Source organism: Microbacterium sp. 71-23 (genome assembly GCF_001897265.1).
GTDB classification, from domain to species: domain Bacteria; phylum Actinomycetota; class Actinomycetes; order Actinomycetales; family Microbacteriaceae; genus Microbacterium; species Microbacterium ginsengisoli.
Genome location: NZ_MKSL01000035.1, coordinates 117,397 through 168,723, shown reverse-complemented (window position 1 = coordinate 168,723; position 51,327 = coordinate 117,397). Strand labels below are relative to the sequence as shown.

43 protein-coding genes and 1 tRNA gene are annotated in these 51,327 nt (G+C 71.2%); 28 read left to right on the top strand and 16 right to left on the bottom strand.

The annotated features are described in order from the left end of the window. The first annotated feature begins 12 nt into the window (after positions 1–12). The 5 genes from rarD to BGO15_RS11375 all read left to right on the top strand — a co-directional run bounded on the left by rarD (position 13) and on the right by BGO15_RS11375 (position 4,718). On the top strand, positions 13–963 hold the full coding sequence (gene rarD, locus BGO15_RS11395; RefSeq protein ID WP_056206035.1) for an EamA family transporter RarD: 951 nt from the start codon (positions 13–15) through the stop codon (positions 961–963). Between the two features lie 217 nt (positions 964–1,180). Beyond that, complete coding sequence (locus tag BGO15_RS11390) at positions 1,181–2,509, top strand: ABC transporter substrate-binding protein (protein WP_056518710.1); 1,329 nt, start codon at positions 1,181–1,183, stop codon at positions 2,507–2,509. A gap of 153 nt (positions 2,510–2,662) precedes the next feature. Further along, positions 2,663–3,049 carry a GntR family transcriptional regulator gene (locus tag BGO15_RS11385; protein ID WP_056206032.1) on the top strand — a complete coding sequence of 129 codons (387 nt, stop codon included), beginning with the start codon at positions 2,663–2,665 and terminating at the stop codon, positions 3,047–3,049. Continuing rightward, entirely contained in the window at positions 3,046–3,957 is a 912-nt protein-coding gene (locus BGO15_RS11380) for an ABC transporter ATP-binding protein (protein WP_056206030.1), read from the top strand. The genes BGO15_RS11385 and BGO15_RS11380 overlap by 4 nt, the downstream gene beginning before the upstream one ends. Continuing rightward, complete coding sequence (locus BGO15_RS11375) at positions 3,954–4,718, top strand: hypothetical protein (protein ID WP_056518712.1); 765 nt, start codon at positions 3,954–3,956, stop codon at positions 4,716–4,718. Before BGO15_RS11380 ends, BGO15_RS11375 begins: the two co-directional genes overlap by 4 nt. A 10-nt stretch (positions 4,719–4,728) precedes the next feature. Here the strand turns inward: BGO15_RS11375 and BGO15_RS11370 are convergent, their stop codons facing one another. The 4 genes from BGO15_RS11370 to BGO15_RS11355 are packed head-to-tail and all read right to left on the bottom strand — an operon-like array spanning position 4,729 to position 8,846. Then, entirely contained in the window at positions 4,729–5,484 is a 756-nt protein-coding gene (locus tag BGO15_RS11370; protein ID WP_045246619.1) for an ABC transporter ATP-binding protein, read from the bottom strand. Then, entirely contained in the window at positions 5,481–6,458 is a 978-nt protein-coding gene (locus BGO15_RS11365; RefSeq protein ID WP_045246620.1) for an ABC transporter ATP-binding protein, read from the bottom strand. The genes BGO15_RS11370 and BGO15_RS11365 overlap by 4 nt, the downstream gene beginning before the upstream one ends. After that, on the bottom strand, positions 6,451–7,446 hold the full coding sequence (locus tag BGO15_RS11360) for a branched-chain amino acid ABC transporter permease (protein ID WP_056206027.1): 996 nt from the start codon (positions 7,444–7,446) through the stop codon (positions 6,451–6,453). Before BGO15_RS11360 ends, BGO15_RS11365 begins: the two co-directional genes overlap by 8 nt. An 11-nt stretch (positions 7,447–7,457) precedes the next feature. Continuing rightward, positions 7,458–8,846 (bottom strand): branched-chain amino acid ABC transporter permease, encoded by a 1,389-nt coding sequence (locus tag BGO15_RS11355; protein ID WP_327037314.1) that lies wholly within the window; start codon positions 8,844–8,846, stop codon positions 7,458–7,460. Positions 8,847–9,141: 295 nt separating this feature from the next. On the opposite strand from BGO15_RS11355, the gene guaB reads away from it, so the two are divergent. After that, positions 9,142–10,644 (top strand): IMP dehydrogenase, encoded by a 1,503-nt coding sequence (guaB, locus tag BGO15_RS11350; protein WP_045246623.1) that lies wholly within the window; start codon positions 9,142–9,144, stop codon positions 10,642–10,644. A gap of 43 nt (positions 10,645–10,687) precedes the next feature. Here guaB and BGO15_RS11345 read toward each other — a convergent pair whose 3' ends face one another. Continuing rightward, complete coding sequence (locus tag BGO15_RS11345; RefSeq protein ID WP_056518713.1) at positions 10,688–12,118, bottom strand: MFS transporter; 1,431 nt, start codon at positions 12,116–12,118, stop codon at positions 10,688–10,690. Between the two features lie 150 nt (positions 12,119–12,268). On the opposite strand from BGO15_RS11345, the gene BGO15_RS11340 reads away from it, so the two are divergent. Further along, complete coding sequence (locus BGO15_RS11340; protein WP_082482951.1) at positions 12,269–12,874, top strand: TetR/AcrR family transcriptional regulator; 606 nt, start codon at positions 12,269–12,271, stop codon at positions 12,872–12,874. A gap of 10 nt (positions 12,875–12,884) precedes the next feature. On the opposite strand, the gene BGO15_RS11335 is transcribed toward BGO15_RS11340, so the two are convergent. Further along, positions 12,885–14,117, bottom strand: coding sequence for an MFS transporter (locus BGO15_RS11335; RefSeq protein WP_056206026.1), 1,233 nt, complete (start codon positions 14,115–14,117; stop codon positions 12,885–12,887). Positions 14,118–14,209: 92 nt separating this feature from the next. Between BGO15_RS11335 and BGO15_RS11330 the strand changes: the two genes are divergently transcribed. The 7 genes from BGO15_RS11330 (at position 14,210) to BGO15_RS11300 (ending at position 21,092) form a co-directional block, all read left to right on the top strand. Continuing rightward, positions 14,210–15,154, top strand: coding sequence for a LysR family transcriptional regulator (locus tag BGO15_RS11330; protein WP_045246627.1), 945 nt, complete (start codon positions 14,210–14,212; stop codon positions 15,152–15,154). Positions 15,155–15,169: 15 nt separating this feature from the next. Next, positions 15,170–16,285 (top strand): GuaB3 family IMP dehydrogenase-related protein, encoded by a 1,116-nt coding sequence (locus tag BGO15_RS11325; protein ID WP_056206024.1) that lies wholly within the window; start codon positions 15,170–15,172, stop codon positions 16,283–16,285. Continuing rightward, positions 16,285–17,151, top strand: coding sequence for an SURF1 family protein (locus tag BGO15_RS11320; protein WP_056206022.1), 867 nt, complete (start codon positions 16,285–16,287; stop codon positions 17,149–17,151). The genes BGO15_RS11325 and BGO15_RS11320 overlap by 1 nt, the downstream gene beginning before the upstream one ends. A 23-nt stretch (positions 17,152–17,174) precedes the next feature. Continuing rightward, on the top strand, positions 17,175–17,660 hold the full coding sequence (locus tag BGO15_RS11315) for a DUF3817 domain-containing protein (RefSeq protein WP_045246629.1): 486 nt from the start codon (positions 17,175–17,177) through the stop codon (positions 17,658–17,660). Then, positions 17,657–19,240 (top strand): glutamine-hydrolyzing GMP synthase, encoded by a 1,584-nt coding sequence (gene guaA, locus BGO15_RS11310; protein WP_056206020.1) that lies wholly within the window; start codon positions 17,657–17,659, stop codon positions 19,238–19,240. Before BGO15_RS11315 ends, guaA begins: the two co-directional genes overlap by 4 nt. A 67-nt stretch (positions 19,241–19,307) precedes the next feature. Continuing rightward, entirely contained in the window at positions 19,308–19,748 is a 441-nt protein-coding gene (locus BGO15_RS11305; RefSeq protein WP_200930808.1) for a nitroreductase/quinone reductase family protein, read from the top strand. A gap of 3 nt (positions 19,749–19,751) precedes the next feature. Continuing rightward, positions 19,752–21,092 (top strand): glycosyltransferase, encoded by a 1,341-nt coding sequence (locus tag BGO15_RS11300; RefSeq protein ID WP_056206015.1) that lies wholly within the window; start codon positions 19,752–19,754, stop codon positions 21,090–21,092. 138 nt (positions 21,093–21,230) lie between these two features. Here BGO15_RS11300 and BGO15_RS11295 read toward each other — a convergent pair whose 3' ends face one another. Further along, a complete protein-coding gene (locus tag BGO15_RS11295) occupies positions 21,231–22,139 on the bottom strand; it encodes a Bax inhibitor-1/YccA family protein (RefSeq protein WP_056518715.1) in 909 nt (302 codons plus the stop codon). A 140-nt stretch (positions 22,140–22,279) separates the two neighbouring features. Between BGO15_RS11295 and BGO15_RS11290 the strand changes: the two genes are divergently transcribed. Further along, the gene (locus BGO15_RS11290; RefSeq protein ID WP_235557372.1) at positions 22,280–23,296 is read left to right on the top strand and encodes a glycerophosphodiester phosphodiesterase family protein; all 1,017 of its coding nucleotides are present in this window, start codon (positions 22,280–22,282) and stop codon (positions 23,294–23,296) included. A gap of 50 nt (positions 23,297–23,346) precedes the next feature. Here the strand turns inward: BGO15_RS11290 and BGO15_RS11285 are convergent. After that, a tRNA-Met gene (locus tag BGO15_RS11285) sits at positions 23,347–23,422 on the bottom strand. Between the two features lie 116 nt (positions 23,423–23,538). On the opposite strand from BGO15_RS11285, the gene BGO15_RS11280 reads away from it, so the two are divergent. The 3 genes from BGO15_RS11280 to ligD all read left to right on the top strand — a co-directional run bounded on the left by BGO15_RS11280 (position 23,539) and on the right by ligD (position 28,169). Beyond that, positions 23,539–25,935 carry an ATP-dependent helicase gene (locus BGO15_RS11280; RefSeq protein WP_056206011.1) on the top strand — a complete coding sequence of 799 codons (2,397 nt, stop codon included), beginning with the start codon at positions 23,539–23,541 and terminating at the stop codon, positions 25,933–25,935. A gap of 85 nt (positions 25,936–26,020) precedes the next feature. Further along, positions 26,021–27,109 (top strand): SseB family protein, encoded by a 1,089-nt coding sequence (locus BGO15_RS11275; RefSeq protein WP_056518717.1) that lies wholly within the window; start codon positions 26,021–26,023, stop codon positions 27,107–27,109. 40 nt (positions 27,110–27,149) lie between these two features. Beyond that, positions 27,150–28,169, top strand: coding sequence for a non-homologous end-joining DNA ligase (ligD, locus tag BGO15_RS11270; protein WP_056206009.1), 1,020 nt, complete (start codon positions 27,150–27,152; stop codon positions 28,167–28,169). A 137-nt stretch (positions 28,170–28,306) separates the two neighbouring features. Here ligD and BGO15_RS11265 read toward each other — a convergent pair whose 3' ends face one another. From BGO15_RS11265 to BGO15_RS11245, 5 genes are all read right to left on the bottom strand, one after another. Beyond that, a complete protein-coding gene (locus BGO15_RS11265) occupies positions 28,307–29,338 on the bottom strand; it encodes an ATP-dependent DNA ligase (RefSeq protein WP_235557373.1) in 1,032 nt (343 codons plus the stop codon). Between the two features lie 2 nt (positions 29,339–29,340). Continuing rightward, the gene (locus BGO15_RS11260; protein ID WP_056206008.1) at positions 29,341–30,498 is read right to left on the bottom strand and encodes an AI-2E family transporter; all 1,158 of its coding nucleotides are present in this window, start codon (positions 30,496–30,498) and stop codon (positions 29,341–29,343) included. 208 nt (positions 30,499–30,706) lie between these two features. Beyond that, positions 30,707–32,140 (bottom strand): phytoene desaturase family protein, encoded by a 1,434-nt coding sequence (locus BGO15_RS11255; RefSeq protein WP_056206007.1) that lies wholly within the window; start codon positions 32,138–32,140, stop codon positions 30,707–30,709. 2 nt (positions 32,141–32,142) lie between these two features. Continuing rightward, positions 32,143–34,506 (bottom strand): ATP-binding cassette domain-containing protein, encoded by a 2,364-nt coding sequence (locus tag BGO15_RS11250; RefSeq protein WP_056518719.1) that lies wholly within the window; start codon positions 34,504–34,506, stop codon positions 32,143–32,145. 78 nt (positions 34,507–34,584) lie between these two features. Continuing rightward, a complete protein-coding gene (locus BGO15_RS11245; RefSeq protein WP_045246005.1) occupies positions 34,585–35,250 on the bottom strand; it encodes a TetR/AcrR family transcriptional regulator in 666 nt (221 codons plus the stop codon). A 134-nt stretch (positions 35,251–35,384) separates the two neighbouring features. On the opposite strand from BGO15_RS11245, the gene sucC reads away from it, so the two are divergent. The 6 genes from sucC to purH all read left to right on the top strand — a co-directional run bounded on the left by sucC (position 35,385) and on the right by purH (position 41,757). Beyond that, complete coding sequence (gene sucC / locus BGO15_RS11240; protein WP_045246004.1) at positions 35,385–36,551, top strand: ADP-forming succinate--CoA ligase subunit beta; 1,167 nt, start codon at positions 35,385–35,387, stop codon at positions 36,549–36,551. 30 nt (positions 36,552–36,581) lie between these two features. Beyond that, complete coding sequence (gene sucD / locus BGO15_RS11235) at positions 36,582–37,484, top strand: succinate--CoA ligase subunit alpha (RefSeq protein WP_045246003.1); 903 nt, start codon at positions 36,582–36,584, stop codon at positions 37,482–37,484. A gap of 159 nt (positions 37,485–37,643) precedes the next feature. Beyond that, positions 37,644–38,084, top strand: coding sequence for a nitroreductase family deazaflavin-dependent oxidoreductase (locus BGO15_RS11230; RefSeq protein ID WP_056206006.1), 441 nt, complete (start codon positions 37,644–37,646; stop codon positions 38,082–38,084). An 86-nt stretch (positions 38,085–38,170) separates the two neighbouring features. Continuing rightward, positions 38,171–39,520, top strand: coding sequence for a cell division protein PerM (locus tag BGO15_RS11225; protein WP_056518720.1), 1,350 nt, complete (start codon positions 38,171–38,173; stop codon positions 39,518–39,520). Between the two features lie 9 nt (positions 39,521–39,529). Further along, positions 39,530–40,123 carry a phosphoribosylglycinamide formyltransferase gene (purN, locus tag BGO15_RS11220; RefSeq protein WP_056206001.1) on the top strand — a complete coding sequence of 198 codons (594 nt, stop codon included), beginning with the start codon at positions 39,530–39,532 and terminating at the stop codon, positions 40,121–40,123. A 29-nt stretch (positions 40,124–40,152) separates the two neighbouring features. After that, positions 40,153–41,757, top strand: coding sequence for a bifunctional phosphoribosylaminoimidazolecarboxamide formyltransferase/IMP cyclohydrolase (purH, locus tag BGO15_RS11215; protein WP_056518723.1), 1,605 nt, complete (start codon positions 40,153–40,155; stop codon positions 41,755–41,757). Between the two features lie 18 nt (positions 41,758–41,775). Here the strand turns inward: purH and BGO15_RS11210 are convergent, their stop codons facing one another. Beyond that, entirely contained in the window at positions 41,776–43,200 is a 1,425-nt protein-coding gene (locus BGO15_RS11210) for a dihydrolipoyl dehydrogenase family protein (protein ID WP_056206000.1), read from the bottom strand. A 91-nt stretch (positions 43,201–43,291) separates the two neighbouring features. On the opposite strand from BGO15_RS11210, the gene BGO15_RS11205 reads away from it, so the two are divergent. The 4 genes from BGO15_RS11205 to BGO15_RS11190 all read left to right on the top strand — a co-directional run bounded on the left by BGO15_RS11205 (position 43,292) and on the right by BGO15_RS11190 (position 49,321). Further along, the gene (locus BGO15_RS11205; RefSeq protein WP_273189794.1) at positions 43,292–44,770 is read left to right on the top strand and encodes a DNA-3-methyladenine glycosylase 2 family protein; all 1,479 of its coding nucleotides are present in this window, start codon (positions 43,292–43,294) and stop codon (positions 44,768–44,770) included. Beyond that, positions 44,767–45,267 carry a methylated-DNA--[protein]-cysteine S-methyltransferase gene (locus BGO15_RS11200; RefSeq protein WP_056518725.1) on the top strand — a complete coding sequence of 167 codons (501 nt, stop codon included), beginning with the start codon at positions 44,767–44,769 and terminating at the stop codon, positions 45,265–45,267. Before BGO15_RS11205 ends, BGO15_RS11200 begins: the two co-directional genes overlap by 4 nt. 374 nt (positions 45,268–45,641) lie before the next feature. Continuing rightward, positions 45,642–47,510, top strand: coding sequence for an ABC transporter ATP-binding protein (locus BGO15_RS11195; protein WP_056518726.1), 1,869 nt, complete (start codon positions 45,642–45,644; stop codon positions 47,508–47,510). Then, on the top strand, positions 47,507–49,321 hold the full coding sequence (locus BGO15_RS11190; RefSeq protein ID WP_045245911.1) for an ABC transporter ATP-binding protein: 1,815 nt from the start codon (positions 47,507–47,509) through the stop codon (positions 49,319–49,321). The genes BGO15_RS11195 and BGO15_RS11190 overlap by 4 nt, the downstream gene beginning before the upstream one ends. Positions 49,322–49,586: 265 nt before the next feature. On the opposite strand, the gene BGO15_RS11185 is transcribed toward BGO15_RS11190, so the two are convergent. Both BGO15_RS11185 and BGO15_RS11180 read right to left on the bottom strand, forming a co-directional pair. Beyond that, complete coding sequence (locus BGO15_RS11185) at positions 49,587–50,984, bottom strand: glycoside hydrolase family 1 protein (RefSeq protein ID WP_056205997.1); 1,398 nt, start codon at positions 50,982–50,984, stop codon at positions 49,587–49,589. Then, the coding region (locus tag BGO15_RS11180; RefSeq protein WP_286748300.1) for a glycoside hydrolase family 31 family protein at positions 50,981–51,327 on the bottom strand (347 nt) is incomplete at its 5' end. The genes BGO15_RS11180 and BGO15_RS11185, both read right to left, overlap by 4 nt.

The following is a 51,327-nucleotide window of genomic DNA, read 5'->3' as shown; positions in this document are numbered from 1 at the left end:
TAGGGTGGATCGGTGACCCCCGAGAGCCCCGCCGACGCCGCCCGCCGCAACACCGTGGGCGGCCTCTACGCGGCCGCGGCCTACCTCATGTGGGGCTTCCTGCCGCTGTACTTCGCGGCGCTCGCGCCGGCGTCGGCGTGGGAGGTCGTCGGCTGGCGCATCGTCTTCTCGCTGGTCTTCTGCGCGCTGCTCATCCTCGTCACGCGGTCGTGGGGTCGCATCGTCGCGATCGCCCGCCAGCCGCGTCTGCTCGCCCTCACCGCCCTCGCGGGTCTGCTGATCTTCGTGAACTGGCAGGTGTTCCTGATCGGCACCCTCAGCCACCACATCATCGAGACGAGCCTGGGCTATTTCATCAACCCGATCGTGACGGTGCTGCTCGGCGTCATCGTGCTGCGCGAGCGGCTGCGTCCGGTGCAGTGGGCGGCGATCGGTCTGGCGGTCGTGGCCGTCGGCGTGATCGTCGCCGGCTACGGCGAGTTCCCCTGGATCGCCGTGACGCTCGCGCTGTCCTTCGGCGTCTACGGCCTCGTGAAGAAGCGCATCGGCCCGAGCGTCGACGCCGTCAGCGGACTCACCTTCGAGTCGCTCTGGCTCGTGCCGATCGCCGTCGTCGAGCTCGCGATCGTGTCCGCGACGTCGGGTCTGACGATCGGCACGGCGGGCGTCGGTCACACCCTCCTCCTCGTCTCGGCGGGCATCGTCACGGCCGTGCCGCTGCTCCTGTTCGCCGCCGGCACCCGTCGTGCGACCCTCACTCTCGTCGGCCTCCTGCAGTTCATCGCGCCGATCCTGCAGTTCCTCACCGGGTGGCTGCTCATGGGCGAGCAGATGACGACGCAGCGCTGGGTCGGGTTCGGCATCGTGTGGCTCGCGCTCGCCGTGCTCTCGGTCGACTCCGTCGTCGCCGGGCGCCGTTCGCGGCGCGCTCGCGGCGCCTCGGACGTCGCCGAGCTCACCTGAACGGCGGCACACCGCAGACGAGCGGATGCCGCATCCCCGCGGCTCTTCACCGACGAGATCGTGCCTCTCACACGCCTTTCATAACGATTTCGTCGCGGAAAGATCACGTCTTCATGAGTGAAACATGTTCGTGACACAACGGGGATACGTTTTCGCGCAAGCGGACGCGGGGGAGAGGCTCCCGTGCGCCGCGCCCACACGAAAGGACAGAGCCACCATGGTTCATCCCAAGAAGGCCCTCGTGGCGGCTGCGGCCCTCGCGGGTGCCGCGACGCTCGTGCTGGCGGGGTGCTCGAGCTCGAGCACGCCGACCTCCAGCGCGAGCGCCTCGGCCTCCACGCACGCCGACCCCGCTGCGGCGTGCAAGCCGGGCACCCCGAGCACCGGCCCCCTGAAGATCGCGACGATCCTGCCCCAGACGGGTTCGCTGGCGTACCTCAACCCGCCCGCCGAGGCCGGCTACGGCCTGGCCGTGCAGGACATCAACGCCGCCGGTGGCGTGCTCGGCCAGCCTGTCCAGGTCGGCCCGATCACCGACTCGGGCGCGTCGAGCGACCTCTCCGTCTCGACCGCTTCGGCCGCCCAGATCGCCAGCTCCGACGCGCAGGTCGTGCTCGGTGCCGAGTCGTCCAGCGTCACGCTGAACTTCGTCGACACCATCACCTCCAAGTGCAAGGTGCAGCTCTCGCCCGCGAACACCGCGACGGCGCTGTCCGGCTACTCGAGCTACTACTTCCGCACCGCACCGCCGGACACCGTGCAGGGCTCGGCGCTGGGCAACCTGATCGTCGGCGACGGCGTGCAGAAGCTCGGCTTCCTCGTCTTCAACGACGCGTACGGCACCGGCCTGCGTGACGTCGTCGAGGACACCGTCACCAAGGCGGGCGGCTCGATCGTCTACGGCGCCAAGGGCAAGGGTCAGGAGTTCGCTCCCGGTCAGACGACCTTCTCGTCGGAGGTCTCGGCGGTTCTGGCCGCCAAGCCCGACGCGATCGCCATCCTCGCCTTCGACGAGACCAAGTCGATCGTCCCCGAGCTCAAGGCTCAGGGCTGGGACATGTCGAAGGTCTACATGGTCGACGGCAACACGGCTGACTACAGCACCACCTTCGCGGCCGACACCCTGACGGGTGCGCAGGGCACGATCCCCGGTGCTCAGCCCGACGCCACCTTCAAGCAGCGTCTCGTGGACTTCTACAAGACCTCGGCGAACGCCGACCTGAAGGACTTCTCCTACGCTCCCGAGTCCTACGACGCGATCGTGCTCGCCGCGCTCGCTGCCGACAAGGGCAAGGGCACCGACGGCCCCACGATCCAGGCGAACCTCGCCGCGGTCTCGGGTGTCAACGGTGGCGAGAAGTGCGCCGACTACGCCTCGTGCCTCGCCCTGCTGAACTCCGGCAAGGACATCCAGTACACGGGCAAGGCGGGCATCGGCCCGTTCAACTCCGAGAACGACCCGTCGAGCGCCTTCATCGGCATCTACAAGTTCGACGCGACCAACGTCCCGGTGTTCCAGAAGTCGATCCAGGGTTCGACCAACTGATCTCCTGATCACAGCGAAGGGGCGGGTGCGCGAGCACCCGCCCCTTTCGTGTGCCCGCCGTCGCCGCGCCACGCTTGACACGCGGAGCTCTGCATGATTGGTTAGTTACTCAAGTAATGAACCATGTGAGCACGTCGGGAGGGCCGTTACCGGATGGATGAGACGCGCCCGATCTTCGTGCAGGTCGCCGAGCAGATCGAGAACCAGATCCTCGCCGGCCTGCTCGCGGAGGACGCGCAGATCCCGTCGACGAACGAGCTCGCCGGGTTCCTTCGCATCAATCCGGCCACCGCGCTCAAAGGAGTGAACATGCTCGTCGACGCCGGGATCGTGGAGAAGCGTCGCGGGATCGGGATGTTCGTGACGAGTGGAGCCCGCGAACGGGTCGCGGGCCGTCGGCGGAGATCGTTCGCCGACGAATTCGTGCGTCCCCTGATCGTCGAGGCCTCGACACTCGGCATTGAGGCCGACCAGCTCATCGACCTGGTGCGCGCCGAGTGCGCCGCCGCCGCGAACACCGACGTAAGGATCGCCTCATGACCGCCGCAGTCGCCCGCACCCGCGGGCTGGTGAAGCGCTACGGAAAGCTCGCGGCGATCGACGGCGTCGACGTCGAGTTCGCCGAGAATCGCATCTACGGCCTCCTCGGCCGCAACGGCGCCGGCAAGACGACGCTCATGCAACTGCTCACGGGGCAGATCTTCGCCGACGGCGGCTCGGTCGAGGTCTTCGGCCGCTCGCCGGTCGAACGCGGCGACGTCCTGCGTCGCCTGTGCTTCATCGCCGAATCGCAGCGGTACCCCGAGGGCTTCACGCCGGCGCATGTCTTCTCTGTCGCTCCCTGGTACTTCGAGAACTGGGACGCGGACTTCGCGAGCCGCCTCATCGCCGATTTCGCGCTTCCCCTCCGCCGGCCCATCAAGAAGCTGTCGCGGGGGCAGCTGTCCGCCGTCGGCGTCGTCGTCGGGCTGGCCTCCCGTGCCGACCTGACGTTCTTCGACGAGCCGTATCTGGGTCTCGACGCCGTGGCGCGACAGATCTTCTACGACCGGCTGCTGACGGACTACGCCGAGCACCCGCGAACCGTCGTGCTCTCCACCCATCTGATCGACGAGGTCGCCGGCATGCTCGAACACGTCGTCCTCATCGATCGCGGGCGCATCCTGCTCGACCAGGACGCGGATGAGCTGCGCGGCTCCGCAACGGCGGTGGCGGGGCCGGCTGCCGCGGTCGACGCGTTCGCCGCCGACTACACGATCATCGGACGGGAGCGTCTCGGCGGGCTCGCGTCGGTCACGATCGACGGCCGCCTCGACGCGGCCGCGCGAGCCCGTGCCGCGCACTCCGGCCTCGAGCTCGCCCCGGTGTCGCTCCAGCAGCTCGTCGTGCACCTCACCGGAGACGATCTCGCGAGCCCCGACGCCCCGAACCGGAGGGAAGCCGCATGAACGCGCTCACCGTCGTCGGATCGGCGCTGCCTCGCGCCGGTCGCATGCGGCGCAATCCGATCTGGCGCACCGTACGTCTGCACGCCGTGAACCCCGCCGTGTTCTTCGGCATGCCATGGGTCATCGCGGGCAGCGCCTGGGTGGTCTCGATGGTCGTCGGCCTGATCATCCGGAGCGTGGCCGGTGGGATCGACATCGAGGGGATGCGCTACAGCTGGGCCGTGCTGTCGCCCCAGTGGTACCTGGTGGTGGTCGGGGTGCAGGCCGTCGGGCTCACGTTCTCCTTCGCACTCGGCATCGGCTCGACCCGGCGGGACTACTGGATGGGCACCCTCGTCATGTTCGTGCTCGTGTCCGCGGAGATGGCGGCGCTCACGGCCGCACTCGTACAGGTCGAGAAGGCGACGGGCGGCTGGTGGCTCGGCGTCCACATGTTCGACGCGCTCTGGTACGGGCAGAACGGCTGGCTGACCGACTTCTACACGACCTTCGCGCTCCAGCTCCTCGTCCTGTCGGTCGGCGCCGGTGCGACGACCGTCTACATGCGCTGGCGCATCCCGGGGATGATGGTGCTTGCGTTCGGCGCGACGGCGGCGCTGCTCGTGGCCGGAACGGTCGTCACCCTCCTGCAGGGCTGGGCCGAGCTGTTCGGCTGGCTCGCCGCGATCGGGATCGTCGGGCAGTTCACCCTTCTGCTGGGTCTTGCCCTCGCCTGCGCGTTCGGCGGCTATCTGGTGATCCGCCGCGCGACCCCGCGCTGAGTCGACTCGCCTACTTGCCGGCGGCCTCGACATCGGTGGCGAGGGTGCCGAGGTACAGCTCGATCACCTTCGGGTCCTTCGCGAGCTCACGACCCGTCCCCTCATAGGCGTTGCGGCCCTGATCGAGCACGTAGCCGCGGTCGCAGATCTGCAGGCAGCGGCGGGCGTTCTGCTCGACCATGATGATCGTGACGCCCGTCTTGTTGATCTCGCGGGTGCGGATGAACGTCTCGTCCTGACGCACCGGCGACAGCCCGGCGCTCGGCTCGTCGAGCAGAAGCACCTTCGGGTTCATCATGAGCGCCCGGGCCATGGCGACCGACTGGCGCTCACCGCCCGAGAGCGACCCGGCGCGCTGCTTGCGGCGCTCGCCGAGCACCGGGAAGAGCTCCCAGATCTCGGCCACGCGCTTCGCGAACTGCTTCGGGCGCAGGAACATGCCCATCTGCATGTTCTCCTCGATCGTGAGCGAGGGGAACACGTTGTTCGTCTGCGGCACGAACCCGATGCCGGCCTGCACGAGCTGATTGGCCTTGTTGTTGGTAATGTCGCGACCCTCGAGGGTCACCGAGCCGCTGCGCACGTTCACAAGTCCGAACAGCGCCTTCAGCAGGGTCGACTTGCCGGCGCCGTTCGGGCCGATGATGCCGATCAGCTCGCCCTGGTAGGCCTCGAGGGTGCATCCGTTGAGGATGTTCACCCCCGGCAGGTAGCCGGCGATGAGGTTGTCCGCCTTGACGACGGGGGTGGCGGTGGTCTCGCTCATCGCGACTCCTCCTCGGCCTCGGCCTCGGCTTCGGCGGCCTGCTCGATCTGTTCGATGAGTCCGGTCGTGAGCGCGTCGTCGTCGCCCAGGTCCGTGTCGTGGTGGGCGCCGAGGTAGGCGTCGATCACGGCGGGGTTCTTCATGACCTTGTCGGGCGCGCCCTCGGCGACGACCTCGCCCTGGGCCATGACGACGACCCAGTCGGAGATGTGGCGCACCATGTGCATGTCGTGCTCGACGAACAGCACCGTTGTGCCGTCCTCACGCAGCGCCTGGATGTGCTCGAGCAGACTCTGGGTGAGTGCGGGATTCACGCCCGCCATCGGCTCGTCGAGCATGATCATCTGCGGGTCGCTCATCAGCGCCCGCGCCATCTCGAGCAGCTTCTTCTGCCCGCCCGAGAGGCTGCCGGCCATGTCGTCGCGCTTCGCGTCGAGCTTGAAGCGGGAGAGCAGCTCGTCGGCCTTGGCGATGTTCGCCTTCTCGGCCTTCGACCACAGCGCCGGGATGAGCCCGACGGCGAGGTTCTCGCCGGGGTTGCCCTTCGCGCCGATCAGCATGTTCTCCAGCACCGTCATGCGCGAGAGCGCCTTGGTGAGCTGGAAGGTGCGCACCATGCCGGCACGGGCGACCTTGGATGCCGCGGTGTTGCCGAGGGTGCGGCCGTCGAACGACCAGCGGGCCGCGGCATCCGAGGACGGGCCTCCGATGAGCCGCTTGGCGCTGGAGGGGCGGTCGAACCCGGTGATCAGGTTGAAGAACGTCGTCTTGCCCGCGCCGTTCGGACCGATGAGGGCCGTAATGGCGCCGCGCTGCACCTCGAGGTGGTCGACGTTGACGGCGGTCATGCCGCCGAATCGGCGCACGATGTTGTCGACGACGAGGATCGGGTCGGGCTTCGTGGCGCCGGGGGTCTCCTCGACGCCGCCGAGCTGCGTGCGGATCGCGGTGGTGACGGGGCCGAGGTCAGGCATTGAAGCTCAACTCCTTCTTCTTTCCGAGGATGCCCTGTGGTCTGAAGATCACGATGAGCATGAGCGCGACGCCGATGAACACCCACGACAGCGCCTGCGTCTGCTGCGTGTTGAGGATGGAGGTCGGGATGAACTCGCCCATGATCTGCACGATCGCGATGCGCACGACGAAGAAGATGATCGCGCCGAGCAGCGGACCGAAGATCGTCGCGGCGCCGCCGAGCAGCATGATCGTCCACAGGTTGAATGTGAGGGTGCGGCTGAAGCCGTCGGGCTGCACGGAGGCGGGGAGCACGGTCAGGATGCCGCCGAGCCCGCCGAGCACACCGCCGATGATGAGCGCCTGCATCTTGTAGGCGTAGGAGCTCTTGCCGAGGCTGCGCACGGCGTCCTCGTCCTCGCGGATGCCCTTGAGCACGCGACCCCACGGGCTGCGCATCGCGAGCCAGGTGAGCGCGAGCAGCACGGCGACGAGGCCCCAGGAGACGATGCGCGTCCACCAGTCGTTGCCCGACCCCGGGTCGGTGTTCGGGTAGGTGAACCACAGGATGGTGGTCGACCCGGTGCCCAGCGGAGACAGGTCGGTGAACGGCCCGCGGTAGGTGGGTCCGACGAGGCCCGTCGAGCCGCCCGTGATGGGCGCGAGCGCAGCGAGGCGGCCCACCATGCGCACGATCTCGGCCGCGCAGATCGTGACGATGGCGAGGTAGTCGCCGCGCAGTCTCAGCGTCGGGATGCCGAGGATCGCCGCGAACGCGACGCACGCGAGGATCGAGACGAGCACGGCGAGCCAGAACCCGCCGCCGTAGATGATCGTCAGCGCGAACCCGTAGGCGCCGAGGAGCATGAAGCCCGCCTGGCCCATGTTCATGAGACCGGTGAAGCCGAAGTGGATGTTGAGACCGATCGCCGCGATGACGTACGCCGCGGTGACCGGCGCGATCGCGTTCTCGGTGAGCTGCTGCAGCAGGGAAACCCAGAAGTCCATCAGAACCCTCCTTAGCCGATCCGCTCGCGGCGGCCGAAGATGCCCTGCGGCCGGAACAGCAGGATGATGATGAGCAGCGCCAGGGCGGTCGCGTACTTCAGGTCGCCGGGCAGCCAGATGTTGGTCAGCTCGACGATGAGGCCGATGACCATGGCACCCGCGAAGGCGCCGAACGCGGTGCCGAGTCCGCCGAGGGTGACAGCGGCGAACAGGAGGAGCAGCAGCTGGCCGCCGGTCTGCCAGTTCACGCCGTTGAGCACGAGGCCGAGCAGCACGCCCGCGAGACCCGCGAGTCCGGATCCCATGATCCACACGCCCCGGATGACGCGGTCGACGTCGATGCCCGACGCCGACGCCAGCGCCGGGTTGTCGGACACCGCGCGGGTCGCGCGGCCGAAGCGGGTGTACATGAGGCCGAGCCCGACCGCGGCGATCGCGACGATCGCGATGCCCATCGACACGTAGGACTGGATCGTGAGGGTGATGCCCCAGATCGTGACGGTCGCCGGTGTGGCGAGGTCGATGCGCACGGTGCCGGCGCCGATCCACAGCTGCAGCACGTACTGCAGGGCGATCGACAGACCGATCGACACGATCATGAGCTGTGTGAGGCTGAGCCGCTTGCGTCGCAGCGGCTTCCACAGCACGACGTCCTGCGCCCAGCCGAACAGGGCCATCACCACGACGGCCGCGAGCCCCGCGAGCCACAGGTTGTTGCCGAGGATCGACATGAAGAACCAGGCCAGCACGCCGCCGAGGCTCACCATCTCGCCCTGGGCGAAGTTGCTGAGGCCGGTCGTGCCGAAGATGAGTGACAGGCCGAGGGAGGCGAGGGCGAGGAGGAGGCCCAGGCGCACGCCCTGCACGAACTGCTGCCAGAACCGCTGCCAGTCGAACCCGGTGTCGGTCGTGGTCGCGCCGTCCGCAGAATCGCTCAGCGAGAAGATCGCCGAGAAGTCCGAGTGCAGCGACACCTGCACCGTGCGGGTGTCGGCGCCGGAGACGTACTGGCCGTCGGGCAGCGAGGTCTTGTCGAGGGTCACCGTGTAGGAACCGGCGGCGGTCACCTCGAACACCCAGCGGCCCGAGTCATCCGTGGTCGTGTCGGGGGTGGATGCCGCGGGCCCGGCGATCGACAGCTTCACACCGCTCGCGGGCTTGCCGTCGCTGGTGCGGATCGTGCCCTGGATGCAGGCTGTCGTCGCATCGGCGGAGCAGGTGGTCGCAGCGTGGGCGGCCGGGGCGGGCATCAGCAGGGTGAGAAGCACCCCGAGCGCGAGCACGAGCGCGCCGATGCCGGCGAGTCGTCGTCGCGATGAGAGCAACCTGTGCGCGAACTGCACGGTCATCGTCCTCCACGGGTCGTAGCTGGGCAGGCGCGCCGGGTGGCGCGGATGCACGTCCGAGAGACTAGGAGTCGCATATGTCAGGGGTGTTTCGGTCCGGCATCGTCACCGAACCGATATCTCCGTCCACGCGGCCTCGTCGTCGCGTGCCGCCCAGTATGACTCGCGTTGGCCGATCGCGCGACTCGCGACACCCGAGTGCCGTCGCCGCTCGCGCGCGCGAGCGGGCGCGTACACGCGCGCGAGCGGAATACAGCCCGTTCCGCGCCGCTTAGAATCATCAGGCGGGATGACCCTCCGCCCTCGCCGCAACGATCGCGCCCCGACCGGGCGCCGCATGGGAGCACGCATGGAGCAGCACGACCCCTTCGGTTTCGTCGGACTCACCTACGACGACGTCCTGCTGCTGCCCGGGCACACCGACGTCATCCCGAGCGAGGCCGACACGTCCTCGCGGGTCACGCGCCGCATCACGGTCGCCACCCCGCTCATCTCGAGCGCGATGGACACCGTCACCGAAGCCCGCATGGCGATCGCGGTCGCCCGCGAGGGGGGTCTCGGCATCCTGCATCGCAACATCTCGATCGAGGACCAGGCGGCCATGGTCGACCGGGTCAAGCGCAGCGAGTCGGGCATGATCAGCGACCCGGTGACCACCACGCCCGACGCCACGATCGAGGAGGTCGACGCGCTCTGCGCGACCTACCGCATCTCGGGTCTTCCGGTCGTGGACGAGGACCGCCGCCTCGTGGGCATCGTCACCAACCGCGACATGCGGTTCGTGTCGGGCTTCGAGCGCCGTTCGACCCTCGTGCGCGACGTGATGACCAGCGAGGGCCTCATCACGGCCCCGGTGGGCGTGAGTGCGGGCGACGTGATCGCCGCCTTCGCCAAGCACCGCGTCGAAAAGCTGCCCCTCATCGACGCCGACGGACGTCTTGCGGGTCTGATCACCATCAAGGACTTCGACAAGAGCGAGAAGTACCCGCTCGCCACCAAGGACGAGCAGGGTCGCCTCCGCGTGGGCGCCGCGATCGGTTTCTTCGGCGACGCGTGGGAGCGCGCCGAGGCCCTGCGCGACGCGGGCGTCGACGTGCTCGTGGTCGACACGGCCAACGGCCAGTCGGCGGGCGTCATCGACATCGTGCGGCGCATCAAGGCCGACCCGACGTTCGCGCACATCGACGTGATCGGCGGCAACGTCGCGACCCGCGAGGGCGCTCAGGCGCTCATCGACGCCGGTGTCGACGCCGTGAAGGTCGGCGTCGGGCCGGGCTCGATCTGCACCACCCGCGTCGTGGCGGGTGTGGGCGTGCCGCAGGTGACGGCCGTCTACGAGGCGTCCCTCGCCGCCCGCGAAGCGGGCGTGCCGGTGATCGCCGACGGCGGTCTGCAGTACTCGGGCGACATCGCCAAGGCGCTCGTCGCGGGCGCCGACACCGTCATGATCGGGTCGCTGTTCGCCGGCACCGACGAGTCGCCGGGCGAGATCGTCTTCCAGGGCGGCAAGCAGTTCAAGCAGTACCGCGGCATGGGCTCGCTCGGCGCGCTGCAGACCCGCGGCAAGAAGACGTCGTACTCGAAGGACCGCTACTTCCAGGCCGACGTGCCCAGCGACGACAAACTGATCCCCGAGGGCATCGAGGGCCAGGTCGCCTACCGCGGCCCGGTCGCCGCCGTCGCCTATCAGCTCGTCGGTGGTCTGCGTCAGTCGATGTTCTACGTCGGGGCGCGCACGATCGAGGAGCTCAAGACCAAGGGGCGCTTCGTGCGCATCACGGCGGCGGGCCTGAAGGAATCGCACCCGCACGACGTGCAGATCGTCGTCGAGGCGCCGAACTACAAGAAGTGATCCCTGTCGTCCGGCGCCTCGATGAGGGGCTGGATGCCGCGGTTCACGCCGCGTGCGCGAGTTCCCGTTCGCTGTCCGCGGCCGTCGCCGGCGTGCCGCGGCCGGCGGGCAGGAACAGGGCGAGCACGGCGGTGACCAGCAGCACGGCCGCCCCGGTGAGGACAGCGGGGCGCGCGGCATCCACATACATGTCCGGGCGCAGCTGACCTCCGGCGCCGACGAAGATCGCCGTCATGACGGCGGTGCCGAGGGCGACGCCGATCTCGCGCACTGTGGAGTTGACGCCCGACGCCTTGGCGTGGTCGGCGATGCCGAGTGTCGACAGCAGAGCTGTCGCCGACGGCGCGAACACGAGCCCCATGCCGACGCCGGCGAGCACGAACGGCGCGACCATGTCGATGTAGGGCGTCGTGGTGGAGATCATCAGCGCGAGCCAGCCGAGGGCGATGCCTTGCGCTGCGAGTCCGGTGACGAGCAGGATGCGGGTGCCGACCCGCGGGGCGATGAGCCCGGCCAGGGGTGCGACGACCATCGGGGCGAGCGTCCACGGCGTGGTCTGCACGGCCGCCTCCAGCGGGGTCGAGCCGCGCACGACCTGCATGTACTGGATGAGGATGAAGATCGACCCGAACGTGCCGAAGCTGAACGCGAAGCCGACCGCGTTGGTGAGTGAGAACGAGCGGTCGCGGAACAGTCGCAGCGGCACGAGCGGGCTGCGCGAGCGCCACTGCCACACCAGGAAGGCGATCACCAGCAGCGAGCCGAGCACGATCTCGCCGATGACGGAGAACGTCGACCAGCCGTCGTCGTTGCCACGCACGATGGCGTGCACGAGGGCGAGAACCCCGGCGCCGGCGAGCACGGTGCCCACGACGTCGATGCGGGCGCGGGCGCCGCGCTGGTTCGGCAGTGCCCAGATCGCGAGCGGCAGGGCGATGACGGCGACGGGGATGTTGATCCAGAAGATCGTCTGCCAGTTCCAGCCCTCGATGACCGCCCCGCCGACGAGCGGGCCGACCGCGACGCCGAGGCCGGCGATCCCGCCCCAGATGCCGATCGCGAGCGGGCGCAGCCGATCGGCGACGCCGCCGGTGATGAGGGCGAGCGAGAGCGGCATGACGCCCGCGCCGCCGAATCCCTGCAGGGCTCGCGCGGCGATGAGCTGACCGGGGTCCTGCGAGAGGGCGGCGAAGATCGAGCCGATGCCGAACACCGCGATGCCGATCGTGAAGACGGTGCGACGGCCGTAGCGGTCGCCGAGCGCGGAGGCCAGCAGGATCGTCGAGGCGAATGCGAGGGTGTACGCGTTCACGAACCACTGCAGCTGCTCGACGCTGGCGCCGAGGTCCTTGTGCAGCACCGGCAGGGCGTTGGTCATGACGAGGTTGTCGAGGGTCGCCATGAACATGGGCAGGGATGCCGCGGCGATGACGAGTGCGGCGGGGCGGCGGCGCGCGGCGGTGGCGAGGCTCATGGTGCGGCCTTTCTGGTCGGAGGAGGAGTGGCGGGATGCGGAGCGAGGGTGTCTGTATCGACGCGCGACCCGGCAAGGCAACGCGTGTTTGTAATCGAATGATTACTTTGACATGGCCGACTGTAGTAATCGACTGATAACCTGTCAAGCGTGACCCCCACAGACGAGCCCGAACGGCGCCTGAGCTCTGAGGAGCGGCGCTCGCAGATCGTCGTCGCGGCGCTCGCCGTGTTCGGCGCCAAGGGGTACGTCGGTGCCACGACCGACGACGTCGCGCGCGCGGCATCCGTCTCTCAGCCCTATGTCGTGCGCCTGTTCGGCAGCAAGGAGAATCTGTTCGTCGCCGCCTGTACGGCGGCGCTCGACCAGCTCCTGGCGGGGTTCCGGGCGGCGGCCGAGGCGACCGACGACACGCTCGAGCACCGGCTCGGCCGCGCCTACATCGACCTGCTCGAGACGCGAGGTCTGCACCAGACCCTGACGCACGCCTTCCTCCTGGGTGCCCATCCGGTCATCGGCCCGGTCGCCCGCGACGGCTTCGCCCAGGTGTGGGAGTACCTGCGCTCCCTCGGGTTCACCGCCGAGCAGGCGCAGGGATTCCTCGCGCACGGCATGCTCATCAACACGATGATCGGCATGCGCCTCGCCGACGACTACGACGTGGACTCGCGGGTGACCGAGCTGTTCGACGCGTGCTTCCCGGCCGACAAGGCCCGGGTGCTCGGACTCGCGCCGCGCGTCGACGACGCCTGGTGACCGGCGCCGCTCAGGCCTGAGCGGCGCGCCGCACGAGCGGCAGCGCGGCGACCACGACGAGCACCGCGACGGCCGCGGCGAACACGACGAGCACCGCGGTCATCGGGGCGAAGACGAGCGCGGCGCCGATCGCGAGCACGGGCACCGCGAGTCCGAGGTACGACGCCAGGAACATGCCTGCGAGCGCCTCCCCGCGGCGCTCCGGGGCGGCGAGGCGCCCCGCCGTCATCATCGAGGCGCGGAACACGAGTCCGACGCCCGCGCCCGCGGCGACGCCGCCGACCGCGAAGACCGCGAGTGTCGCAGTGAGCACGCCGACCGCGAGGGCGGCGAGCCCGGCGACGACGAGCACGAGGGCGAGCACCAGCTGACGCAGCGCGCACAGGCGTCCGAACACCAGCTGGGCGAGAGCGGATGCCGCGAGCACCGCGAAGGTCACGGCTCCCCCCGCGAGCGGCGCGGGCTCGTGCATGACCTGGGTCATCACGACGGGGGCGAGCGAGGTGAACAGCCCGAACACCGAGAAGCCGGCGAAGCCCGCGATGGCGGCGGCCGTGTAGTCGCGGCGTCCCTCCGGCGGCACGGCGACCCGCTGCGGGCGGTACGCGGGACGCTCCCTCTGGCGCACCACGGTCTCGGGCACGAGCGCGATGCCGAGCACGGCGAGCGCGAGGAGGCCGGCGAAGAGCAGGTAGGGCGTCACGGTCGGGCCCGGAAGCCAGGTGACCAGGGCACCTGAGATGAGCGGGCCGAGCGCCAGGCCGCCGGTGTTGAGCACCGTGGCGACGGTCGTGGCCCGCACGGGGCCGGCGCCGGGCCGGGCGGCCGCGTCGAGCTCGACGAGGTGGGCCGAGGCCGTCGCGGTGATCGCGCCGATCCCGAAGCCCGACACCACGCGGGCGATGATCAGGCCCGCCACGTGCGGGAAGACGAGGAAGAGTCCCGCGGCGACGAGCTGCAGCGCGACGCCGAGGAGCAGCATCCGGCGCCGTCCCACCCAGTCGGAGATGTGCCCGACGAGGAAGAGGGCGGCGAGGACGCCCACGGCGTAGGCGGCGAAGATGACGGTCACGACCCAGGTCGGGAAGCCGTCGGCGCGTGCGTAGAACGCGTAGATCGGGGTGGGGATGGTCGTGAAGGCCATCGTCGCGAGGAACCCGAGCGCCACGACCCAGAACCCGGTGCGGTGCGAGACGCCGGGCGTGCGCAGGCGGATGACGGGGATGTCGGCGGTCGTGGTCATGACTCCAGTGTGACCGCGATCGGACATCGATGGAAACGAACGTTCCCGATGAGGGCGATCGTTCTGAACGATGACGGCGCTAGGCTCCCGCCATGGACCTGCGTCAGCTCGAGTACTTCGTCACCGTCGTCGACGAGGGCGGGTTCGGTCGGGCGGCGGCACGTCTGTTCGCCGCGCAGTCGACGGTGTCGGCGGGAGTGCGCGCCCTCGAACGCGAGGTCGGCGCGAGCCTGTTCGAGCGGGACACCCATCGGGTCGCGCTGACCCCGGCGGGCGAGGTCGCCCTGCCGCGCGCCCGCCGCCTGCTCGACGAGTGGGCGCTGCTGCGCGACGAGGTCGCCGACGACGGCGAGCTGCGCGGGACGCTCCGCATCGGAATCCTCACCAACGTGCTCGTACGTGGGGCGCTGCCCCGCGTGCTCGGCACGTTCCGCGCCCGACACCCCGGCGTGCAGCTGCACCTCTCGCCGTCGGCGACCGGTTCCGCCGGTCTCGGAGCCGACCTCGCCGCAGGGCGCATCGACGTCGCCTTCCTCGGCGCCGAGCCGACCGAGGCTGTGGCCGACCGGGCCTGCCTCATCGCGTCCGAGTTCGTCGCCGTGCTGCCCGCCGACCACCCCCTCGCCGCGTCCCGCACTGTGCCGCTCGCGCGCCTCGCCGAGGAGGACTTCGTCGACTCGCCCGCAGGGTTCGGCCAGCGGTCGGTCTTCGACGCCGCGCTCGCCGCCCGCGGTCTCGCGCGTCGCACGATCGTCGAGGTGGGAGACGTCGCGCAGATCCCCGAGTTCGTGGCGGCCGGGCTCGGCGTCGCCGCCATGCCGCGCTACCTCGTCCCCGACGCGCCGCGCGGCGCGGGGTTCGCCCTGCGCCCGCTCGACGAGCGCATCGAGTGGCGCCTGCTGATCGCGGTGCGCCCCGGTGCGAGCCGTGCGGCCCGCGTCTTCGTCGATGCCGTCGCGGCCGAGGTGGCCGCGGCATCCGTTCTGCCCGGCGACAGCGCGCGCACCGGCATCGGCGCTCGCGGGCGTCGCCGGTAGGCTGTGGGGGTGAGCATGGACATCGAGCTGGGTCGCTCCAAGCGTGCGCGTCGCGCCTACACCTTCGACGACATTGCGGTGGTGCCGTCGCGGCGCACCCGCAACCCTGAGGATGTCTCGACCGCCTGGACGATCGACGCCTTCCCCTTCACGGTGCCGGTGCTCGGCGCCCCGATGGACTCGGTGGTCAGCCCCCGCACGGCGATCATGCTCGGACAGCTCGGCGGGCTGGGCGTGCTCGACCTCGAAGGTCTGTGGACGCGCTACGACGACCCGGAGCCGCTGCTGGCCGAGATCGCGGCGCTCGACGAGTGCGACGCCACCCGCCGCATGCAGGAGCTCTACTCCGAGCCCATCAAGCCCGAGCTCGTGAGCGCGCGCCTGGCCGAGATTCGGGCGGCCGGCGTCACGGTCGCCGGAGCCCTCACCCCGCAGCGCACGCAGGACCTCTACGAGACCGTGGTCGCGGCCGGCGTCGACCTCTTCGTCATCCGCGGCACGACGGTCTCGGCCGAGCACGTCTCGAGCGTCGCCGAGCCGCTGAACCTCAAAAAGTTCATCTACGACCTCGACGTGCCCGTCATCGTCGGCGGCGCCGCGACCTACACAGCGGCCCTGCACCTCATGCGCACGGGCGCGGCCGGCGTGCTCGTCGGCTTCGGCGGCGGCGCGGCATCCACCACCCGGGCGACCCTGGGAATCCACGCGCCCATGGCGACCGCGGTCTCCGACGTGGCCGCCGCCCGTCGCGACTACCTCGACGAGTCGGGCGGCCGCTACGTGCACGTCATCGCCGACGGCGGTGTCGGCACCTCGGGCGACATCGTCAAGGCGCTCGCGATGGGCGCCGACGCGGTCATGCTCGGGGTCGCGCTGGCGCGCGCGACGGATGCCCCGGGGCTCGGCTTCCACTGGGGACCCGAGGCGCACCACCCGAAGCTCCCGCGCGGCCACCGCGTGAAGGTCGCGCAGGTCGGCACCCTCGAGGAGATCCTCTACGGCCCGGCCTCGGTCGCCGACGGCACCACGAACCTCATCGGAGCGCTCCGGAAGTCCATGGCGACCACCGGCTACTCCGACCTCAAGGAGTTCCAGCGCGTCGAGGTCGTGGTCGCGCCGTACGGCAGCTGATGAGCGCACCCGTCACCCCGTCCGCCGAGGCCGATGCGCCGCAGGTCTTCCCGCCGACGCTGCGGGAGGTCATGCTGCGCCCGCGGTGGATCGCGATGCTCCTGCTGTGCCTCGTCGTGGCGGGCGTGTTCGCGTGGCTCGGGCAGTGGCAGCTCGGACGGGCCCTGTCGACCAGCCCCGTCGCACCGGGCGCGAGCGAGCAGGTGCAGCCCCTCGCCGATGTGACGAAGCCGGGCATCGCCCTGCCCGACCCGCTCGCGGGTCAGCGCGTCGAGGTATCGGGCTCGTACGTGCCGGATGACTTCATCGTCATCACCTCGCGGCTGAACGACCAGACCGAGGGCTACTGGGTCTCCGGGCAGCTCCGCATCGCCGACGTCGCCCAGCCCACGTCGGTCGCGGTGGCACTCGGCTTCACGACGTCGAAGGATCAGGCGGATGCCGCGGCATCCGCTCTCAACGCCCAGGCGACCGCCGATCCGACGGCGCGCGTCGATGTCACCGGGCGCGTGATCGCGGACGAGGGACCGGTCGTCTCGGCGACCAAGAGCGACCCGTTCGAGCTGAGCCGTATGTCGCCGGCGGCCCTGCTCGGGCGCTGGCACGACATCGCGGGCCTGAACGTGTATCGCGCCTACATCACGGCCCAGACGCCGTCGGCGGGGCTGGATGCCATCCACTCGCCCGCCGTCGACAGCGGCACCTCGGTGAACTGGCTCAACATCTTCTACGCCGCCGAGTGGGCGATCTTCGCCGGCTTCGCGTTCTACCTCTGGTACCGCCTCGCGAAGGATGCCTGGGAGCGCGAGGTCGAGGAGCTCACCGGCGGCGGCGAAGACGACGACGAGCTGCCCGCGGAGGCCTGATCCCGCCCGGGTAGGATGGGCTCATGCCCGCCGGACCCAAGCTCGCCTCGTTCCCGGCCATCCGCGGCTCGCTCGTGTTCTACCAGGTCTGCTCGGCCATCACCGGTGTGATGCTGCTGCTGCTGGTGACCGAGATGATCATCAAGTACGGATTCGGCCTCGAGCTGTTCGCCGGCGGCAACGCCGGCTTCCTCTCCTTCCAGCCGCTCGACGCCTTCGGAAAGTCGACCGGCACCGGACTCAACCTGTCGCTGGGCATCCTCATCGCCCATGGCTGGTTCTACGTCGTCTATCTCTTCAGCTGCTTCCGCGTGTGGAGCCTCATGCGGTGGCCGTTCTGGCGCTTCCTCATGCTCGCCGCGGGCGGTGTGGTGCCGTTCCTCTCGTTCATCATGGAGGCCATCGTCGCCCGTGATGTGAAGCACTATCTCGTCGCCCGCGAAGACGCCGCCGCCGCGAAGAAGGCCGCCGCCGACGCATCCTCGCCCCTTCCGGAAGGCACCGTGTGACCGACTCGACCACCACCGACCAGCGCCCCGTGCTGGTCGTCGACTTCGGCGCCCAGTACGCCCAGCTCATCGCCCGCCGCGTGCGGGAGGCCGGGGTCTACAGCGAGATCGTGCCGCACACCGAGTCGGCGGCCGAGATCGCGGCGAAGAACCCGGTCGGCATCATCCTGTCGGGCGGCCCGTCGTCGGTGTACGAGCCGGGGGCGCCGAGCCTCGACGCGGGCGTGTTCGACCTCGGGGTGCCGACGCTCGGCATCTGCTACGGCTTCCAGGTGATGGCTCAGGCGCTCGGCGGCGAGGTCGCGAACACGGGACTGCGCGAGTACGGCGCGACGGATGCCGCGGTCACGGGTGACGGCGGCGTGCTGCTGGCCGGTCAGCCGGTCGAACAGAACGTGTGGATGAGTCACGGCGACCAGGTCTCCCGCGCCCCCGAGGGCTTCACGGTGCTCGCCTCGACGTCGGCGACGCCGGTGGCCGCGTTCGGCAGCGACGAGCGCCGCTTCTACGGTGTGCAGTGGCATCCCGAGGTCAAGCACTCCGACTACGGCCAGCGGGTCATCGAGAACTTCCTGCACACCGCGGCGGGCCTCCCCGCCGACTGGAACAGCGGAAACGTCATCGCCGAGCAGGTCGAGAAGATCCGCGCCCAGGTGGGCTCGGCCCGCGTGATCTGCGGCCTGTCGGGCGGTGTCGACTCGGCCGTGGCGGCGGCGCTCGTGCAGCGCGCCGTCGGCGAGCAGCTCGTGTGCGTGTTCGTCGACCACGGCCTCCTGCGCAAGAACGAGCGCGAGCAGGTCGAGACCGACTACGTCGCGGCGACCGGCGTGCGGCTCGTGACGGTCGACGCGGCCGATACGTTCCTCGCGGCGCTCGACGGCGTGAGCGACCCCGAGCAGAAGCGGAAGATCATCGGGCGCGAGTTCATCCGCACCTTCGAGCAGGCCGCGGCGGCGCTCGTCGCCGAGGCCGAGTCGTCGGGCGAGCCGGTGAAGTTCCTCGTGCAGGGCACGCTCTACCCCGACGTGGTCGAGTCGGGCGGCGGCACCGGCACCGCGAACATCAAGAGCCACCACAACGTGGGCGGGCTTCCCGACGACCTCGAGTTCGAGCTGGTCGAGCCGTTGCGCACCCTCTTCAAGGACGAGGTGCGCGCGATCGGCCGCGAGCTGGGACTGCCCGAGGTCATCGTCGGTCGTCAACCGTTCCCGGGCCCCGGGCTCGGCATCCGCATCGTCGGGTCGGTGACGCGCGAGCGTCTGGAGATCCTGCGGGACGCCGACGCGATCGCTCGCGAGGAGCTCACGCGCGCGGGCCTCGACGGCGAGATCTGGCAGTGCCCGGTGGTGCTGCTCGCCGACGTGCGCTCGGTGGGCGTGCAGGGCGACGGCCGCACCTACGGCCACCCGATCGTGCTGCGACCCGTCTCGAGCGAGGACGCGATGACCGCCGACTGGACGCGTCTGCCGTACGACGTGCTCAGCCGCATCTCGAACCGCATCACCAACGAGGTGCGCGACGTGAACCGCGTCGTGCTCGACGTGACGTCGAAGCCGCCGGGGACCATCGAGTGGGAGTGAGGCGCGCGCCTGCGGGCGTGCGCCGTGTGGCCGCCCGACGCGTCGGCGGCTGAAGGGGAGTGGGCTCGTGCGCTATGTGAAGCCGACCGCGTCGGACGAGGTCTTCAATCGCACCGTCGGCTTCTTCACGCGCATCGGGCTGCCGCTCGCGGGCTCCCGCGTGCTCGCGGTGCGCGGGCGCTCGTCGGGCGAGTGGCGCACGACCCCCGTGAACCCGCTGCGCGTCGGCGGTGAGCGCTACCTCGTCGCGCCGCGCGGCGAGGCGCAGTGGGTGCGCAACCTGCGGGTCGCCGGCACCGGCGAGCTGCGTCACGGCCGGCGGGTCGAGCCGTTCACGGCGAGCGAGGTCGTCGACGCCGACAAGACCCCCGTCCTGCGGGAGTACCTGCGGGCGTGGGGCTGGGAGGTCGGCCGGTTCTTCGAGGGCGTCGACAAGAACGCCACCGACGCGCAACTGGCGGAGATCGCGCCCGGGTTCCCCGTGTTCCGGCTGACCGCCGCGGGCTGAGCCGTGGCCGAGTTCCCCGACGCGCACTACCTCGTGCTGTCGTCGCGCCTGATCCCCGGGCTCGACGGCGGGTACACGGTGGCGACGCTCGCCCGGGCCCGGCAGTTCGCGGCCGCCGGTGCGCGGCCGCCGCTGCTGCTCACCGTCGATCCCGGCGCGGTGGCCGACCACGCCGCGCAGCGGGCGACGTTCGTGGCGCGGGGGGATGCGGCATCCGCGGATCTGTTCCGCAACCTGTTCGACGATGTCGTGGCGGATGCCGCGTGGCTGCGCGCCGCGGCACGCCCCGGTGAACGCGACGACGTGCTCGAGTACCGGGCGGTGACGGCCCCCGACGGCGCCGTCGTCGCCGAGCTGCCCGTCGTGCACGACCCGGACTGGCACCTGAGCACCGCGCCCATCGTGGTGCCGGGCGCCGGCATCGTCGACGGGTTCGGCGCGCTGTACGCGGCGTGGATCGCCCATGTCGTCGCCGGCGTGCGAGCCGCTGACGGGCTGCCCGTCGTGCTGGTGTGCGAGTCCCGGCAGCTCGGCGAGCTGCTGGTCGACCGGCTGCCGGCGGGTGTCGCGCTCGTGCACACGGTGCACACCGCCCATCTCGAGCCGCCCTACGACGCCGACGCCCCGGTCAACGCGCTGTGGCGGCGCTGGCTCGCCGTCGCCCCGCGCTTCGCCGCCGTGGTCTGGCCGACAGCCCGCCAGCTCGCCGATGTGACGGCCCGGTTCGGGTCGCGGCCGGGCGACGCGGTGGTGCCGAACGCCGTGCCCGTGGCGGATGCCTCCGACGCCGACCGCGCCAGCGACCACGTCGTCGTGCTCGGGCGGCTGGCGCCCGGCAAGCGGGTCGCCGACATCCTGCGCGCCTGGATGATCGTGCGCGAGACGGTGCCGGGCGCGGTGCTCGACGTCGTGGGCGACGGCCCGCTGCGCGCCGAGCTCGAGGCGCTCGCGCACGAGCTCGGGCACGGGGCATCCGTCGTCTTCCACGGTGCGACGACCGAACCCGGTGCGGTGCTCGAGCGGGCCGCGCTGCTCGTGCAGGCAACGGCGTTCGAGGGGCAGGGGCTCGCGGCTCTCGAGGCCCTCGGACACGGCTGCCCGGTGGTCAGCTACGACGTGCGGTACGGGCCGCGGGAGCTGCTCGGCACGGGCGCCGGGGTGCTCGTCGACGATGCGGATGCCGCGGCTCTCGGTGAGGCCGTCGCGTCGCTGCTGCGCGACCCCGCGCGTCGTGCCGCGCTGGCCGCGCGCGGGCGTGAGGTCGCGGCGGACTACACGCCCGAGGCGGTCATGCCGCGCTGGGCGGACGTCGTGCGGCACGCGCTGGAGCGTGCCGCGGGCTGACGCCGAGGCAGCGTGACGGCTGGGCGGGCCGAGGCCACCGCGGGCTCACGCCGAGGCCGGCGGAGAGGCGACGCGGCGCGGCATCCGGACATGACGAAGGGGCCGTCCCGTAGGACGACCCCTTCGTGGAGACTCGCGTCAGTTGTTGCCGCGCAGGATCGCGAGCATGCGCAGGATCTCGAGGTAGAGCCAGACGACCGTGACCAAGATGCCGAAGCCGCCGAGCCATCCGAACTGGCGGGGGGCGCCGTTGCGCACACCCTGCTGGATGGAGTCGAAGTCGAGCACGAGCGAGTAGGCCGCGAGGATCACGACGAACACACCGATGATGAGGCCGAGCGGGATGCCCGCGATGTGCACGCTCGAGAGCAGTCCGAAGCCGCCGCCGTTCGAGGAGTTCAGCACGCCGAACGCCATCAGCAGCACGTTCAACAGCGAGAAGACCAGGTAGCCGACCATCGCGATCAGGAAGATCTTGGTGGCGCGGGCCGAGGCGCGGATCTTGCCGCTCGCGAACAGCGCCAGGGTGACGCCGACCACCGCGAGGGTGGCGAGGGTCGCCTGCAGCACGATGCCGGGCCAGATGAACTCGAAGTAGGCCGAGATGCCGCCGACGAACAGACCCTCGAACGCCGCGTAGGCGAAGATCAGCGCCGGACGTACCTTCTTGCGCGAGGTGAAGATGACGACCATCGAGAGGATGAAGCCGCCGATCGCGCCGATGAGCCACGGGGCCATCGAGGGCGCCGGGTTCGCGGCGGTGACGGGGGCCATCGTCCAGATCCAGCCGGCGACGGCGGCGACCAGCAGGATCGCGAAGAGCGAGAGCGTCTTGAGGACGGTGTCTTCGATCGTCATGCGCCCGGTCGCGACCGCGTCGGCGGACGGGGAGGCGTAGACGCCCTCGAGGTGCGCAGTGGTCGCGGCATCCGTCGTCGCGGGGGGCGGGGTCAGACCCACGCCGCCGGCGGGCTGTCCGCCGCGAGCGCGCACGGCGCTCTGGTCTTGGAAGGCGGGGTTGTTGAACGCGGGGTTGGACGAGGCCATCGCCGGATCACACTCCAATGTCAGGTGGCGGCACGGTGCCGCACTTCCACGATAACGCCCGGAATCTCGCGGGTCGAAGGGAGACCCTGTGAGTGCGCTTTGAGCGCTCGCGCGACACGTGCGACGAGTACCCTGAGCGCGTGTCACCCCGGGAACGCCTGCTCGCCGCCTTCGACCGCACCCCCGAGGGCGGGCCGATCATCATCGGGCACCGCGGCGCCCCCGGCTATCGCCCCGAGCACACCCGCTCGTCGTACCTGCTCGCGATCGAGTCGGGCGTCGACGCGGTCGAGCCCGACGTGGTGGTCTCGCGCGACGGCGTGCTCGTGGTGCGTCACGACGCCGAGATCGGTGAGACGACGGATGTCGCCACCCGCCCTGAGTTCGCCGACCGCCGCACCCGGCGGGTGATCGACGGGATCGAGCTCGACGGCTGGTTCACCGATGACTTCACGTGGGCGGAGCTGGCGACGCTGCGGTGCCGGGAGAGGATCCCCGCGCTGCGCGAGGCGTCGGCGCGGTTCGACGGCGCCGAGCCGATGCTGCGGCTGCCTGATCTGCTCGCGCTGGTGGCCGCGGCATCCGATCGTGTCGGTCGCGAGGTCGGCATCGTGATCGAGGTCAAGCACGCCGCCCACTTCGCCGCGCGCGGGTGGGACCTCGCGGCGCTCGTCGCCCGCGATCTCGCCGCGGCGGGGTTCTCCGGCCCGGTCGTCATCGAGTCGTTCGAGCAGGGGGTGCTCACGGCGCTGCAGCAACGGGGTGTCGCCGCGTCGTACGTGTACCTCGTCGAGGCAGAGGGCGCCGCCGCCGATCTCATCGCCGCCGACGGTGAGGATGCCGCCACCTACGCGTCGCAGCTGACGCCCGACGGTCTCGACGCGCTCGCCGGTCAGGTCGACGGCATCAGCGTCGACAAGGCGCTGCTGCTCGACCCCGCGCGCCGTCGCGTCGTCGCCGACGCACACGCCCGCGGCCTCGCCGTGTTCACCTGGACCGCGCGGCCCGAGAACGCGTTCCTGTCGGAGCGGTTCCGGCGCGGCGGCGACGCGGCGTTCGGCGACTGGCGCGGTGAGTGGAGCGAGATCTGGGGGAGCGGGATCGATGGTGTGTTCGTCGACCACGCGGACCTCGGGGTGGGGTTCGCGCGGGGCTAGCGGGGAGTGTCGACCACCGATACGCGGAAAGCGCAAAGTGCATGACGACGTGGACGCGACGGCGGGAGTCGAACCCGCAACACGACCGGGTATGAGCCGGTGCCCGGGACCGCCCGGATCGCCGCGATGACCTCACGCTAACCCGGGGCCGCGACATCCGGAAGGCGTGTCTCGCACTATTGCCGACGATGACCCTGCGTGACCGGATCGCGTGTCCGCCTCCCCCTCTAAACTGGGAGCCCATGGTCGAGTCATCCGTTCCCGTCGTCGTTCCCGGCGGCACCGGCGGCGTCGACGACGACCTGCTCGACGGGCTCAATCCCCCGCAGCGCGAGGCCGTGACCTACCGCGGACCGGCGCTGCTGATCGTGGCGGGGGCAGGGTCGGGCAAGACCCGCGTGCTCACGCACCGCATCGCGTCGCTGCTGCGTCGCCGCGAGGCGTGGCCGAGTCAGATCCTCGCGATCACGTTCACGAACAAGGCCGCCGGCGAGATGCGCGAACGCGTCGGCCAGCTGGTCGGCGAGAGCGCCCGCGGCATGTGGATCTCGACCTTCCACTCGGCGTGCGTGCGCATCCTGCGGCGCGAGGCCGAGAACTTCGGCTTCACCTCGTCGTTCACGATCTACGACTCCGGCGACTCCCGCGCGCTCATCAAGCGCCTCGTGAAAGACCGCGAGGCCGAGCGCTTCGGACTCAGCCCCGCGGGCGTGCAGGGCCGCATCTCCCGCCTCAAGAACGAACTGACGGATGCCGCGGCTTTCGCCCGCCAGGCCAACTTCTCCGACCCCGCCGAACGCCTCTTCTCCGAGCTCTTCGGCGACTACGAGCGCGCGCTGCAGCGGGCAAACGCCTTCGACTTCGACGACCTGATCGCGCAGACCGTTTACCTCTTCCGCGCGTTCCCGGCGGTCGCCGACGCCTACCGCAAGCGGTTCCGGCACATACTCGTCGACGAGTACCAGGACACCAACGCCGCCCAGTACGCACTCATCCACGAGCTCACCCGCCCCGTCGTCGGCGCCGCCGAGGCGTATTCCAGTGGCGGCATGATGATCTTCGAACCCGAGCACGCGCCCGAGCTCGAGGGCGCGTCGCTGACGGTCGTGGGCGACTCCGACCAGTCGATCTACGCGTTCCGAGGCGCCGACATCCGCAACATCAGCGAGTTCGAACGCGACTTCCCCGGCGCCCGCGTCGTGCTGCTCGAGCAGAACTACCGGTCGACGCAGAACATCCTCTCCGCCGCCAACGCGGTCATCGGCCACAACTTCGACCGCAAGGCGAAGAACCTCTGGACCGACTCCGGCGCCGGTGAGCGCATCGTCGGATACACCGGCTACTCGCAGCATGACGAGGCCCAGTTCGTCGCGGACGAGATCGAGGCCATCCACCGCCGCGGTGTCGACTACTCCCAGGTCGCCGTCTTCTACCGCACCAACGCCCAGTCGCGTGCGCTCGAAGAGATCCTCATCCGCGCCGCCGTTCCCTACAAGATCATGGGCGGCACCAAGTTCTACGAGCGCGCCGAGATCAAGGACGCCCTCGCCTACCTCACCGCCGTCGCCAACCCGGCCGACGAGATGGCGCTGCGCCGCATCGTCAACAAGCCCAAGCGCGGCATCGGCGACGTCTCCATCGAGACCATCAGCCGCTTCGCCGCCGATCGCGGCATCACCTTCCGCGAGGCACTCGGCCACGCCGGCGACCTCGGCGTGGGCCCCAAGCTGCAGACCGCCATCACCCATCTGCACGGCGTGCTGGGTGCGGCATCCGAGATCATGCTGCCCGCCAGCGGCGAAGTGGCCCCGCCCACCGCCGTCGCCGACGGGCTCTCGCTGCTGCTGGGACGCAGCGGCTACCTCGACGCGCTGCGCATGAGCCGCGACCCGCAAGACGAAGCGCGCGTCGAGAACCTCGACGAGTTCGTCGCCGTCGCCCGCGAGTTCGCGCGCAACAACCCCGACGGCACCGTCATCGACTTCCTCGCCGAGGTCGCCCTCGTCTCCGACGCCGACGACCTCGACGACGCCTCCGGCTCGGTCTCGCTCATGACCCTGCACACCGCCAAGGGTCTCGAGTACGACGCCGTCTTCATCACCGGCGTCGAGGAAGACCTGCTGCCGCACCGCATCTCAGCCGGCGAGCCCGGCGGCCCCGCCGAAGAGCGCCGCCTCTTCTACGTCGGCGTCACCCGCGCGCGCAAGCGCCTCTACCTCTCCCTCGCCATGACCCGCGCGCAGTTCGGCGAGATCGCCTCCGCCGTGCCGAGCCGCTTCCTGCAGGAGATCCCCGCCGACCTCGTCGACTGGCGCCAATCGCCCGCCGACCTCGTGCGCCAGGCTCCGCCCCGGTTCGGCGGCGGCTCGGGCTCCCGCGGCGGATTCCGCAACGAAACCCCCGCGCTCCTGCCGAAGTCCACCTCGCTCGACCGCTTCGCGAACAAGGTGCCCGCGAAAGTGCGTGACAACGGCGACATGGAGCTCGCGGCGGGCGACCGCATCCGTCACGACGACTTCGGCGAGGGACGCGTCGACGCGGTCACCGGTGAGGGCGCGAAGCGCATCGCGCACGTGCGCTTCGACTCCGGGGCGGCCAAGAGGCTGCTCGTCAAGATCGCGCCCATCGAGAAGATCTGACGCGTTCACCGGCCGTCGGCCGCCGCGCCCACAACTGTCCACACCACCGATAGGGCCCGTCCGAGCCCCGACGTAGGCTGTGCCCATGGCCCTCTTCTCCCGACGCCCCGCGCCGAACGCCGCTTCCGAATCGACGGATGCCGCGGCCCCCGCGCCGACGGGCGAGACCGCCGCCGCATCGGCTCTCGGCACAGCTGCCGGCAACACCACCGACGGCACCGCTTCCGGTGAGGGCGACATCACCGCGGCCGCCGAAGCCGCCTCCATCGCCGACGCCGTTCCCGAAGTGTCGATCTCGATCTCCACGTTCGGCGCGCCGGGCGCCGCGCCGGCCGCCGTTCCGGCGCCGGCACCCTTCACGCTGCCCTCGCCCGAGATGCCCGCCGTCACCGAGGCCGTGCCCGGCATGCCCGACAACGTGCTGCTCAAGGCGGCGCTCGCCGCCCTGGTCGCCGACGCGCCGGCGCCCCAGCTCATGAACGTCGCCCGTCAGCTGCTGCAGGGGCACCTCTACCTGCGGGTCAAGGGCGACGCCCGCGCCCTCGTCGACGCGGGCAAGGAGTTGCCGCTGTCGATCGCGACCCGCGGCGACGAGCGGTTCGCGCTCGTCTTCTCAGGCGGCGAGGCGCTGCGAGACGCCGTGAATGCCGACGGCGACACCGACACATCCGCCGTCTCGAAGCCCGCGATCGAGGTGCTGAACGAGGTGCTCACCGATGACTTCGCGGGCATCGCGATCGACCATGCCTCCACTCCGCATTCCGCGATCCTGCCGCGGCAGCTGCTCGAGCGTGCGCTGGTCGACCTCGACCCCGAGCTCGCCGTCAAGACCCTGCTGCTCGGTGCTCGGGATGCCGCCACCCCCGCCGCCGTCGCCGGTGTGCTCGTCAGCGCGCCCCTGTGGCTCGCCGCCCGCACCACCGAGTCGGGCGACATGGGCATCGCGGAGGTGCACACCGAAGACGGCACCCGCTACATCGAGGTGTTCTCGCACCCGCTCGAGCTCATCGCGCTCGGCCGCGGCGACGAGCCCGTGCAGATCACGGGCCCGCAGCTCGGCGCCGCGCTGCGCAGTGACGACGGCATCACCGGAGTCATCGTGGATCCGGCCGGACCGTGGATCTCCCTCACCCGCACCGACCTCGCCCCCGTACTCGCGCTCGATGCGCCCTAAGGTCCCGGCGCTCCCGCGCTATGCGCCCTAAGGTGAGGCCATGGCCGGCGACAGACTGACCCTCATCGTCCCGGGGCCCCACGGCGATCGGGAGATCTCGCTGTCGAGCCCCGGCCGCGTCATCTGGGCGGAATCGGGCATCACCAAGCGGGAGCTCGCCGAATATCTCATCGCCGTGGCGGGGCCTTTCCTTGAGGCGAACGGGCAGCGCCCGGTGTCGCTCGAGCGGTTTCCCGGCGGCATCGACGGCGACAGCTTCTTCTCCAAGAATCCGCCCAAGGGCGCCCCCGCGTACGTGGAAGCGGTCGACGTCACCTACCCGAGCGGACGGGTGCACCCGCAGCTCGTGCTCACCGAGCCCGCGGTCGCCGTCTGGGCGGCGCAGATGAACACCGTCGTCTTCCACCCGTGGGCCTCGCTCGCCGCGGCGCCCGACCTCCCCGTCGAGCTGCGCATCGACCTCGACCCGCAGCCCGGCACCGGCTTCCGCGAGGCCGCGGCCGTCGCGCCCGTGCTGGGCGACCTGCTCGCGGACGCCGGGTTGACGGCGTGGCTGAAGACGAGCGGGAACCGCGGCATCCATGTCTTCTGTCCCATCGAGCCGACGCATGAGTTCCTGGATGTGCGCCACGCCGTCATCGCGGTGGCGCGCGAGCTGGAACGACGGCTCCCCGACCAGGTGACGACAGCGTGGTGGAAGGAAGAGCGCGGGCAGCGCATCTTCGTCGACTTCAACCAGGCCAACCGCGACCGCACGATGGCGGGGGCGTACAGCCCGCGCGCGACGGCGGCCGCGACGGTGTCGACGCCGCTGCGGTGGGACGAGCTCGACGGTCTCGACCCGCACGCGTTCACCGTGCGCAGTGTGCCCGAGCGCCTCGCCGCGGTCGGCGACCCCTGGGAAGGGTTCGCGGCCGCGCCGGGTCGCATCGACGTGCTTCTCGACTGGTGGCAGCGCGACCTCGAGGCCGGGCTCGGCGAGCTCCCGTTCCCGCCCGAGTTCCCCAAGATGCCCGGCGAGCCGCCGCGCGTGCAGCCCAGCCGCGCGAAGAAGGACTGACCCGCGGGCGCACCCCGCCCCCTATCGCCGAATCCACTCCCGCGAGCCGAATCCCTGCTTCACCTGCGACGGGATGACGTGGACTCGACGCCCACCCGTGGATTCGGCGCCAAGCGGGGGCAGCGCTCGCGCGGCGCTCAGTCGAGAACGGCGGCGAGATCGTACGCCGCGATCTGATCGAGCTGCGCGAAGGTGCACGACGCGGCATCCCGATCGGGACGCCATCTCTCGAACTGCACCGTATGCCGGAACCGAGCTCCCTCGAGCTGGTCGTAGCGCACCTCGAGCACGCGCTCGGGGCGCAGACGCACGAACGAGACATCCTTCGAACCGGTGAACCTCGACCGCTCGCCCGCACCCGTCACGACCTCTCCGTCGGCGTCGCGCTCGACGAGCGGCTCGAGCTCGTCGACGAGCTCGAGCCGGCGCGCGGCGGTGAACGCCGACACCCCGCCGACCTGCCGCAGCTCGCCGTCATCGCCGTACAGTCCGACCAGCAGCGACCCGACGCCCGCGCCCGACGCATGCACGCGGTAGCCGAGCGCGACGACATCGGCCGTGCGCGCATGCTTGATCTTCAGCATCGTGCGCTTGCCCGGCGCATACGGCTCATCGAGCCGCTTCGCCACGACACCGTCGAGCCCCGCCCCCTCGAACTCGGCCAGCCAGCGACCGGCGACATCGGCGTCGAGGGTGGTGCGGGTCAGATGAACCGGATGCCCCACCCCGGCCAGCATCCGTTCGAGCCGCGCGCGGCGCTCACGGAAGGGCGCATCGACCAGCGGGTCGTCGCCCTCGGCGATCAGGTCGAACGCGATCAGCATCGCGGGGGTCTCCGTGGCGAGGCGCGTGACACGCGACGCCGCCGGATGGATGCGGGCGCTCAGCGCCTCCCAGCCGAGCCGCTGTGCACCCGGCTCCCCGGTCGCGACGACCAGCTCGCCATCGATCACGCACGGGCCCGGCAGCACCCGGGGGAGCGCATCGACGATCTCGGGGAAGTAGCGGGTCAACGGCTTCGCGCCACGTGACGCCAGCTCGACCTCGGTGCCGTCCCACGCGGCGAGCACGCGGAAACCATCCCACTTCGGCTCGAACGAGAGGCCCGCGGCATCCGGGATCGCATCGACACCCTTGGCGAGCATCGGCGCCGGCACGTCGTAGCGCACAGTCACCTCGCCTTCGCCCGCGCCCACCGGGCGGGCAGCTGCGGGCCGTCCCAGACCTGCACCGCCCCCCACACGACCGCCGTGATCGGCACGGCGAGCACAGCCCCGATCACGCCGCCGAGCACCGTTCCGACCGTCAACGCGATGAGGACGACGAACGCGTGCAGCCTCATGGAGCGCCCCATGAGCACCGGCTGCAGGAAGCTGCCCTCCAGCTGGTTCACGAGCACCACCACGCCGACGACGAGCAGGGCGTTGACCCAGCCGTTCGCGACGAGAGCGACCAGAGCCGCGAGGATGCCCGCGAGCGTCGCCCCCACGATCGGGATGAACGCGAGGAGGAAGACGAGCACCGCCAGCGGGATCGCGAGGGGCACCTGCAGGATCAGGAGGCCGATGAGGATGCCCACCGCGTCGACCGCCGCGACCGCCGCCGTGCCGCGCACGTACGACCCGAGCACCGACACCGTCTTGGTGCCGATGCGGCGCGCCCGCGCGTAGTGCGCTCCCTCGAAGGGGCGCAGCAGGAAGCTCCACATGCGCGCGCCATCCTTCAGGAAGAAGAACAGCACGACCACCAGCAGCACGAGCGAGGTGAGGAACGTCGCGACCGCGCTCACGCCCGCGAGCGCGCCCGAGCCGAACTGCGCGCTCGTCACGAATCCGCGCGCGGCGGTCAGCCAGTCATCGATCTGCGCGGCGTCGATCGCGATCGGCAGTGTCGCGATCCACTCCAGGAAGTGCTCGAACCCGCTCTGCGCCTGCGTCGACAGTTCGTCGAACTGGTCCCGCACGGCCCAGACGATCAGCCAACCGACGAGGCTGAGCAGCACGAGAATCGTGAACAGCGTGATCAGGGTGGCCGCGACATCCGGCACCCCTCGGCGTCGCATCGCACCCATCACCGGAGCGAATGCCGACGCGAGGATCAGCGCGAGCAGCAGCGGGATGACCACCACCGTCAACGAGCGGATGCCCCAGATCGCCCCCGCGAGCAGCGCCACCACGACGATGATCTGCATCGCCCGCGTCGCGAGCGTGCCGAAGCCGTCGGTCCACAGCGCGGCGAGGCGGGAGCGTGGCGAGAGGGGCGGAAGGTCGGGCGCGGTGATGGCGCGCGCGGTCGGCGGAGCGGAGCGTCGTCGTCGGAGCAGTCCCATGCCCCGACGCTAGCGTTCGTGCGGCGGGTGAGACAGGGGGTTGCCTGGGCGGGGGCGATAGGCGGCGGGCCGAATCAACGTCTGCGCGTCGATTCCATGCGTCACCGCGGGGGAGAGGGGGTGGATTCGGCGCGCAGATGTGGATTCGGCGGGGGTGGGGGAGGGAGAGAGAGGGGGGAGGGGAGCGGGGCGGGAAGCTCGCGCGTGCTCAGAACAGCGTGGCGAGGGACACCCGAGTGCCGGCGTCGGCCAGCGCCGTACGGGCGGCGTGCCAGCCCGCCATGCCGTGCACCGCAGGTCCGGGCGGGGTCGACGCCGAGCAGAGGTAGATCCCCGGCAGCGGGGTGCGCCACGGCGACCCGGCGAGCACGGGCCGCGCGACGGCCTGCGCGAGCGTGAAGGCGCCGCCCGAGACATCCCCGCCGACCTCGTTCGGGTTGCCGAGCTCACGGTCGGCGGCGGTCGTCGTGTGCGCCGCGAGCACGAGGTCGCGCACTCCGGGCGCGTGCCGCTCGAGTTCGGCGAGAACCGTCTCGAGCGGGTCCCGCCGCGACCCACCCGGAACATGCGCGTACGCCCAGAGCACGGCGCGCCCGGCGGGAGCGCGGGTGTCGTCGACGACGCAGGGCTGCACGACGATCACGAACGGATGCCGCGGCTCCCGCCCGCTCGCAACGATGCGCTCCGCGCGCACGGTGTCAGAGGCCGCCCCACCGAGGTGCACGGTGAGGGCGCCCGCGAGGAGCGGATCGGTCCACGGCACCGGCCCCGCGAGAGCGAGGTCGACCTTGGCGACGCCAGCGCCGTAGCGGAACCCGCGCACCCGCCGGCCGTACGCCCGCGGCAGCGCGGGGGAGGACAGCAGCAGCCTCGGCGACGTGTCGAGCATCACGAGGTCGCCGCGCGCCGCGTCGCCGCGGTCGAGCAGCTCGAGAGAGCGCACCCGCACGCCCGTCTCGAGGGTGCCGCCGTGTCGGTGCAGGTCGGCGATGAGCGCGTCGATGATCGCGCCCGCGCCGCCGCGCGGGACCGGCCAGCCCGCCGCCTGCGCGTAGGTGCCGAGCACGAGTCCGGCGGCGGACGCGGTGGGGGACGGCAGCCGCGTGTTCGCGTGAGCCGCGAGGCCGGTGAGCAGCGCCCGGACGGCGGCGTCACGCGGCGGCAGGGCGGTGACGGCGGCGGCCTGCGCGGCCAGCAGCGCGGCGGTGACGGGATGCCGCGGCATCCCGAGCAGCGCATCGGTCGCCGAGCGGGCGACCTCGTCGGAGCGGGCGACGAGCGGGGCGAACACGCGTCGCCAGGCCGGGCCCCCTGCGCCGAGCTGCTCGACCGTGCGGTCGAGGGAGCGCCACACCGCCGCGGCTCCGCCCCTGAGCGCGTGCGCGAAGGACAACTCGGGTGTGATCCAGTCGATCGGCGACGCTCGCGTGAACGCCCCGAAGAACGGCGAGGCGAGTGCCGCCGGATGCACCGCCGACCCGACGTCGTGGCGGAAGCCCGGCAGCGTGAGCTCGGCCGTGCGGGCTGCCCCGCCCGGGGCGGCGGCCGCCTCGAGTACGCGCACCTCGTAGCCTGTGCGCGCGAGGGTGACCGCCGCGGCGAGCCCGTTCGGACCCGACCCGACGACGGTCGCGCGTGGCACGGTCAGGCGCCGACGTACGCGGCGAGGTGCTCGCCCGTGAGGGTCGAGCGGGCCGCGATCAGGTCGGCGGGGGTGCCCTCGAACACGATCCGGCCGCCGTCGTGTCCGGCGCCCGGGCCGAGGTCGACGATCCAGTCGGCGTGGGCCATCACGGCCTGGTGATGCTCGATGACGATGACCGACGTGCCCGCGTCGACGAGGCGGTCGAGCAGCGCGAGCAGCTGGGCGACGTCGGCGAGGTGCAGTCCGGTCGTCGGCTCGTCGAGCACGTACACCTGCGCCTTCGTGCCCATGTGCACGGCGAGCTTCAGCCGCTGGCGCTCGCCGCCGGAGAGGGTCGTGAGGGGCTGGCCGATCGTCACATAACCGAGCCCGACGTCGACCAGCCGCTGCAGGATCGCGTACGCCGCCGGCACGGAGGTCGCTCCGGGGGCGAAGAAGGCCGCGGCATCCGCCACCGACAGCGCCAGCACCTCGCTGATGTCGAGGTCGCCGAGGTGGTAGTCGAGCACCGACGCGTCGAACCGCTTCCCCTCGCACACCTCGCACACCGACGACACCGTCGAGAACGGTCCGAGATCGGTGAAGACGACCCCCGCGCCGTTGCAGTTCGGGCACGCGCCCGCCGAGTTCGCGCTGAACAGTGCGGGCTTCACGCCGTTCGCCTTCGCGAACGCCGTGCGGATCGGGTCGAGAAGGCCGGTGTAGGTCGCCGGGTTGCTGCGCCGCGAGCCCTTGATCGCGCCCTGGTCGACCACCACGACGCCGTCTCGTCCCGCGACCGACCCGTGCACGAGCGAGCTCTTGCCCGAGCCGGCGACACCCGTCACGACCGTCAGCACGCCGAGCGGCAGGTCGACGTCGACGCCCTGCAGATTGTGGGTCGACGCCCCGCGCACCTCGATCGCCCCCGACGGCGTGCGCACCTCGGACTTCACCGCCGCGCGGTCGTCGAAGTGGCGCCCGGTGAGCGTGTCGGCGGCGCGCAGCTCGTCGACGGTGCCGGTGAACACGATGTTCCCGCCCGCCGTGCCGGCGCGCGGGCCGATGTCGACGACGTGGTCGGCGATCGCGATCGTCTCGGGCTTGTGCTCGACGACGAGAACCGTGTTGCCCTTGTCGCGCAGTCGCTGGAGCAGCTCGTTCATGCGGCGGATGTCGTGGGGGTGGAGTCCGACCGTCGGCTCGTCGAACACGTAGGTGATGTCGGTGAGGGCGGAGCCGAGGTGGCGGATCATCTTGATGCGCTGTGCTTCGCCTCCCGACAGCGTCCCCGACGCACGATCGAGCGAGAGGTAGCCGAGGCCGATCGAGGAGAACGAGTCGAGCAAGTCGCGCAGGCCGACCAGCAGGGGGGCGACCGAGGCGTCGTCGATCGTGCGCGCCCACGCCGCCAGGTCGCTCACCTGCATCGCGCATGCGTCGGCGATCGAGATGCCGCCGACGAGCGACGTGCGCGCCCCTTCGTTGAGGCGGGTGCCGCCGCACTCGGGGCACTGCTGGAACGTCACCGCCCGCTCGACGAACGTGCGGATGTGCGGCTGCATCGCCTCGACGTCCTTCGAGAGCATCGACTTCTGGATGCGCGGCACGAGGCCCTCATAGGTCAGGTTGATGCCGTTGACCTTCACCTTGGTCGGCGCCTTGTAGAGGAAGTCGTCGCGCTGCTTCGCCGTGAACGTCGAGATCGGCTTGTCGCCCGGGTAGAAGCCCGACTCGGCGTAGCCGCGCACCATCCACCCGTCGGCCGTGTAGCCCGGGATCGTGATCGCACCGTCGATGAGCGACTTCGTCTCGTCGAACAGCTGCGTGAGATCGATGTCGGAGACCGCGCCCATGCCCTCGCAGCGCGGGCACATGCCGCCGGTCTGCTCGAACCGGCGCACCTCCTTCACGGTGCGGCCGTCGCGCTGGCTCGTGACTGCGCCCTGGCCGCTCACGGTCGGCACGTTGAACGAGAACGCCTGCGGCGAACCGAGGTGCGGCGAGCCGAGCCGGCTGAACAGGATGCGCAGCAGTGCGTTCGCGTCGGTCGCCGTGCCGACGGTCGATCGAGAGTTCGCGCCGAGCCGCTCCTGGTCGACGACGATCGCTGTCGTCAGCCCCTCGAGCTGATCGACCTCGGGCCGCGACGGCGTGCCCATGAAGCCCTGCACGAACGAGCTGTACGTCTCGTTGATGAGCCGCTGCGACTCGGCCGCGATCGTGCCGAACACGAGCGAGCTCTTCCCCGAGCCCGACACCCCGGTGAAGACCGTCAGGCGACGTTTCGGGATGTCGACGTCCACCCCCGCGAGGTTGTTCTCCCGCGCGCCGCGCACGCGGATCCACTCGTGGGCGTCGGCGGCGGGTGAGGGCGTCGTCATGACGCCAGGGTAGTCGCGGCGCCCGTCATACCGGCGGGGGTCCGGTGCGATAGGTGTGAGAGCAGCGGATGCCGCGGCTCAGAGCTCGGCGGAGAGCCGCCGCGTGACCTCGGCCAGCGGCATCCGTCTCGGGAACACCGCCACGACCACGTCGTCGTCGGCACCCTCGGGGGAGGGGCCGACGTCGAAGCGCGCGAGCACGTCGTCGAGGGCGGCGCGGAGGGTCTGGGTCGGGATGCGCTTCGTGCCCCGCAGCAGCTGCCGGAGCACGTGGTTGTGCACCGCGGTGACCTCGGCGGCGAAGCTCACCGCCGTGAGCGGCTCGATGCCCGGCAGCGCGCGCCGCAGGTACTCGTCGAACAGGCGCTCGTAGCGGAACACCGTGACGATCTCGCGGTCGCGCAGCGTCGGCACCTGGCGCACCACGGTGTAGCGGCGGCGGGCGAGCTCGGGATCGGCGAGGTAGTGCCGGTAGACGATGAGGGATGCCTCGCAGATCGCCTCCCACGGATCCGCGTGCGCCCGATCGAGGAAGGTGCGGAGGCGCTCGAGCACCGCGTCGTGGTCGGCGAAGACGACATCGTCCTTGCCTCCGAACTGCCGGAAGAAGGTCGAGCGGGAGATGCCCGCCGCCTTCGCGATCTGGTCGACGGATGTCGCCTCGAACCCCTGCGAGGCGAACAGCTCGAGCGCAGCCTGGACGACGACGGTGCGTGCGTCGTCCGCCGGTGTAGTCACGCTCATGGAGGCCGAGCCTACTCGCGCTCACGGCGGAGGCACATCGGCACGCGGTATAGGCTGGGGCACTGGTCGTTTATCTCGACGTCGAGACGCTTTTGGAGCGTCGTCATCCCGTTCGCCCCAGCGAAGGAAGCACTGTGGATCTGTACGAGTACCAGGCACGTGACCTATTCGAGAAGTACGAGGTGCCGGTACTCCCGGGCATCGTCGCGGACACTCCCGAAGAGGTGAGGGCGGCCGCGGAGAAGCTCGGCGGCGTCGTCGTCGTGAAGGCCCAGGTGAAGACCGGTGGCCGCGGAAAGGCCGGCGGCGTGAAGGTCGCGAAGACCCCCGACGAGGCGTACGAGGCGGCCAAGGCCATCCTCGGCCTCGACATCAAGGGCCACGTCGTCAAGCGCGTCATGGTCGCCGGCGGCGCCCGCATCGACAAGGAGTTCTACTTCTCGGTGCTGCTCGACCGCTCGAACCGCTCCTACCTGTCGCTCAGTTCGGTCGAGGGCGGCATGGAGATCGAGGAGCTCGCCGTCGAGCGTCCCGAGGCGCTCGCGCGCATCGAGGTGAACCCGCTCACCGGCATCGACAAGACCAAGGCCGTCGAGATCGCCCGCGCCGCGAAGTTCCCCGAGGAGCTCGTCGAGAAGGTGTCCGACGTCTTCGTCAAGCTCTACAACGTCTACACCGGCGAGGGCGCGACCCTCGTCGAGGTGAACCCGCTGATCCTCGACGCCGACGGCAACATCATCGCCCTCGACGGCAAGGTGACCCTTGACGACAACGCATCGGAGGTGCGTCACCCCGAGCACGAGCTGCTCGAGGACAAGGATGCGGCCGACCCGCTCGAGGCGAAGGCGAAGGCCGCCGGCCTCAACTACGTGAAGCTCGATGGTCAGGTCGGCATCATCGGCAACGGTGCGGGCCTGGTCATGTCGACCCTCGACGTCGTCGCGTACGCCGGTGAGAACCACGGCGGCGTGAAGCCCGCGAACTTCCTCGACATCGGCGGCGGCGCCTCGGCGACCGTCATGGCCGCGGGCCTCGACGTGATCCTCGGTGACGCGCAGGTCAAGAGCGTGTTCGTGAACGTGTTCGGCGGCATCACCAGCTGCGTCGCGGTCGCGGACGGCATCGTGAAGGCCCTCGAGATCCTCGGCGACGCGGCCACCAAGCCCCTCGTCGTACGCCTCGACGGCAACCAGGTCGACGAGGGTCGTGCGATCCTCGCGGCGGCCGGCCACCCGCTCGTGACCCTCGCCGCAGGCATGGACGAGGGCGCCGACAAGGCCGCCGAGCTGGCGAACGCCTGAGCCGCGGCATCCGGATAAGGAACTAGGACTATGTCGATCTATCTCAACAAGGACTCCAAGGTCATCGTCCAGGGCATCACCGGCGGCGAGGGCACCAAGCACACCGCTCTCATGCTGAAGGCGGGCACTCAGGTCGTCGGCGGCGTGAACGCCCGCAAGGCCGGCACCACCGTCGCGCACAAGGATGCCGCGGGCGCCGACGTCGAGCTGCCCGTGTTCGCGTCGGTGGCCGAGGCGATCGCCGCGACCGGTGCCGACGTGTCGATCGCGTTCGTGCCGCCGGCGTTCACGAAGGACGCCATGATCGAGGCCATCGACGCCGAGATCCCGCTGCTCGTCGTCATCACCGAGGGCGTGCCCGTCGGTGACACCGCCGAGGCGTGGGCCTACGCGCAGAGCAAGGGCAACACGACCCGCATCATCGGTCCGAACTGCCCCGGCATCATCACCCCGGGCGAGTCGCTCGTGGGCATCACGCCGGCGAACATCACCGGCAAGGGCCCGATCGGCCTCGTCTCGAAGTCGGGCACCCTGACCTACCAGATGATGTTCGAGCTGCGCGACCTCGGCTTCTCGACCGCCATCGGCATCGGCGGCGACCCGATCATCGGCACGACGCACATCGACGCGCTCGCCGCCTTCGAGGCCGACCCCGAGACCAAGGCGATCGTCATGATCGGCGAGATCGGCGGCGACGCCGAGGAGCGTGCGGCGGCCTTCATCCAGGCCCACGTCACCAAGCCGGTCGTCGGCTACGTCGCCGGCTTCACCGCACCTGAGGGCAAGACCATGGGTCACGCCGGCGCGATCGTGTCGGGCTCCGCCGGCACCGCGCAGGCCAAGAAGGAGGCCCTCGAGGCCGCCGGCGTCAAGGTCGGCAAGACCCCGAGCGAGACCGCCGCGCTGCTGCGCGAGATCATCGCGTCGCTCTGATCGGAGCGCATTCGACGGGCCGGCGGTTCACCGCCGGCCCGTCGTCGTTCCCGGATGCCGCGGCCCGCGCCGCCGCGGATCGGTCCGTGCCGCGCGGCCGTTGCGTCGCACATGACGGATGCCGCCCCGCGCCGCGGTGCGCGGGGTTAGGGTGAGCGCATGCCTCTCTCCGGTGAGTACCTTCCGTCCACGGCCGACTGGGCCCGCACCCAGGCGGAGGCCTTCGAGGCCTCGAACGGCGCCGACGCCTCATCCCTTCGCGGCGCGGCGATCATCGTGCTGACGACCGTCGGCGCGAAGACGGGCGGCCTGCGCAAGACCGCGCTGATGCGGGTCGAGCACGACGGTCACTACGCGATCGTCGCCTCGAAGGGCGGCGCCCCGCAGCCTCCCGCCTGGTACTGGAACGTGCGCGCCAACCCGCACGTCGAGCTGCAGGACGCCGACGTCAAGCTCGACTACACCGCGCGCGAGGTCGACGGCGACGAGTACGCCCAGTGGTGGGAGCGCGCGGTCGCGGCATGGCCCGACTACGCCGAGTACCAGAAGAAGACCGACCGGCGCATCGCGCTGTTCGTGCTCGACCCGATCGGGCACTGAGAGCTCGTGCTCGACCCGATCGAGCACTGAGAGCTCGGGCGCGCCCGCCCGGCGAGCGCGGATGCCGCAGGTAGGGTCGGAAGGCCATGCAGCGCCTGGTCGTCACCCTCCTCGCCGCCCTCGATGCCTTCGTCGCGGCGGCCATCAGCGTCGGCGCCGCGGTGGTGCCCCTCGCGCTCCTGTGGATCACCGCCGTCAGCGGCGCCGGCCCCGCCGCGCTGTGGCAGGCGACCGCGGCCGTCTGGCAGCTCGGGCACGGCGTGCCGCTGTCGGTGACACTGCCGACGGAGTACCTCGTGCAGGCGGGCATCGACGACACGGCCGCCACCTTCACGCTCTCGCTCGCACCGCTCGCGTTCCTCGCGTTCACCTTCTTCTTCGCCGCTCGATCGGGCTCGCGCGCCGCGCAGGCGGGCGCCTGGGTGACGGGGGTCGTCTCGGGGGTCGTCGTGTTCGCCGCGGCATCCGCGCTGATCGCGCTGACCGGGGCGCAGCCGCTGGCGAGCGCCGCACTCTGGCAGGCGGTGCTGTTCCCGCCCCTCGTCTATCTCGCGGGTGCCCTCGCGGGCGCGATCGCCCGCGCATGGAGCGACGGCGACGACGGGCTCATCGACGCGGTGCGGTCCCGCACCGACGCACTGCCGGGCATCTGGCCCGAGGTGCCGGGTCTCGCCGTGCGCGGCGCGGTGACCGCCCTGACCGCACTCGTGGGCGTCTCGGCGCTGGCCTTCGCGGTCGCCGTCATCGTGCGGGGCACCGCGATCGTCACCCTCGCGCAGCAGGGCGGCGTCGATCTGATCGGCGCGGTCATGATCGAGCTCGGCCAGCTCGTCTACCTGCCCACCCTCATCGTCTGGACGATGTCCTATCTCGCCGGCCCCGGCTTCGCGCTCGGTGCCGGCTCGACGATCTCCCCCGTCGGCACCCACGCGGGCGTCGTGCCCGGCGTGCCTGTGCTCGCCGCGCTGCCGCCATCGGGGACCGTGTGGCTGCTCGCGCTCGTGCTGCTGCCGATCGCGGCGGGTGCGGTGGCCGGGTGGGTCGTGCGCTCCCGGGTCGCCGACGAGACCGCCACGATCGGCGGACACGAGCCGTGGGGTGCGCTCCTCGCCCTCACCGGCGCGATCGCACTGCTCGCGGGCGGGGGAGCGGCGCTGCTCGCCGCACTCGCCGGCGGATCGATCGGCCCCGGACGCCTCGCCGTCACCGGTCCCGACCCGGGCGCGGTCGCGCTCGCGGTCGCGATCGAGGTCGCGGTGGGAAGCGGCATCCTGCTGCTCGCCCCCCGCGGCGCCCGCGACGACGCCGATCGCCCCGCGCCGGTGACTCTGGGAGGGTCGCCGAGCGCCTGGTTCGACGTCGACGGCACCGGCCGCCCCGACCCGTCGAGCACCGGAGCGGGCGGTCGCGACGAGGGCTCCGAGGCTCCCCGTTAGACTGACCGGGTGCTGACGGTCGCCGTACTGATCTCGGGCACGGGCTCGAACCTCCGAGCCCTGCTGGACGCCGCCGCCGACCCCTCCTATCCCGCCCGCATCGTCGTCGTGGGAGCCGATCGCGAGGCGGACGGCCTCGCGCACGCCGAGGAGTTCGGCGTGCCGACGTTCGTCGTGCCGTGGCGCGGCGCAGCCGAACGCGACGCGTGGGGCGCGGAGCTCTCCGCGCAGCTGCGCGTCTGGCAGCCCGACCTCGTCGTGCTGAGCGGGCTCATGAAGCTGCTGCCCGCCGCGGTCGTCGACGAGTGGTCGCCCCGCATCATCAACACCCACCCCGCGTTCCTGCCCGAGTTCCCGGGCGCGCACGGCGTGCGCGACGCCCTCGCCGCCGGTGCCACCCAGACGGGCGCCAGCGTCATCGTCGTCGACGGCGGCGTCGACGCTGGCCCGATCCTCGCCCAGGAGCGTGTGCCCGTGCTCCCCGGCGACGACGAGAACGCCCTCCACGAACGCATCAAGCCGGTCGAGCGCCGCCTGCTCATCGACATCGTGCGCCGCATCGCCGACGGCGAGCTCGATCTCGCCGCGCCCGCCCTTCCCTGATCCGCAACCCCCGAGAACCGAGGAGCTCCATGGCCGGTCCCCGACACGATCCCGCCGACTACCGACCCCGCGACGTCGTGCCCGTGCGGCGCGCGCTCGTCTCGGTGAGCGACAAGACTGGGCTGCTCGACCTCGCCCGTGCCCTCGCCGACGCCGGCGTCGAGATCGTCTCGACCGGCTCGACCGCGGCCTCCATCCGGGACGCGGGCTTCGCCGTGACGGATGTCGCCTCGGTCACCGGCTTCCCGGAGTCGCTCGACGGCCGTGTGAAGACGCTCCACCCCGCCGTGCACGCGGGCCTCCTCGCCGACCTGCGGCTGGCGACCCACGAGGCCCAGCTCGCCGAGCTGGGCATCGCCCCGTTCGAGCTCGTCGTCGTGAACCTGTACCCCTTCGTCGAGACGGTCGCCTCGGGCGCCCAGGGCGACGACGTGGTCGAGCAGATCGACATCGGCGGCCCCGCCATGGTGCGCGCCTCGGCGAAGAACTTCGCGAACGTCGCGATCGTCGTCTCGCCCATGTCGTACCCCGCGATCATCGACGCGCTCGGCGCCGGCGGCACGACGCTCGACCAGCGCCGCGATCTCGCCGCCCGGGCGTTCGCTCACACGGCGGACTACGACCGCGCGGTGGCGACGTGGTTCTCCGAGGAGACCCTCACGACCGAGGACCTGCCCGCCCACCTCACGATCCGCGCAGAGCGCATGTCGACGCTGCGCTACGGCGAGAACAGCCACCAGCGCGCGGCGATCTACACGCGTGCGGGCGGCCACGGCATCGCCCAGGCGACCCAGCTGCAGGGCAAGGAGATGTCGTACAACAACTTCGTCGACGCGGATGCCGCGCTCCGCGCCGCGTTCGACATGGTGCTGCCCGCGGTCGCGATCATCAAGCACGCGAACCCCTGCGGCATCGCGGTCACCGCGGCGAACGCGCTCGACCCGATCGCGTCGGCCCACCTGCGCGCCCACGCCTGCGACCCGGTGTCGGCCTTCGGCGGCGTGATCGCCGCGAACCGCACCGTGACGCTCAAGATGGCCGAGAACCTGCGCGACATCTTCACCGAGGTGATCGTCGCCCCCGACTTCGAGCCGGAGGCGCTGGAGCTGTTCAAGCTCAAGAAGAACCTGCGCGTGCTGCGTCTTCCCACCGACTGGCGCCAGGAGCCCATGGATGTGCGGCTCGTCTCGGGCGGCCTGCTGCTGCAGGACGCCGACCGCTTCCCGGCCGACATCGACTCGGTGTGGAAGAACTGGCAGCTCATCACGGGCGAGATGCCCACGCACGACGAGCTGCAGAACCTCGTGTTCGCGTGGAAGGCCGGTCGCGCCGTCAAGTCCAACGCGATCGTGCTCGCGAAGGACTCCGCCACGGTCGGCATCGGCATGGGCCAGGTCAACCGCGTCGACTCGTGCCGTCTGGCCGTCGAGCGGGCGGGCGACCGTGCCGCCGGGTCGGTCGCGGCATCCGATGCGTTCTTCCCGTTCTCCGACGGACCGCAGGTGCTCATCGACGCGGGCGTCAAGGTCATCGTGCAGCCGGGCGGCTCGGTGCGCGACGACGAGACCATCGAGCTCGCGCGCGAGCGCGGCGTCACGATGTTCTTCACGGGCGAGCGGCACTTCTTCCACTGACCCGCGCGGCGCGCGGCCTCAGGCGGTCGCGCGCCCATCGGTCTCGAGCAGGCGCAGCCACACCTCGCTGATCGTCGGATACGACGGCACCGCGTGCCACAGCCGCTGCAGCGGCACCTCGCCGACGATCGCGATCGTGGCGGAGTGCAGCAGCTCGGCGACATCCTGACCGACGAACGTCGCGCCGATGATCACGTCGCGCTCGCCGTCGACGATCATGCGGGCGCGGCCGCGATAGTGGTCGGCGTAGGTGGAGGCGCCCGCGACCCAGGACAGGTCGTAGTCGACGACCCGGATGCCGCGCCCCGCCGCCCGCGCGGCCGCCTCGGTGAGACCGACCGACGCGACCTCGGGATCGGTGAAGGTCACCTGGGGAACGGCGGCGTGGTCGGCCGTCGCGACGTGCCGGGACCACGGGGCATGCGACACGTCGGCACCCGTCGCGCGCGCGGCGATCACGTCGCCCGCCGCGCGTGCCTGGTACTTGCCCTGATGGGTGAGCAGCGCCCGACGGTTCACGTCGCCGACGGCGTAGAGCCAGTCGGTGCCCTCGACCCGCAGGGTGTCGTCGACCGTCAGCCACGCCCCGGGGGCGAGGCCGACGGTCTCGAGGCCGAGGTCGTCGGTGCGCGGCACGCGTCCCGTCGCGACGAGCACCTCGTCGGCGTGCACGCGGGTGCCGTCGTCGAGCGTCAGCACGGCGTTCTTCTCGGCACGGTGCGCCGCGGTGACGTTCACGCCGGTGCGCACGTCGACGCCGCGCTCGACGAGCGCGTCGCGCACGATCTCGCCCGCGAACGGCTCCATTCCGCCGAGCAGACCGCCGCGTGCGAGCACCACCACCGATGCGCCGAGGTCGTTGTAGGCGGTCGCCATCTCCACAGCGACGACACCGCCGCCGATGATCGCGAGGCGCCCGCGGATCTCGGTCGCGGCGGTCGCCTCGCGGCTCGTCCAGGGGGCGATGTCGGCGAGTCCCGGAGTCGCGGGCAGGAGGGCGGCCGTGCCGGTGCTCACCGCGACCGCGTAACGGGCGATGAGCGTCGTGCGGGTGCCGTCCGGGCCCTCGACCTCGACGCGCCGCTCGCCGGCGAGGCGTCCGTGACCGCGCACGAGGTCGATGCCCGCTCCCTCGAGCCAGCGCACCTGCGAGTCATCCGACCAGTCGTGGGTCATGCCGGTGCGTCGACGCAGCACCCCCGCGACATCAGGTCGTTCGCCGGTGACCTGACGTGCACCGTCGACGTCGCGGGCCGCTCGCAGCGCCGCCCCAGCGCGCAGCAGCGCCTTCGACGGCATGCACGCCCAGTAGGAGCACTCGCCGCCGACCAGCTCGCTCTCGACGATGACGACCGACAGGCCGCCCTGCACGGCGCGGTCGGCCACGTTCTCGCCCACCGGCCCCGCGCCGATCACGATCAGGTCGTAGGTGCGTTCGCTCATGACCTCACGGTAGCCCCGGGGTGGGACGCTCCGGCACGGCGATGTCCGAAAACCGCGAGCCGGATGCCGCGGCCCGTGCCAGGCTGGGGGCATGCCCGGCCTCAGTCTCACCTTCGACGAGCGGTATCGCGCCATCCGGTCGCGCGACGTGCGCTTCGACGGGCAGTTCGTGACCGCCGTGCGCTCGACCGGCATCTACTGCCGGCCGAGCTGCCCGGCGCGCACCCCCCACGAGCGCAACGTCACGTTCTACTCCACGAGTGCCGCGGCGCACGAGGCCGGCTACCGCGCCTGCAAGCGCTGCCTGCCCGAAGCCGCTCCCGGCTCGCCGGACTGGAACCTGCGCGGCGACATCGCGGGCCGCGCCATGCGCTTCATCGCCGACGGCATCGTCGAGCGCGAAGGCGTGCCCGGGCTCGCGCGCCGGCTCGGCTACTCGAGCCGGCAGCTCGGTCGCATCCTGCAGGCCGAGCTCGGCGCCGGCCCCCTCGCCCTCGCCCGGGCGCATCGGGCCCATACCGCGCGCATGCTGCTGGTCGGCACGGACCTGTCGATGACGGATGTCGCCTTCTCCGCCGGGTTCGCCAGCATCAGGCAGTTCAACGAGACCGTGCGAGAGGTGTTCTCGCTCGCTCCCACCGACCTGCGGCTGCGCCGGCGCTCCCGGGTCGCCGCCGGGCACGGCGAGATCGACCTCGCCCTGCCGCACCGCACGCCGCACGAGACCGCCGGAGTATTCGCGTGGATGGCGGCGCGCGCGGTGATCGGCGCCGAGGTCGCGACATCCACCTCGTTCGCCCGCACCCTGCGTCTCGCCCACGGCACCGCCTGGTTCGAGGTGCGCAGCGACGGCGACACCCTGCGGCTGCGCGCCCGCCTCGAACGCCTCGCCGACCTCGCCAGCCTCGTCGCCCGCGTGAGGCGGCTGTTCGACCTCGACGCCGACCCCGACGCGATCGACGAGGCGCTCGCCTCCCATCCCGAGCTCGCCGCGAGCGTCGCCGACGCACCGGGCGTGCGGGTGCCGGGCGCCGCCGACCCGCACGAGATGCTGATCCGCGCCATGGTCGGCCAGCAGATCACCGTCGCCGCGGCGCGCACCGCGCTCACGACCCTCACCGACGAGCTCGGCGAGCGGATCGAGCCGATCGAGACCGCCGACCGACTCTTCCCGACGATGCGCGCGATCGCCGACCACGGCGCCGAGGTGCTGCGCGGCCCGGCCGCCCGCATCCGCGCCATCACGGGGGCGGCCTGCGCGCTCGCCGACGGCGAACTGGAGCTCACCACCGGCGACGACGGCGCCGCCCAGCGCGAGGCGCTGCTCGCGATGCCCGGCATCGGCCCGTGGACGGCCGACTATGTGCGCATGCGCGTCATCGGCGACCCGGACGTGCTGCTGCCGGGCGACGTCGCCGTGCGCACCGGCGCCGCACGGCTGGGCATCCCTGCCGATCCCGCCGGGCTCACCGCCTGGGCGGACCGCGTCGCGCCGTGGCGCAGCTACCTCACCGCACACCTGTGGCGTGCGGCATCCGCCCCGCTGACTCCCCGAAAGGCGTCCTCATGACCGCCCGCACCTTCGCCGTCGTCGACACCCCCGACGGCCCCTTCGCACTCCTCGCCGACCCGGACGGCGCCGTCGTCGCCTCGGGCTGGACCGCCGACCTCGATGCCCTCCTCGCGCGCCTCCCCGAGCGCGAGCGCGGCGTCGACGTCGTGTCCGGTGCGAGCGAGCACACCGCCGCGGTCGAGGCGTTCTACGCGGGCGAGGTCGCCGCGATCGACACCGTGCCCGTGCGCCAGTGGGGCACGCCGCTGCAGCAGCGCGGGTGGGCCGGTCTGCGGGCGATCGCGGCGGGGCATCCGCTCACCTACGCCGAGTTCGCCGTCGCGCTCGGATCGCCGACCGCCGTGCGCGCCGCCGCCTCGATCTGCGCCCGCAACGCGCCCGCGCTCTTCGTGCCCTGCCACCGCGTGCTGCGCACCGGCGGCGCCATGGGCGGATTCGCCTGGGGCGTCGAGGTCAAGCGCTCGCTGCTCGCGCGCGAGGCCGCCGCGCGCTGACGCGCCACGCTGCGCGCCGCGCTCGCCGTCGCATTCGCCCCCACCCCACCCCCACCTCCACCTCCACCGATTTCGCCGAATCAACCCCCGCCCGCCGAATCAACGCGCCGCCGACGTCGCTATGGCGTGGATTCGGCGCCAACGTGTGGATTCGGGCCGTGGGGTCGGGCGGCGCGGAGGGTGGCGGAGATCGGGTGGGGGAGTGCGCGGCGCGGAGGGTGCGCGGCAGGCTGTGGATGCCACGGCTCGCGCCGCGCCGGCACCCGCGGGAATCCGCGGCGACACGCCAGCGTTGCGCTCCGGAGAAGCTGGGAATAAGCTGGAGGGCTCGCCACTCGGCGGACCTCCCCCCCCACACGACACACAGCATCACCATGACTCAGCGACCCCAGGAACAGCTCTCCACCCTGCGCGCGCTCGCGCGCCTCATCCCCTTCGCCCGTCCGGTGCTCCCGCGCCTCGCGGCCGGCTTCGCGTCCGCGCTCGGCGCGGCGATCGTGAGCCTCGTCATTCCGATCGTGCTCCAGATCACCGTCGACGGGCCGATCGCGCAGGCCAACATCGCCCTCATCATCTGGGCGTCGCTCGGGGTGCTCGCCCTCGGCGTGCTCGAGGCGCTGTTCGTGTTCCTGCGCCGGGCGTTCGTGCTGACGCCGGCGACCGGTGTCGAGTTCGAGATCCGCCAGCAGTTCTACCGGCGCCTGCAGCGTCTGCCCGTCGCCTTCCACGACCGGTGGCAGTCGGGGCAGCTGCTCAGCCGCATGATGCAGGACATCAACCTCGTGCGCCGGTGGCTCGCGTTCGGCTCGATCCTGCTCGTCGTGAACCTCATGACGGTGCTCATCGGCGCGGTGCTGCTGTTCAACTGGCACTGGGCGCTCGGCACCACCTTCCTCGTCGTCTCGGTGCCGCTGTGGTACTTCGGCTTCCGGTTCGAGCGGCAGTACGGCCGTCTCGCGCGCCTCAGCCAGGACCAGGCCGGCGACCTCGCCACCGCGGTCGAGGAGAGCGTGCACGGCATCCGCGTGCTCAAAGCGTTCGGCCGTGGCCCCCACGCCCTGCGCAAGTTCACCCGCCAGGTCGAGTCGCTGCGTGCGACCGAGCTCGGCAAGGCCCGCGAAGTCGGCACCCTGTGGTTCTGGCTCGAGGTCGTGCCGATGGTCGCCTTCGCGCTCTGCCTGCTGGTCGGCATCCTGCTGGCCAGCTCGGGTCAGCTGAGCGTCGGCGAGCTGTTCGCGTTCTTCGCGATGGCGACCGCGCTGCGGTGGCCTCTCGAGTCCCTCGGGTTTCTGTTCTCGTTCCTCATCGACACGCGCACAGCGACCGACCGCATCTTCGAGGTGCTCGACGAGGAGAACACGATCGTCGACCCCGAGACGCCGTCGACGGTCGCCGACCCGCGCGGGCGGCTCGTCTTCCGCGGCGCGCGGTTCCGCTACCAGGATGCCCCGGCGACTGAGCGCGATCTGCTCGACGGCATCGACCTCGAGCTCGAGCCCGGCGAGACCATGGCGCTCGTCGGACTCACCGGCTCCGGCAAGACGACGCTCACGACCCTGCCCGGACGCCTGTACGACGTCACCGGGGGCTCGGTCGAGATCGACGGCGTCGACGTGCGCGACCTGCGGCTCGACGAGCTGCGTCGCCACATCGCGATGGCGTTCGAGGATGCCACGCTGTTCTCGGCGTCCGTGCGCGAGAACGTGCTGCTCGGCCGTGACGATCTCGACGTGCGCAGCCCCGAGGCCGAGGCAGTGCTCGCCGAAGCGCTCGAGATCGCGCAGGCCCAGTTCGCCTACGACCTGCCGCAGGGCGTCGACACGACCGTCGGCGAGGAGGGTCTGAGTCTCTCCGGCGGTCAGCGTCAGCGCCTCGCGCTCGCCCGCGCCGTCGCGGCGGCGCCGTCGGTGCTCGTGCTCGACGACCCGCTTTCGGCGCTCGACGTCGAGACCGAGGCCAAGGTCGAGGCGGCACTGCGTCGCGTGCTGGCCACCACGACCGCGCTGATCGTCGCCCACCGTCCCTCGACCGTGGCGCTCGCCGACCGGGTCGCAGTGCTGGAAGACGGCCGCATCACTGCGGTCGGCACCCACTCCGACCTGCTGCGCGACAGCGAGCACTACCGCTTCGTGATCTCGAGCCTCGAGATCGAGAGCGAGCAGCGGCGCGAGGCATCCGATGACGACCATCGGTACGACGAAACCGGTCCGATCGATCTGAGCGAGAGCGAGGTGCGGGCATGAGCACCACCGTGCAGGGCACCCAGGGCGAAGACCGCAACGACTACACCGCAGCCGAGAGTCGGGCGATCCGTCGCCGTTCGCTGCGCCTGCTCGGCTCCCTCGTCTCGCCGATGAAAGGACTGCTGAGCCTCACCGCGATCGTCGTCATCGCCTCGACGGGCTTGCGCGTGCTCGGTCCCGCGCTCATCGCGTACGGCATCGACAACGCCCTGCCGGCGGTGCTGCAGAACGCCGATTGGATGCCGGCGGCCGCCGTCACCGCCGTCTACATCGTCACGGGCATCAGCGGCGCGCTGCTGATCGGCTGGTTCGTCGTGCTCTCGGCTCGGCTCACCCAGGCGATCCTCATGGACCTGCGCACCCGCATCTTCCGGCACACCCAGCGACTCAGCCTCGAGTTCCACGAGACGTACACCTCGGGTCGCATCATCTCGCGGCAGACGAGCGACCTGGAGTCGATCCGCGAGCTGCTCGACGGCGGACTGAACCAGCTCGTGCAGGGCGCGCTCTACGGCATCTTCACGCTGGTGGCGCTCTTCCTGATCGACTGGCAGTCGGGGCTCGTGCTCGTCGCAATGGGCATCCCGCTCGTGCTGCTCATGCGCTGGTTCTACCTCGAGTCGCAGAAGGGCTTCCGCGAGTCGCGCGTCGTGAGCGCCCGTCTCATCGTGCACTTCGTCGAGACGATGACCGGCATCCGCGCGGTGAAGGCGTTCCGCAAGGAACGCCGCAACGACGAGGAGTTCGCCGAGGTCGCCAGCGACTACCGGCGCGTGAACCTCAGCCTCGTGAAGCTGTACGGCGTGCTCGACCCGGGTCTCATCCTGCTCGCGAACGTCACGATGGCGGTCGTGCTGGTGTGGGGCGCGGTGCGCGTGACCGGCGGCTTCCTCGAGATCGGTGTGCTGCTGGCCGCCGTGCTCTACATCCGCAACTTCTTCAGCCCGCTCGAAGAGGTCGCGATGTTCCTCAACTCGTACCAGTCGGCCACGGCGGCGCTCGAGAAGGTGTCAGGCGTGCTCGAGGAGTCGCCCAGTGTGCCCGACCCCGCCACGCCGACCGCCCTGCCGAACGCGCGCGGTGCGGTGCGGTTCGACGAGGTGCAGTTCGCATACGGCAGTGGCCGCGTCATCCTGCCGGACTTCTCCCTCGACATCCCGGCGGGTCAGACGATCGCGCTCGTCGGCACCACGGGAGCCGGCAAGTCGACGCTGGCGAAGCTGATCTCGCGCTTCTACGACCCGACTCGGGGAGCGGTGACGCTCGACGGTGTCGACCTGCGTGCGCTGTCGCAGGGCGACCTTCGCCGGGCGATCGTGATGGTCACGCAGGAGGCGTACCTGTTCAGCGGCACGGTCGCCGACAACATCGCGCTCGGCAAGCCCGACGCGACGATCGATGAGATCCGTGCCGCGGCGCGCGCGGTCGGCGCCGACGGCTTCATCCGGTCGCTTCCGGACGGCTACGACACCGACGTGAACAAGCGCGGCGGTCGCGTCTCGGCCGGTCAGCGGCAGCTGATCTCGTTCGCGCGCGCGTTCCTCGCCGACCCGGCGGTTCTGATCCTCGACGAGGCGACGGCGTCGCTCGACATCCCATCGGAGCGCCTCATCCAGGACGCCCTGCAGACCCTGCTGGCCGACCGCACGGCGATCATCATCGCCCACCGCCTCTCGACGGTCGCGATCGCCGACCGGGTGCTCGTGATGGAGCACGGCCGCATCATCGAGGACGACGCCCCCGCCGCCCTCATCGCGGGAACCGGCACGTTCGCGAAGCTGCACGCCGCCTGGCGCGAGTCGCTGGTGTGAGGATGCCGCGGCCCGCGCTCTGCGCGTCCCGGCGCCGCGCTCGCCGCGCTCCTCTCGCCGTCACCCCGCCGAGTCCACGCTCGCCCGCCGAATCCACGCGTTCCTCGCAGGCACGACGTGTGGACTCGGCGGTGGGGTGTTGATTCGGCGTCGTTCGAGGGTGAGTGCGAGAGCGACAGCGAGGGCGAGGGCGAGGGCGAGAGCGAGGGCGAGGGCGAGGGCGAGGGCGAGGGCGAGAGTGAGAGCGAGAGTGAGAGCGAGGGCGTCAGGGCTGGGAGCGGATGAGGTCGCGGTACCACAGCGCGCTCGATTTCGGCGTGCGCGCGAGCGTCTCGAAGTCGACGTGCACGATGCCGAACCGCTTCGCGTAGCCGTATCCCCACTCGAAGTTGTCGAGCAGCGACCACACGTAGTACCCGCGCAGATCGACACCCGCATCGAGGGCGTCGCGCGCGGCCGCGAAGTGCCGTGCGAGGTAGTCCACTCGCAGCGGGTCGTCGACGCGGCCGTCCGGCGAGACGACGTCGTCGAAAGCCGCGCCGTTCTCGGTGACCATGAGCGGCTGCGCGGGGAACTCGGCCGACAGGGCGAGCAGCAGCTCCGTCAGGCCTTCGGGCGCGATGTTCCAGCCCATCGCCGTATGAGGACCGGGTTGCTCGACGAACTCGACAATGGCGTCACTGCCCGGCCAGGCGGTTCCGCCCGCCGCGGCCTTGTGCCCGTCGTTGCTCTGGCGGGGGGAGGCTCCGTCCCACAGGCGCACAGTCGCCGTCGAGTAGTAGTTGACCCCGAGTACGTCCAGGGGGTGGTGGATGAGTGCCAGATCGCCGGGCCTCACGAACGACCAGTCCGACACGGCGGACGTGTCCGCCAGCAGATCCGCGGGGTATTCCCCGTGGAGCATGGGCCCGGTGAAGGCGCGGTTCGCGAGGGCGTCGATGCGACGCACGGCCTCGTCGGCGCCGTCGCCGGCACCGCGAAGCACGTGGAAGTTGAGCGTGACCGACAGGCCGGGATCCGCGGTCGAGGATGCGCGCAGGGCCGCCGCACCGAGTCCGTGAGCCAGGTTGAGATGATGCACGGCGGCGAGCGCCGCCGCCGGCTCGGTGCGTCCGGGCGCGTGCCCGCCTTGCCCGTAGCCGAGGTAGGCCGAGCACCAGGGCTCGTTCAACGTCGTGAACGTGTCGACGCGGTCGCCGAGCGCTGCGCCGACGACCGCCGCGTACTCCGCGAACGCCTCCGCGGTCTCGCGCACCGGCCAGCCCCCGGCATCCTCCAGCGGTTGGGGGAGGTCCCAGTGGTACAGCGTCGCGACGGGACGGATGCCGCGTGCTCGGAGCCCGTCCACGAGGCGCGAGTAGAAATCGAGTCCGGCGTTGTTCACTGCGCCGCGCCCGTCGGGAATCACGCGAGGCCACGAGATCGAGAAGCGATAGGCCCGCAGGCCCAGTTCCGCCATGAGGTCGAGGTCGCTCTCCCACCGGTGCAGATGATCGCACGCGACATCGCCGGTGTCGCCGTTCCAGACCTTCCCCGGAGTGCGGCTGAACGTGTCCCAGATCGACGGTCCGCGACCGGCGTCGGTCGCCCCGCCTTCGACCTGGTAGGCGGCGGTCGCCGATCCGAACACGAATCCCGGCGGGAAGACGAGCGGATGCGTCATCCCGTCACCGCCGTGCGGTCGACGTCGAAACTCTGCGCACGCCCATCCGGTGTCGTCACGGTGATCGTCGCGATGCCCGAACCGCCCGGGAAGACCCGCAGCTGCAGGCCGTCGAGGTAGTCGTAATCGGGACGGTCGGTGCGGGCGCCCCAGGGGAGCACCGCTCCGGGCCGCACGTAGAGGGGGAGACTCGTGACGTCGTGCATTTCGCGACGCCAGCCGCCGCCCTCGACGACCTCGCCGGTGAGCAGGTGCGTCCACGGCCCGGCGGGAAGGTAGAACTCCACCTCGCCCGACGCGGACAGCACCGGGGCCACGAGCAGATCAGCGCCGAGCATGTACT

What these genes read in the sequence shown, in the direction of transcription:
- BGO15_RS11185 (WP_056205997.1), bottom strand. Translation starts at nt 50,984, where the DNA reads ATGACGCATCCGCTCGTCTTCCCGCCGGGATTCGTGTTCGGATCGGCG.
- BGO15_RS11260 (WP_056206008.1), bottom strand. Translation starts at nt 30,498, where the DNA reads ATGGGACTGCTCCGACGACGACGCTCCGCTCCGCCGACCGCGCGCGCC.
- BGO15_RS11335 (WP_056206026.1), bottom strand. Translation starts at nt 14,117, where the DNA reads ATGACCACGACCGCCGACATCCCCGTCATCCGCCTGCGCACGCCCGGC.
- BGO15_RS11225 (WP_056518720.1), top strand. Translation starts at nt 38,171, where the DNA reads ATGCAGCGCCTGGTCGTCACCCTCCTCGCCGCCCTCGATGCCTTCGTC.
- sucD (WP_045246003.1), top strand. Translation starts at nt 36,582, where the DNA reads ATGTCGATCTATCTCAACAAGGACTCCAAGGTCATCGTCCAGGGCATC.
- BGO15_RS11295 (WP_056518715.1), bottom strand. Translation starts at nt 22,139, where the DNA reads ATGGCCTCGTCCAACCCCGCGTTCAACAACCCCGCCTTCCAAGACCAG.
- BGO15_RS11205 (WP_273189794.1), top strand. Translation starts at nt 43,292, where the DNA reads ATGCCCGGCCTCAGTCTCACCTTCGACGAGCGGTATCGCGCCATCCGG.
- BGO15_RS11245 (WP_045246005.1), bottom strand. Translation starts at nt 35,250, where the DNA reads ATGAGCGTGACTACACCGGCGGACGACGCACGCACCGTCGTCGTCCAG.
- BGO15_RS11330 (WP_045246627.1), top strand. Translation starts at nt 14,210, where the DNA reads ATGGACCTGCGTCAGCTCGAGTACTTCGTCACCGTCGTCGACGAGGGC.
- BGO15_RS11365 (WP_045246620.1), bottom strand. Translation starts at nt 6,458, where the DNA reads ATGCCTGACCTCGGCCCCGTCACCACCGCGATCCGCACGCAGCTCGGC.
- BGO15_RS11315 (WP_045246629.1), top strand. Translation starts at nt 17,175, where the DNA reads ATGCCCGCCGGACCCAAGCTCGCCTCGTTCCCGGCCATCCGCGGCTCG.
- BGO15_RS11360 (WP_056206027.1), bottom strand. Translation starts at nt 7,446, where the DNA reads ATGGACTTCTGGGTTTCCCTGCTGCAGCAGCTCACCGAGAACGCGATC.
- BGO15_RS11275 (WP_056518717.1), top strand. Translation starts at nt 26,021, where the DNA reads ATGGCCCTCTTCTCCCGACGCCCCGCGCCGAACGCCGCTTCCGAATCG.
- BGO15_RS11200 (WP_056518725.1), top strand. Translation starts at nt 44,767, where the DNA reads ATGACCGCCCGCACCTTCGCCGTCGTCGACACCCCCGACGGCCCCTTC.
- purH (WP_056518723.1), top strand. Translation starts at nt 40,153, where the DNA reads ATGGCCGGTCCCCGACACGATCCCGCCGACTACCGACCCCGCGACGTC.
- BGO15_RS11370 (WP_045246619.1), bottom strand. Translation starts at nt 5,484, where the DNA reads ATGAGCGAGACCACCGCCACCCCCGTCGTCAAGGCGGACAACCTCATC.
- BGO15_RS11390 (WP_056518710.1), top strand. Translation starts at nt 1,181, where the DNA reads ATGGTTCATCCCAAGAAGGCCCTCGTGGCGGCTGCGGCCCTCGCGGGT.
- BGO15_RS11325 (WP_056206024.1), top strand. Translation starts at nt 15,170, where the DNA reads ATGGACATCGAGCTGGGTCGCTCCAAGCGTGCGCGTCGCGCCTACACC.
- BGO15_RS11250 (WP_056518719.1), bottom strand. Translation starts at nt 34,506, where the DNA reads ATGACGACGCCCTCACCCGCCGCCGACGCCCACGAGTGGATCCGCGTG.
- ligD (WP_056206009.1), top strand. Translation starts at nt 27,150, where the DNA reads ATGGCCGGCGACAGACTGACCCTCATCGTCCCGGGGCCCCACGGCGAT.
- BGO15_RS11230 (WP_056206006.1), top strand. Translation starts at nt 37,644, where the DNA reads ATGCCTCTCTCCGGTGAGTACCTTCCGTCCACGGCCGACTGGGCCCGC.
- BGO15_RS11280 (WP_056206011.1), top strand. Translation starts at nt 23,539, where the DNA reads ATGGTCGAGTCATCCGTTCCCGTCGTCGTTCCCGGCGGCACCGGCGGC.
- BGO15_RS11345 (WP_056518713.1), bottom strand. Translation starts at nt 12,118, where the DNA reads ATGAGCCTCGCCACCGCCGCGCGCCGCCGCCCCGCCGCACTCGTCATC.
- BGO15_RS11210 (WP_056206000.1), bottom strand. Translation starts at nt 43,200, where the DNA reads ATGAGCGAACGCACCTACGACCTGATCGTGATCGGCGCGGGGCCGGTG.
- BGO15_RS11385 (WP_056206032.1), top strand. Translation starts at nt 2,663, where the DNA reads ATGGATGAGACGCGCCCGATCTTCGTGCAGGTCGCCGAGCAGATCGAG.
- BGO15_RS11320 (WP_056206022.1), top strand. Translation starts at nt 16,285, where the DNA reads ATGAGCGCACCCGTCACCCCGTCCGCCGAGGCCGATGCGCCGCAGGTC.
- guaB (WP_045246623.1), top strand. Translation starts at nt 9,142, where the DNA reads ATGGAGCAGCACGACCCCTTCGGTTTCGTCGGACTCACCTACGACGAC.
- BGO15_RS11375 (WP_056518712.1), top strand. Translation starts at nt 3,954, where the DNA reads ATGAACGCGCTCACCGTCGTCGGATCGGCGCTGCCTCGCGCCGGTCGC.
- BGO15_RS11380 (WP_056206030.1), top strand. Translation starts at nt 3,046, where the DNA reads ATGACCGCCGCAGTCGCCCGCACCCGCGGGCTGGTGAAGCGCTACGGA.
- BGO15_RS11190 (WP_045245911.1), top strand. Translation starts at nt 47,507, where the DNA reads ATGAGCACCACCGTGCAGGGCACCCAGGGCGAAGACCGCAACGACTAC.
- BGO15_RS11195 (WP_056518726.1), top strand. Translation starts at nt 45,642, where the DNA reads ATGACTCAGCGACCCCAGGAACAGCTCTCCACCCTGCGCGCGCTCGCG.